This is a genomic window from Candidatus Polarisedimenticolaceae bacterium (assembly GCA_036376135.1).
Lineage (GTDB): Bacteria > Acidobacteriota > Polarisedimenticolia > Polarisedimenticolales > DASRJG01 > DASVAW01.
Genome location: DASVAW010000054.1, coordinates 1 through 46,844 on the forward strand (window position 1 = coordinate 1; position 46,844 = coordinate 46,844).

30 protein-coding genes are annotated in these 46,844 nt (G+C 70.1%); 16 read left to right on the forward strand and 14 right to left on the reverse strand.

Features of this window, described 5'->3' with window-relative positions; genetic code table 11:
• The 9 genes from VF139_04985 to VF139_05025 form a co-directional block, all read left to right on the forward strand.
• Positions 1-3,394: hypothetical protein (locus VF139_04985; protein ID HEX6850742.1), on the forward strand; the 3,394-nt coding region annotated here is incomplete at its 5' end.
• A 37-nt stretch (positions 3,395-3,431) separates the two neighbouring features.
• On the forward strand, positions 3,432-4,355 hold the full coding sequence (locus VF139_04990; GenBank protein ID HEX6850743.1) for a vWA domain-containing protein: 924 nt from the start codon (positions 3,432-3,434) through the stop codon (positions 4,353-4,355).
• A 17-nt stretch (positions 4,356-4,372) separates the two neighbouring features.
• Positions 4,373-7,645, forward strand: coding sequence for a sialidase family protein (locus VF139_04995; protein HEX6850744.1), 3,273 nt, complete (start codon positions 4,373-4,375; stop codon positions 7,643-7,645).
• An 82-nt stretch (positions 7,646-7,727) separates the two neighbouring features.
• Positions 7,728-9,701, forward strand: coding sequence for an APC family permease (locus VF139_05000; GenBank protein HEX6850745.1), 1,974 nt, complete (start codon positions 7,728-7,730; stop codon positions 9,699-9,701).
• Positions 9,698-10,351 (forward strand): NAD-binding protein, encoded by a 654-nt coding sequence (locus VF139_05005; GenBank protein HEX6850746.1) that lies wholly within the window; start codon positions 9,698-9,700, stop codon positions 10,349-10,351. Before VF139_05000 ends, VF139_05005 begins: the two co-directional genes overlap by 4 nt.
• A gap of 1 nt (position 10,352) precedes the next feature.
• Positions 10,353-11,036: a TrkA family potassium uptake protein gene (locus VF139_05010; GenBank protein ID HEX6850747.1), complete on the forward strand. Its 684-nt coding sequence runs from the start codon at positions 10,353-10,355 to the stop codon at positions 11,034-11,036.
• Positions 11,033-12,100: a molybdenum ABC transporter ATP-binding protein gene (gene modC / locus VF139_05015; protein HEX6850748.1), complete on the forward strand. Its 1,068-nt coding sequence runs from the start codon at positions 11,033-11,035 to the stop codon at positions 12,098-12,100. The genes VF139_05010 and modC overlap by 4 nt, the downstream gene beginning before the upstream one ends.
• Positions 12,101-12,168: 68 nt before the next feature.
• Positions 12,169-14,910 (forward strand): thrombospondin type 3 repeat-containing protein, encoded by a 2,742-nt coding sequence (locus tag VF139_05020; GenBank protein ID HEX6850749.1) that lies wholly within the window; start codon positions 12,169-12,171, stop codon positions 14,908-14,910.
• Between the two features lie 148 nt (positions 14,911-15,058).
• On the forward strand, positions 15,059-15,697 hold the full coding sequence (locus VF139_05025) for an OmpW family outer membrane protein (protein ID HEX6850750.1): 639 nt from the start codon (positions 15,059-15,061) through the stop codon (positions 15,695-15,697).
• 54 nt (positions 15,698-15,751) lie between these two features.
• Here the strand turns inward: VF139_05025 and VF139_05030 are convergent, their stop codons facing one another.
• Genes VF139_05030 through ppk1 form a run of 11 tightly spaced genes read right to left on the reverse strand, consistent with a single transcriptional unit; the run spans position 15,752 to position 32,058 of the window.
• Positions 15,752-16,930: an acyl-CoA dehydrogenase family protein gene (locus VF139_05030; GenBank protein HEX6850751.1), complete on the reverse strand. Its 1,179-nt coding sequence runs from the start codon at positions 16,928-16,930 to the stop codon at positions 15,752-15,754.
• Positions 16,931-16,983: 53 nt separating this feature from the next.
• Positions 16,984-21,411 carry a glutamate synthase large subunit gene (gltB, locus tag VF139_05035; protein ID HEX6850752.1) on the reverse strand — a complete coding sequence of 1,476 codons (4,428 nt, stop codon included), beginning with the start codon at positions 21,409-21,411 and terminating at the stop codon, positions 16,984-16,986.
• A gap of 49 nt (positions 21,412-21,460) precedes the next feature.
• Positions 21,461-22,762 (reverse strand): MFS transporter, encoded by a 1,302-nt coding sequence (locus VF139_05040; GenBank protein HEX6850753.1) that lies wholly within the window; start codon positions 22,760-22,762, stop codon positions 21,461-21,463.
• Positions 22,763-22,799: 37 nt separating this feature from the next.
• Positions 22,800-23,825, reverse strand: coding sequence for a PrsW family glutamic-type intramembrane protease (locus VF139_05045; protein ID HEX6850754.1), 1,026 nt, complete (start codon positions 23,823-23,825; stop codon positions 22,800-22,802).
• Positions 23,822-26,746 carry a hypothetical protein gene (locus tag VF139_05050; GenBank protein ID HEX6850755.1) on the reverse strand — a complete coding sequence of 975 codons (2,925 nt, stop codon included), beginning with the start codon at positions 26,744-26,746 and terminating at the stop codon, positions 23,822-23,824. Before VF139_05050 ends, VF139_05045 begins: the two co-directional genes overlap by 4 nt.
• Positions 26,747-26,755: 9 nt before the next feature.
• Positions 26,756-27,760 (reverse strand): hypothetical protein, encoded by a 1,005-nt coding sequence (locus tag VF139_05055; protein HEX6850756.1) that lies wholly within the window; start codon positions 27,758-27,760, stop codon positions 26,756-26,758.
• On the reverse strand, positions 27,757-28,335 hold the full coding sequence (locus tag VF139_05060) for a sigma-70 family RNA polymerase sigma factor (GenBank protein HEX6850757.1): 579 nt from the start codon (positions 28,333-28,335) through the stop codon (positions 27,757-27,759). The genes VF139_05055 and VF139_05060 overlap by 4 nt, the downstream gene beginning before the upstream one ends.
• The gene (locus VF139_05065; protein HEX6850758.1) at positions 28,332-28,622 is read right to left on the reverse strand and encodes an STAS domain-containing protein; all 291 of its coding nucleotides are present in this window, start codon (positions 28,620-28,622) and stop codon (positions 28,332-28,334) included. Before VF139_05065 ends, VF139_05060 begins: the two co-directional genes overlap by 4 nt.
• Positions 28,623-28,627: 5 nt before the next feature.
• The gene (locus tag VF139_05070) at positions 28,628-29,053 is read right to left on the reverse strand and encodes an ATP-binding protein (protein HEX6850759.1); all 426 of its coding nucleotides are present in this window, start codon (positions 29,051-29,053) and stop codon (positions 28,628-28,630) included.
• A gap of 46 nt (positions 29,054-29,099) precedes the next feature.
• Positions 29,100-29,873 carry an endonuclease/exonuclease/phosphatase family protein gene (locus VF139_05075; protein ID HEX6850760.1) on the reverse strand — a complete coding sequence of 258 codons (774 nt, stop codon included), beginning with the start codon at positions 29,871-29,873 and terminating at the stop codon, positions 29,100-29,102.
• A 43-nt stretch (positions 29,874-29,916) separates the two neighbouring features.
• Positions 29,917-32,058: a polyphosphate kinase 1 gene (ppk1, locus tag VF139_05080; GenBank protein ID HEX6850761.1), complete on the reverse strand. Its 2,142-nt coding sequence runs from the start codon at positions 32,056-32,058 to the stop codon at positions 29,917-29,919.
• 80 nt (positions 32,059-32,138) lie between these two features.
• Here ppk1 and VF139_05085 point away from each other — a divergent pair, with 80 nt between their 5' ends.
• Positions 32,139-33,155, forward strand: coding sequence for a class I SAM-dependent methyltransferase (locus VF139_05085; protein ID HEX6850762.1), 1,017 nt, complete (start codon positions 32,139-32,141; stop codon positions 33,153-33,155).
• Positions 33,156-33,277: 122 nt separating this feature from the next.
• The gene (locus VF139_05090; GenBank protein HEX6850763.1) at positions 33,278-35,644 is read left to right on the forward strand and encodes a hypothetical protein; all 2,367 of its coding nucleotides are present in this window, start codon (positions 33,278-33,280) and stop codon (positions 35,642-35,644) included.
• Between the two features lie 26 nt (positions 35,645-35,670).
• Here VF139_05090 and acs read toward each other — a convergent pair whose 3' ends face one another.
• The gene (gene acs / locus VF139_05095) at positions 35,671-37,620 is read right to left on the reverse strand and encodes an acetate--CoA ligase (GenBank protein HEX6850764.1); all 1,950 of its coding nucleotides are present in this window, start codon (positions 37,618-37,620) and stop codon (positions 35,671-35,673) included.
• Positions 37,621-38,027: 407 nt separating this feature from the next.
• Here acs and VF139_05100 point away from each other — a divergent pair, with 407 nt between their 5' ends.
• Together VF139_05100 and VF139_05105 are read left to right on the forward strand one after the other, a co-directional pair.
• Positions 38,028-38,609, forward strand: a complete 582-nt coding sequence (locus VF139_05100) for an OmpW family outer membrane protein (protein ID HEX6850765.1) — start codon at positions 38,028-38,030, stop codon at positions 38,607-38,609.
• Positions 38,610-39,104: 495 nt separating this feature from the next.
• Positions 39,105-40,196: an OmpA family protein gene (locus tag VF139_05105; GenBank protein HEX6850766.1), complete on the forward strand. Its 1,092-nt coding sequence runs from the start codon at positions 39,105-39,107 to the stop codon at positions 40,194-40,196.
• Between the two features lie 181 nt (positions 40,197-40,377).
• Here VF139_05105 and VF139_05110 read toward each other — a convergent pair whose 3' ends face one another.
• The gene (locus VF139_05110) at positions 40,378-41,151 is read right to left on the reverse strand and encodes a TSUP family transporter (GenBank protein HEX6850767.1); all 774 of its coding nucleotides are present in this window, start codon (positions 41,149-41,151) and stop codon (positions 40,378-40,380) included.
• A gap of 36 nt (positions 41,152-41,187) precedes the next feature.
• Here VF139_05110 and VF139_05115 point away from each other — a divergent pair, with 36 nt between their 5' ends.
• Genes VF139_05115 through VF139_05125 form a run of 3 tightly spaced genes read left to right on the forward strand, consistent with a single transcriptional unit; the run spans position 41,188 to position 44,437 of the window.
• Positions 41,188-41,604 (forward strand): GNAT family N-acetyltransferase, encoded by a 417-nt coding sequence (locus VF139_05115; GenBank protein ID HEX6850768.1) that lies wholly within the window; start codon positions 41,188-41,190, stop codon positions 41,602-41,604.
• A 52-nt stretch (positions 41,605-41,656) separates the two neighbouring features.
• Positions 41,657-42,541 carry a drug/metabolite exporter YedA gene (yedA, locus tag VF139_05120; protein HEX6850769.1) on the forward strand — a complete coding sequence of 295 codons (885 nt, stop codon included), beginning with the start codon at positions 41,657-41,659 and terminating at the stop codon, positions 42,539-42,541.
• 27 nt (positions 42,542-42,568) lie between these two features.
• Positions 42,569-44,437 carry a mechanosensitive ion channel family protein gene (locus VF139_05125; GenBank protein HEX6850770.1) on the forward strand — a complete coding sequence of 623 codons (1,869 nt, stop codon included), beginning with the start codon at positions 42,569-42,571 and terminating at the stop codon, positions 44,435-44,437.
• Positions 44,438-44,441: 4 nt separating this feature from the next.
• Here the strand turns inward: VF139_05125 and VF139_05130 are convergent, their stop codons facing one another.
• Positions 44,442-46,622, reverse strand: a complete 2,181-nt coding sequence (locus tag VF139_05130) for a M1 family aminopeptidase (GenBank protein ID HEX6850771.1) — start codon at positions 46,620-46,622, stop codon at positions 44,442-44,444.
• Between the last annotated feature and the right edge of the window lie 222 nt (positions 46,623-46,844).

Here is a 46,844-nt window from a genome sequence, read left to right on the forward strand (position 1 = left end):
GCTCTCGGACACCGCACGGGTCGACGTGCTCGACGTGCCGCCGACGGTGACGCTGGACAAGTCGGCGTCTCCGCTGACGCTGCCGGAGCCCGGTGGTGTCTTCACGTACACGCTGACGGTCACGAACACCTCGGTGGAGGCGGTGACGATCGGCGCGCTGACCGATACGAACACGCTGTCGGCGGAGTGTCTGGCGCTGGTGGGGACGACCCTGGCGCCGGGTGCTTCGGCGAGCTGCACCTACACGGTGACCCGCACCGACTCGGGCGTGTACCCGAACCAGGCGTCGGTGACGGTGTCGGACGACGACGGGAACTCGGCGACCGCCACGGACAACGAGAGCGTGACGGTGACCGAGGTGGCGCCGGTGGTGGACATCACCAAGACGGCGGACCCGACGACGCTGCCGGAACCGCGCGGGGTCTTTACCTTCACGCTGGCGATCGCGAACGGCTCGGTGGAGCCGGTGACGATCACGGCGCTGGGCGACACGAACGCGCTGTCGGCGGAGTGCCTGGCGCTGATCGGCCAGACCCTCGCGGTCGGGGAGACGAAGAGCTGCACCTACCCCGTGACCCACACGGAGTCGGGCAGCTACAGCAACACGGCGACGGTGACCGTGACCGACGACGACGGCGAGACGGCGACCGACACCGACGACGAGACGGTGACAGTGACCGACGTGCTGCCGACGGTGACGCTGGACAAGTCGGTGACGCCGTCGACGATGCCGGAGCCCGGCGGTGACTTCACGTACACGCTGACGGTCACCAATACCTCGGTGGAGGCGGTGACGATCGGCGCGCTGACCGACGACAACCCGCTGTCGGCGGAGTGCCAGGCGCTGGTGGGGACGACCCTCGCGTCGGGTGCCTCGGCGAGCTGCACTTACACGGTGACCCGCACCGACTCGGGGGTGTACCCGAACCACGCGTCGGTGACGGTGACGGACAACGACGGGAACTCGGCGACCGCCGCGGACAACGAAAGCGTGACGGTGACCGAGGTGGCGCCGGTGGTGGACATCACCAAGACGGCGGACCCGACGACGCGGCCGGAGCCCGGCGGGGTCTTCACGTTCACGCTGGCGATCGTGAACGGCTCGGTGGAGCCGGTGACGATCGCGGCGCTGGGCGATACGAACGCGCTGTCGGCGGAGTGCCTGGCGCTGATCGGCCAGACCCTCGCGGTCGGGGAGACGAAAAGCTGCACCTACCCCGTGACCCACACGGAGTCGGGCAGCTACAGCAACACGGCGACGGTGACCGTGACGGACGACGACGGCGAGACGGCGACCGACACCGACGACGAGACGGTGACGGTGACCGACGAGATGCCGACGATCGACCTCGCGAAGGACGTGACGCCGGCCTCCCTGCCGGAGCCGGGCGGCGCCTTCCAGTACACGCTGACGATCACGAACAACTCGGTCGAGGACGTGACGATCACGGCGCTGACCGACGACAACGCGCTGCCGGCGGGGTGCACCGGCCTGATCGGCGACGTGCTGGCGCCGGGCGCGAGCGTGAGCTGCAACTACGACGTGACGCACACGGAGTCCGGCACGTACCCGAACACGGCGTCGGTGACGGTGTCGGACAACGAGGGCAACACGGCAAGCGACAGCGACAACGAGACGGTGAGCGTCGTCGACGTCCTGCCGACCGTCGATCTGACCAAGTCCGTCTCGCCGAGCTCGTATGCCGAGCCGGGCGGCACGTTCACGTTCACCCTCACGGTGAAGAACACCTCGCCCGAGCTCGTCACGATCACCGCGCTCACCGACGACTACCCGTTGCCCGCGGCGTGCACCGGTCTGATCGGACAGACTCTCGCCGCCGGCCAGACCAAGAGCTGCATCTACACGGTCCCCCACGCCAACGCCGGTATCTACACGAACACGGCGAGCGTGACGGTTGCGGACAACGAGAGCAACACGGCGTCCGACACCGACGACGAGACGGTGACGGTTACGAACGTCGCGCCCGCCATCCGGGTCGACAAGACCGCGACCCCCGGCGGCGTGGTCGCGCCGGGAGGCAACGTCACCTTCACCGTGGTCGTGACCAACCTCAGCAATTCGAGCGATCCCGTCACGATCACCTCGCTCGTCGACGACGTCCACGGCAACCTGAACGGGCAGGGGAGCTGCATCGTGCCGCAGTTGATCGCGCCGAGCGGCAGCTACACGTGCTCCTTCACCGCGTTCGTGGGCGTGCCCGCGGGCCAGGTGACCGGCAGCGAGACCGATACCGTGACCGCGTCCGGCACGGACGACGAGGGGACTCCGGTGAGCGACTCCGACGACGCCACCGTCACGATCTCCCCGCCGATCGCCGTGACCGACTCCTCGCTGTGCATCTTCGACTTCGGCTCGGAGGAGGGGCGCCAGTGGAAGAGGCTGTTCACGCCGGCGGCGCCGAACTACAAGTTCACCGCGACGAACCCCGGTCAGTTCTTCTACAACCTGAGCGTGACGGGGACCCCGGGACAGATCGTCGACGTGACGATCACGCTCCCGTGGCCGTTCGTGACCCAGGGCGCGATGCCGATCCACGTGTACGAGAGCGTGAGCTTCACCACCAACGCGTACGGCGAGACCTGCTTCGTCCCCGGTAACGCGATCACGTCGATTCCGAAGTACGTCACCCTCAACGATCCCGCCAGCGACGCCAACTACCTGCCGCTCTACGACGTGCCGGGGAGCTCGACGGCGCTGACCGGCTACCTGGACGGCGTTCCGAAGACGGCCAGCGTGACCTTCCAGGTCACGATCCCGCAGGGCGGGTTCGTGTACATCAACCAGCACCTCGACGACGGGCTCAAGGGCCCGCAGATCGATCTCAACGGCAACGGCGCCGATCGGTACCTGCAGGGCTCGAGCGAGGTCGCGCTCGACCCGCTCAATTACCCGAACCTCTCCAACGTGCTCATTCCGGAGATGGCGTGGCACGAGTTCTGTACGTCGAACTCCACCGGCTTCAACGCCGGCTGCGACCAGATCCAGAACGACAACACGTTCAAGAAGAACCCCGGCGTCGCCGGAGCCGCGCAGTACGCGGGCGGCGACAAGCCCGCGAAGGGGCTCACGGTCGAGCTCGTCAACCCGAACCGCGCGGTCGTCGGCACGGCGGTGACCGACTCGGACGGCTTCTACCAGATCACCTACAAGCACAAGGGGAAGGCGGCGCAGTACACCGTCCGCTTCTCCCAGGATCCGGCGAAGAACGTCGGATGCACGCAGTCGAAGGTCGCCACGCTGAAGGGGAACGGCTACGACGAGGCCCACTTCAGCTCGACGATGCTTCCCGAGGACAACCCGGCCGTGATCCTGACTTGCACGCCGGCGCCTCAGGGAGGCCCGGGCGGGCCGGGAGGGCCCGGCGGCTTCTAGTTCCGTCCCGAGACGCGGCCTGGGAGAGGCCGTCCTGATGAGGGAGATCGCCGGGCCGGAAGGCCCGGCGATCCGTCGTTTTGGGGGAGCCATGCAAACCGCGGTATTTGCGGCGGTCGGGATGGCGCTGGTGCTGGCGGGAGGGGGTTCCTCGGCCGCCGACGAGGCCGCTCCGGCCCTCGACCTCGCCATCGCGATCGACACGAGCGGGACGATGGAACGTCTGCTCGACGCGGCGCGGACGGACGTCTGGGACTTCGCGGCCAGGCTGGCCGCGGAGGACCCGGAACGCACGCTCCGCGTCGCGGTGCTGACGTACGGCAACTTCCACGCGGGCGAGGACGCGGGCTGGGTCCGGATCGAGGCGCCGCTCACGACCGATCTGGACCTCGTCGTGTCGCGGCTGTTCGCGGCGAGGATCACGGGCGACACGGAGTACGTCGCCCGGGTCGTCCGCACGGCCGTCGAGGGACTCGAGTGGGACCCCGCCGGCTCGAGCCGGAGAATCCTCGTCGTACTCGGGAACGAGCGGGCGACGCAGGATCCGCAGGTTTCGCTCGAGGAGTCGGTGCGGATCGCGCGGGACCGCGGGGTCGAGGTTCGCCCCGTCTACTGCGGAGCGCCGCGAAGCAGCGACGTCGCGTCGTGGACGCGGCTCGCGACCCTCGCCGGGACCTCGCTCGCGATCCTCGAGCCCGCGCCGGGGGGGCAGGCGACCACCCCCTTCGACGGCGAGATCGCGGCGCTCGGCAACGCGTTCGCCGCCACCTACGCGAAGAAGCGGGACGCGGGAGTCGAGGCGGCGGAGACGGAACGGACGCGACTGAAGGTGCGGATCCAGGACCTCGCGGCCCGCCGACGGCAGTTCGTGGAGTCGCGCGGCGGGTGGCGCAAGCCTGCGCCCGAGCTGTCGACGGTCCTGCTCGATCGGGTTCGGGAGGGGGACGCCCCGCGGGACTGAGCGGGGACGGGGGGAGGATGAGATCCCTGTTGTGGGCGTGCACCGCCCTTGCGGTGTCCTGCACGGTGACGACGGCGGGCGAACGGGCGAAGCCCGACCTGCGCACCTTCCCCGAGGAACTCGAGAAGTTCCTGCTGCGGCAGCTGCAGCTCGAAGGACTCGACGGCGCATCGGCGGTCCGGGCCCTGCCGGCCGCGAGAACCGAAGGCACGATCGCCGGCGCCGGCCTCGCCGAGGTCCCGAGCGCCGAGATCGCCCTCGACCTCACGCTGGCGACGCAGGGGGCCTTCGACCGGCAGGCCGTCGTCCTCGGCCGTCCCGGGACCCCGGTCTGTGTCGTGGAGATCGAGGACCACCGGCTCCGCTCGCTGCGCTCGTTCGACGGCGGCGCGACGTTCGCGCCCGCCGTCGACGTCTCCGGCGGCGCGGGGGCCGGCGCCGTGGTCGAGCTCGCCGCCGCCCTCGCGTCGGACGGAAAGGTCTACGCGGCGTGGAGCTTCGCGGACCCGGCGGGCGATCGCGGGCTGCGCTTCGCGCGCTCGAGCGACGGCTGCCAGTCGTGGAGCTCCCCGACCGAGCTCGTGGCGGGCGGCTCCGCGGCGCTGGGAGTGACGCTGCCCGCCGTGGCGACCGGCGCGTCGGGGCGCGTCGCCGTCGCGTTCGTCGGGAGGAACGGCTTCGCGGCGTACGTCGCCGCGTCCGCGGACTCCGGGGCGACGTGGAGCGGTCCCGTCCGTGTCGACGCCGGCTCGGGAGCGTCCTCGTACGCCGTCACCGGAATCGACGTCGCGATCGACGCGGCGTCCCACCGGATCCTCGCCGCCTTCGCCCAGAACCGTGGGACCACGTCGTCGATCTGGCAGACGCGGTCGACGGACGGCGGCGCGACCTTCGCGGCCGAGCAGAACCTCGACGCGATCACCGCGAACAAGGCGGGCTCGGACCTGCCGAACGTGGAGGTCGTCGCGAACGGGGTCGTGTTGATCGCGTACTGGGACGACATCGGCAACAACAGCGTCTTCGTCGCGCGCAGTGAGGACGGCGGCGGGACCTATTCGGCCGCCTGGGACGACCCCGCGGGTTCCTCCGCGCGCAAACCCCCCCTCGTCCTGGCGTACGATCCCGCCGCCTCCACCATCCAGCTGGCGTTCGCCTACAACAATTCCCTCTGGCACACCCGCTCCACCGACGACGGGGCGACCTTCGACGTCCTGGCGGTCCTGAGCTCCACGGCCGACGCCGATCCTCGCGGCTCTCGCCCGGCCCCGCCGCCGGCGATCGCGCGCACGGAGAGCGGGACGTGGGTCCTCGCCTGGTCCGACACCCGTTCCGACGCCTACGCCGACACCCGCAGCGACGTCTACGTGCGTCGATCGACGGACGGCGGCGCGACGTGGCAGGCGGATCTTCGCGCGGACACCGACGCGGCCGGCGCCGCCGGCTCGCAGCTGTCCGGCGTGGCGGCGACCGGCGGCGACGCCTTCTTCGCCGGCTGGATCGATCGCAGGAACGGGTCGGGGCGCGACGAGGACCTCTACGCCAACCGCTGGGCCGGAGCGTTCGGGAGCGACTACCGGATCGACACGGACGCCGCCACCGCCTCCGCGGCGGTGCTGGGGGACCCTGTGGTCGCGACCGACGGCGCCAACGGGGTCTACGTCGCCTTCACCGCGAAGGGGAACGGCCACGAATACGACGTCTGGGTCGCGCGCAGCAACGACGGGGGGTACACCTTCCCGGGCGCGGTGCGCGTCGGCTCCAACCCGGCGGGGCAGCGCGTGCAGGCGGTGCCGTATCTCGCCGCGACCTCGGATGGGCGCGTCTACCTCGTCTACTACGGCGACAACCCCGCGACCGGGGAGCGCGAGCTGCGATTCAACCGCTCCCTCGACTTCGGGGTGACGTGGTCGCCGCTCGACACGATCCTCGACTCCTGGCCCCAGACCCCGGGATACGTCGTGCCGAGCTTCGACTACCCCAACGTGCAGCTCGTCTCGCCGGGCGCCGGCGCCGTCTACGTCGCCTGGTCGGACAACGTGAACGTCTTTCTGGCCCGCTCGTTCGACGGCGGCGCGACGTTCAGCACCGCCGACGTCGACCAGGACGCGCGGGGGTACAACCGCCACCCGGCGCTGTGCGCGCAGGGGAACCAGATCGTCCTCGCGATCATGGCCCCCAAGGTCGCCTTCGACTACTTCAGCGTCTGGGGGACGGTCAGTACGAACCAGGGAGCCTCGTGGAGCTCCCTCGCGCAGCTGCGCTCGGAGTCGACCGCGGAGCGCGGGGTCCTCCCCGTCGTCGCCTGCGACGGGTCGAACAAGGCCGCCGTCGTCTGGATGGACCGGCGCGACGGCGCGTCGTACGTGTTGCGCTCGAACCGGTGGACCGGGTCGGCGTGGGGAGGCGACGTCGCGGTGAGCGGCCCCGCGGGGGTGCAGCACTTCTACCCGCGTATCGCCTACGCGGGAGCGACGAAGCCGATCGTGGTCTACCAGGACCTCAACGGCTCGGTCTACGCGTCCCGCTCCTCGGATTCCGGGGCGAGCTTCCCGGCCTACGTCCGACTCGACGCGACGGCTCCGGATCCCGCGCAGGTCTCGGACACGCCCCGGATCGCCTCCGACGGCAACGACGCCTGGACCTTCTGGATCGAGCGGAGCGCCGGAGAACGCTCGGTCGTCGCGCGCGTGACCCGAGACGGCGGCGTGAACTTCGACGCGGTGCGGCGGATCGACCGGGAGACGCCGCAGGGGGCCTTCTACAACGGGTACTACGTCATCAACGCCGCGCCGGCGGCGGTCGCCGACGCGGGATTCCTGGCGTGGGCGGGGGTCCGCGGGGACGGTCGGCGGGACGTCCTGGTGAACGTCGTCGACCTCGACGACGCCGATCGGGACGGGGCCGCGACCGCCACGGACTGCGACGACTCCGACCCCGCGTCTCGCGCGGTGCCGTCGGAGGTGGCGGCGCTGGCCCTTTCCAAGGTCGGCTCCACGACGCGTCTGAACTGGACGTCGCAGGACGGGTCCGCGGGAGCGGGGACCTCCTACGAGGTCAAGTCCGGGTCGATCGCGCAACTGCGAGGCACCGGCGGCTTTGCGGACGCGGTCTGCGTGGGCGCGGCCGTCGCCGATCCGCCCTTTGACGACCCGCGCGACCCGCCGGCCGTGGGCGCCGGTTACTACTACCTCCTGCGGGCTCGGAACGGCTGCGGGACGGGGACGTTCGGCGACTCGGGAAGGAGCCCCGATCCGCGCGACGGCCTCGACGCGGGGGCGGCGTGCCCGTGAGGGCCCGCGCGGGGGCGGTCCCCGGGCCGTTTCTTCGTTGACTTGACCGGCTGCCCGCCGCGCGGCTAGCGTGCCCGCCGTCATGCTGACCGTAGGAGGGGAGGCGCCCACCCCGGTACTGGATCGGGCGTCCGAGGCGGCGCCCCGACGGAGTTGGCGCACGTGGCTGTTCGGCCGACCGCTTCCCAACGCGGCGGCCGAACACGAGTCCGTCAACAAGACGGTCGGCCTCGCGGTCTTCTCCTCCGACGCCCTCTCGTCCACCGCCTACGCGACCCAGGAGATCCTCATCATCCTGGCCGCCGCGGGGTCCGCCGCCCTCGCGTTCTCCTTCCCCATCGCGATCGCCATCGCCGGGCTGATGGCGATCGTCACCGTGTCGTATCGGCAGACGATCTACGCCTATCCGGACGGAGGCGGGGCCTACACCGTCTCCCGCGACAACCTCGGGGAGTTCCCGGCGCAGATCGCGAGCGCGGCGCTCCTCACCGACTACATCCTCACGGTCGCCGTGTCGATGTCGTCGGGGGTCGCGCAACTCGCGTCGGCGTTCCCGCCGCTGCAGGAACACAAGGTGCTCGTCGCCGTGATCTTCGTCGCCGCCGTGACGGTGATCAACCTGCGCGGCGTGCGCGAGTCGGGGGCGATCTTCGCGATCCCCACCTACGCGTTCGTCTTCGCGATGACGACGACCGTCGGGCTCGGGCTCTGGCGCGCGTTCTCGGGAACGCTCGCTTCCGTCGAGAATCCGCCGCCGCTTCAGTTCCACGGGGAGCACACGGCGATCACGGCGTTCCTGATCCTGCACGCGTTCTCGAGCGGGACCGCCGCCCTCACGGGGATCGAGGCCATCTCGAACGGCATCACCGCGTTCCGGAAGCCTCGCAGCCACAACGCGGCGATCACGCTCCTGTGGATGTCGACGATCCTGGGGACGTTGTTCCTCGGCATCACCTACCTCGCGCGCTCGATCGGCGCCGTCCCCTCCGAGACCGAGACCGTGATCTCCCAACTCGCGCGGACCGTGCTCGGCGGGTCGGGGCTTCCCTACCTGTTCGCGATCGCGACGACGACGCTGATCCTGATCATGGCGGCGAACACCGCGTTCAACGGCTTCCCGAGACTCTCCGCGCTGCAGGCGGCCGACGGGTACCTCCCCAAGCAGCTCACCTACCGCGGGAGCCGGCTCGTCTTCTCGCGGGGGATCATCGTCCTCGCCTTGACCGCGTCGCTACTGATCTGGGCGTTCGACGCGAGCGTCACCGCCCTCATCCCGCTCTACGCCATCGGGGTCTTCCTCTCCTTCACGCTTTCGCAGGTCGGGATGACGCGCAGGCTCTGGAAGTCCGGCCGCCTCGCCCCCGGCGAGACGCGCGCGGAGCGGGGCTCGACCCTGGAGCACGATCCCGGCTGGCGCCTCAAGCTGGCGATCAACGCCTTCGGCGCGACCTGCACCGCGACCGTGACGATCGTCTTCGCGGTGACGAAGTTCCGGGACGGCGCATGGATCGTGATCGTCCTGATCCCGCTCCTCATCGGGGTCTTCTACGCGATTCACCGGCATTACCGCGACCTCGCGGGACGCCTCGCGCTCGACCCGTTCGGCTCGCCCCCGCGCGTCGCGCGACACCGCGTCATCGTCCCGGTGAGCTCGGTCCACCGCGGCACGGTCGCCGCGCTGCGGTACGCCCGGGCCCTCTCGGACGACATCACCGCGGTGCACGTGACCTCCGACGCCGAATCGCTCGAGCGTTTCCGCGGCGACTGGTCGCGGTGGGGGGACGGCGTGCGCCTGGTCGTCCTCGACTCGCCTTACCGCCTGCTGATCGAGCCGCTGCTCGACTACGTCCGCACGGTCACCGCGTGCATGCGGCCCAACGAGGTCCTCACGATCGTCGTGCCGCAGTTCGTGCCGCGACGCCGGTGGCACAACCTGCTGCACGCGCAGACCGCCGCGTTCCTGCGCCTGGCCCTGATGTTCCGGCGCGGGATCGTCATCACGAGCGTTCCCTACCACGTCCGCGAGGATCGGGAGCGCGACCGAGGTTCGGCATGAAGATCGTCGTCGTCGGCTGCGGCCGCGCGGGGGCGGAGCTCGCGGTGCGCATGTCGCGCAGCGGGCACGAGGTCACGGTGATCGACGGGTCGGGGATGGCGTTCGCCAACCTCCCTCCGGAGTTCCGCGGCCGCACGATCCAGGGGGACGCCCTCGCGGAGGGGACGCTCGCGTCGGCGGGGGCGGGACAGGCGGACGGCCTGGCGGCCGTCACCGCCTCCGACGCGGTCAACGCCGTCGTCGCCCACGCCGCCCGCGCGATCTTCGGGGTGAAACGCGTCGTCGTCCGCAGCTACGCGCCCAGCCGCGAGTCGATCCACGAGGCTTTCGGCCACCACGCCATCAGCTCGACGATGTGGGGCGCGCAGCGCCTCGAGGAACGCCTCGAGGACGAGGTGGGCGAGAGCGAGGCCTCGCTCGGCTCGGGGGAGGTCCGCGTCTGGCGCGTGGCGATCCCCGACGGGGCTCCGGCGAGGACGCTCCCGCTGCGCGGCGACGGATACGCGATCGTCGCCCTCACGCGCAAGGGCTCGACGTCGATCCCCGCCGACGCGGTCGACGCGGTCGCCGGCGACGTCCTCCACGTCGCGTGCGCCCCCGACCGCCTGGGTGCGGCGCGCCGCTCCCTAGCCGGCGAAGGGGGGCGTTGACATGCTGGTCGTGATCGCCGGAGGGGGCCGGACCGGCGCGACCCTCGCCGCGGTGCTCCTCCACCAGGGACACGACGTCCGCGTGGTCGAGCATCGTGCCGACGTCCTGGCGCACCTTCACCGCGAGCTCCCCACCGAGAAGATCGTCCAGGGGAGCGCCTTCAACCCCGAGGTCCTCGTCAACGCCGACATCGCGAAGGCCGACGGGATCGCGGCGTGCCTTCCGGACGACGCGGACAACCTCGCGGTGTGTTTCCTCGCCCGCACGCGCTTCGCGGTGCCGCGCACGATCGCGTGCATCAACAACCCGCGCTGCGCGTGGCTGTTCTCGGCGACCTTCCAGGTGGACGTCGCGCTCAATCAGGCCCAGATCCTCGCGAGCCTGATCCAGGAGGAGGTGTCGCTGGGCGACATGATGACCCTCCTGAAGATCCGTCGCGGGAAGTACTCCCTCGTGGAGGAGAAGATTCCGAAGGGCGCCCCCGCCGACGGCATGGCGATCAAGGACCTCCCCCTCCCGCCCGGCGCCGTCATCGCGGCGGTGCTGCGTCGGGGGGAGATGGTGATCCCGCGCGGCGCGGTCGTGCTCGAGGCCGACGACGAGATCCTCGCGATCTGCGACGCCGAGGCCGCGCGCCAGCTCGCCGTGCTCTTCGGGGCCAAGCCGGCCCGACCGTCGGCGTGATCGAAGTCTCGCTGGAGGTCCCGCTCGCGGCGTTCGAGCTCCGGGTCGAGTTGTCCACTCCCGCGAAGGCGATCGGGGTCTTCGGTCCTTCGGGCGCGGGGAAGACCTCGCTCGTCGAGGCGATCGCGGGGCTCAGGCGCGAAACGAGGGGCCGGATCGCCGTCGAGGGGAACGTCTGGCAGGACGACGCGAAGAGGATCTTCGTTCCGCCGGAGACGCGAGGCTCCGGGTACGTCCCACAGGACGTGGCGCTGTTCCCGCACCTCGACGTGAAGGGGAACCTCCTCGCCTCGACGCGCGCGACGCCGGACGGCCTTTTCGACACCGTCGTCGGAACGCTCGAGCTCGCCCCGCTCCTGGCGCGCGACGTGAAAGACCTGTCGGGGGGCGAGCGGCGTCGCGTGGCCCTCGGCCGCGCGTTGTGCTCGCGGCCGAAGCTGCTCCTGCTCGACGAGCCCCTCGCGGGTCTCGACGCCTCGCTTCACGGCCGCGTGGTCGCGTTCCTGCGCCGGGTCCTCGAGACGTTCCCCGTCCCGATGCTCCTCGTTTCCCACGACCCCGCGACCGTGCAGGCGTTGTGCGAGACGCTGATCGTGATCGAGCGGGGACGCGTGCGGGCGCACGGCACGCCGCGGGAGGTGCTGGCGTCGCCGTCGGTCTTCCCGCTCGCGCTCGCGGAGGGGTTCCGCAACCTCGTCCCGTGCCGCCCCGTCTCACGATCGGGCGGTCAGGCGGTCGTCCGACTGGGAGAGACGGGGGAGGGCCCGGAGATCCACGTCCTCGGCGAAGACCTTCCCGAGGAGCCGCGCCTGCTGGGGCTCCGCGCGACCGACATCCTCCTCGCGATCGAGGCGCCGCGCGGGCTCTCGGCCCGGAACGTCCTGCCCGCGGTTGTGGTCGCGATCGACGCCGTGGGAGGCGCTCGCCTCTGCCGCTGCGCCGTGCCGGGGACCTCGGTCGAGATCGCCGCGGAGCTGACCCCCGAGGCATGCGACGAGCTGGGGCTCGCCCCCGGGAAAGCGGTGCACCTCGTCGCGAAATCGGCGGCATGTACGGTGTGGTGACCGTACAAATCCCCGACCGATCCGACTTCGGGGGGGTATCTGTGCGTCTTCGCCCGACCTTCGCGCTGGTGTGCTGCGTTCTCTTCGTTTCCGGCTGCGTCTCGAGCCTTCGGCCTCCCTCGACGCGGCCCCCCGCCGCGGCGGTGAAGGAGGAGAAGAAGAAAGGGCCTCCGCCCCGCCGGGACGACCTCGGCCCGGGGGTCAAGCAGCGCAGCCCGCAACCCGACGCCCTTCCGGGGGCCGACGCGCGGGTGAACCAGGACTCCTCCGGCCAGAACCAGAACGAGACCTCGGTCGCGGTGAGCCCGGCGGACCCGAACCGCGTGGTCGGCGCGTGGAACGACTACTTCATCCGGACGCCGGGGCAGAACACCGTCATCGGCTACGGATGGACCACCGACGGCGGCCAGACCTGGCAGTCCGACCGGATCAATTTCTCCACGATCCCCTCGACGACTTCCACCGGCGACCCCGTGATCGTGGCGGACTCGATCGGCACCTTCTACATGGGCATCCTCGCTTACAGCGGGTCGGGAGCCGGGATCCTGGTCGCCCGCTCGACCGACGGCGGCGTGACCTTCGCCGAGCCGGTGCGCCTGGACAACGGCGGCGACAAGGAATACCTCGCCGTCGACTACCGGAACGACCACGCCTACACGGTCTGGGAGAACACGGGCTCCCTCGGAAACCAGGGGATCTACGTCTCCAAGACCACCGACCGCGGCCTGAGCTGGTCGACGCGGCGGCAGATCTCGACGAACAACGGCGGCACGAACAACGGCGCGACGCCGTCGATCGGGCCCAACGGGGAGGTCTACGTCGTCTGGTCGAACTTCGGGAACACGGTCTGGTTCCAGCGCTCCCTCGACGGCGGGACGACTTGGCTCCCCGCCGACAAGGTGATCCGCAACGACGTGAACCCGCCGCCGTCCCCGCTCAACGGCGGCTTCCGCAACCCCCCGATCGCCTCGAGCGCGTGCGACGCCACGACGGGGCCGTGGTCGGGGCGGATCTACGCGGTGTGGGGCGACGACCGGTTCGGCGACCCCGACGTGCTGCTTTCGTGGTCGTCGGACCAGGGAAACACGTGGAGCGCGCCGATCCGCGTCAACGACGACGTGGTCGGCAACGGCGCCGACCAGTTCTTCCCGTGGGTGCACGTGGACGAGAACGGGACGGTCTTCGTGACCTTCCTCGACCGTCGTGAGGACCCGGCGAACTTCCTGATCTCGACGTGGCTTGCGACCTCGACGGACGGCGGGCAGACCTTCGGGCCGAACATCAGGATGTCCGACGGCAACTACGGTCCGACCGGGTTCGGCTTCCTCGGCGACTACATCGGCTCCTCCACGGGAGGCGGGAAGATCTTCCCGCTCTGGCCCGACGGCCGGAACGGCAACCCCGACGTCTTCTCCGTCGCGGTCGACACCGTCGATTTCGACAAGGACGGGATCCTCAACGACGGAAGCAACGACGGGCAATACGCGAACCTGCGCTGCTCGGCGGGGCAGACCGTCCTCTGCGACGACAACTGTCCCGGTTCACCCAACCCCACGCAGGTCGACGGCGACGGGGACCTCGTCGGCGACGCGTGCGACAACTGCCCGCTCGTGTCGAACACGAACCAGTTCGACTCCGACCAGGACGCCTTCGGCGACGTCTGCGACGCCTGTCCGGGAGTGATCGGCGGCGACGCGAGCGATCCCGATCTCGACGGAAAGGGGAACTGCGTCGACAACTGCCCGAACGTCCCGAACGGCGACCAGCTCAACACCGACGGCGACGCTCTCGGCGACCTCTGCGATCCGTGCCCGCTGACGGCGGCCAACGACCTCGACGGCGACACCGTCTGCGGGAACGTGGACAACTGCGCCGCGGTCTTCAACCCCGCGCAGGCCGACAGCGACCTCGACGGCCGCGGCGACCTTTGCGACGTCTGTCCATCCACCGCGGACGCGGCGCAGACCGACAGCGACGGCGACGGACGCGGCGACGCGTGCGATTGCCAACCTTCCGACCCCGGCGACCGGCGGCCCGCCGAGGTCGCGATCCTCAATGCGACGCGGGGAGGCGCGGGGGAGACCCAGCTCTCGTGGACCACCGCGGCCGCCGCCGACCGCTACCAGGTCACGCGCGGGATCCTCCGATCGTTCACGGGGGGCGACTACGGTCCCTGCCTGGCGCAGGGGATCGCCGGTACCGCGACGGAGGACGCGTCGGTCCCCGCCGCGGGGGAGGGATTCTTCTATCTCGTCGCCGGGCAGAACTTCGACTGCGGCACGGGGCCGCTCGGCACGACCTCCGAGGAGAGCGAGCGCTCGAACTCGAACCCGGGTTCGTGTTCCGGGGTCGCGGTCATCGACCGGTTCCCGACTTCGGAAACGGCCGTCGCCGGGACCGTGACCGGGACGTTCAACGACCTCGCGACCTCGAACAACGTGCGCGAGGCGATCCAGGAAACGGTTTCACAGGGTGGGAACCCGGGATCCCGGTTCACCTTCCTCGAGCACCGGTGGACGATCTCCGTCGCCGCCGGATCCGCGGTCGAGCTGCACGTCGAGGGGTCCCGGACGGCTGCGGGGGACGGCGACAACTTCCGCTTCGAGTGGTCCACCGACGGGACCAACTGGACGGATTCGGGGCTTCCCAGTCTCCCGACCTCCGAGAGCAGCGACGCCCAGGTGGCACTCCCGGCTTCCGTCGCCGGGGTGACGGTCGAGATCCGGGTCGTCGACACGGTCCGCTCCGCCGGATCCCTGAACCTCGACACGGTATCGGTCGACCAAATGTGGATCCGAACCGTTCCCTGACGCTTGACGTAGCGCAAAGGCCGGATTCTCCCGAGCCTCCTAGACTCCGCCACCGCCCCGGGTACCCCGGGTCGGCGTTCGGCGGGGCACACGGCCGTCTCGTCGCCGGGCCGGGCAGGAACCAGACACGACGGCCGGGGAACTGGAAATGCTCAAGAAGACCCTTTGGATCGCTCTGATCGCGCTCGTCGTGTTCGCCCCGACCCTCGCGGACGCCGGTGACTGGAAGCTCCGCGGCCGCGTCATCAACGTGGCGCCGACCGACGAGAGCGAGTCGGTGGACGACGCCGGCGGGACGATCGAAGCCGATTCCGCCACGACGGTCGAAGTCGACGTCACGTACATGTTCAGCGAGAAGTGGGGCCTCGAGGTGATCGCCGCGATGCCGTCGCACGACGTCATCGGGAAGGGCGGCGACGTCGACGGCTTCAACTACGGCACCGCCGACCTGATCCCCCCGTGCTTCACCGCCCAGTACTTCTTCGGCAAGGGGGCCTTCAAGCCGTACATCGGCGCCGGGCTCAACTACACCTTCTTCAGCTTCGACGAGTCCCAGGCGGTGAAGGACGCCGGGCTCGAGATCGACCTCGACGACAGCATCGGGTTCGTCGCCAACGCCGGAATCGACTGGAACCTCGGGAAGGGGAACTGGCTCCTGAACTTCGACGTCAAGTACGTCGACCTCTCCACCGACGCGACCCTCAAGGCCGGGGGTGTGGAAGTCGGCACGATCGACGTGGGGATCACTCCCTGGATCGTCGGCGTCGGCGTCGGCTACAAGTTCTGATTCGGACGGGTTCGAAGAACGCCCGCGGCGGGGCAACCTGCCGCGGGCGTTTTCTTATCCCCTGGACGCACCCCGCGAGGCCAGCTTGACGAGGTGCGCGGCGACCACGTTGCGCTGGATCTGGTTCGTCCCTTCGTAGATCTGCGTGATCTTCGCGTCGCGCATCATCTTCTCGACCGGATAGTCCTTCATGTAGCCGTACCCGCCGAAGACCTGGACGGCGTCGGTCGTGACCTTCATCGCGACGTCCGAGGCGAAGACCTTCGCGGCGGCGGAGAGGTGCGCGATCTCCTGCGCCTCGCCGCGGTCGATCCGATGGGCGACGTGGTAGACGAGCGAGCGCGCCGCCTCGATCTGGATCGACATGTCCGCGAGCATCCACTGCAGCCCCTGGAACTGCAGGATGGACTTCCCGAACTGCCGGCGGGTCTGGACGTAGGCGAGCGCCTCGTCGAGCGCGCCCTCCGCGATCCCCACCGCCTGCGCGGCGACGCCCGGGCGGGAGAGGTCGAAGGTCTTCATCGCGACGAAGAACCCCATCCCTTCCTTCCCGAGCTGATTCTCGGCGGGGACGCGGCAGTTCTCGAAGATCAGCTCTCGGGTGGCGCTCGCGTGGATCCCGAGCTTGTGCTCGGTGCGCCCGAACGAGAAGCCGGGGGTTCCCTTCTCGACGATGAACGCGGTGGCGCCGCGCACGCCCCGATCGGGGTTCGTCAGCGCGACGATGCTGTAGATCTCCGCCTCTCCGGCGTTGGTGATGAAGACCTTGGCGCCGTCGAGCACGAAGTGGCCGCCGTCGCGCCGCGCGGTGGTGCGGATCGACGAGGCGTCCGATCCCGCCTGGGGCTCGGTGAGCCCGAAGGCGGCGAGGCGTCTTCCCGAGGCGATGTCGGGGAGGAATCGGCGTTTCTGCTCCTCGTTCCCGAACACGACGATCGGAAGCGTCCCCAGCGCGGTCCCCGCGTACGCGAGGGCGATCCCGGCGCACGCGCGCGAGATCTCCTCGGTCACGAGGCACATGTCGACGATGCCGTGGCCCGACTCGACCAGGCCGTCGTATTCGGCGGGGATGAAGACGCGGAACAGGTCGGCCTGGGCGAGCTCGCGGACGATGTCCCAGGGGAAGACGTTCTCCTCGTCGTATCTCGCCCGGACCGGCTTGACCTTCTCCCGGGCGATCCGGCGCGCCAGCTCCTGCATGGCGCTCTGCTGCTCGTTCAAAAGGAAGTCCATGACGCCTCCGGAACTCGGCGCATCGTAGGGCGCGCCGAAGCCGACGGCCCGCGTCATTCGTTAAGCAGGACGCCCAGACGGCTCTCCACCGTCGCATCGTGGATCGCGCGGAAATCGACGATGTCGAGCGCCACGGGAACGACCTTCGCGAAGGCGCGACGATGCTCCGCCCAGGCGTCGAGCAGGGCCTGACCGGCGGGGGAGCCGGTGTGGAAGACGTGTTGGCGCAGCAGGCGCAAGAGCAGCGCCTCGTCCGCCGGGCCCGGGGTGTCGACGCGCACGAAGTCCGGGTTCACGCGGGAGGTGATCGAGCCTCCGGGGTCGAAGACGTAGGCCACCCCGCCGGTCATCCCCGCGCCGAAGTTCGTGCCCACGGTTCCGAGGACGACCACGGTCCCGCGGGTCATGTATTCGCAGCCGTGGTGGCCGATTCCCTCGACGACGGCGGTCGCGCCGCTGTTGCGCACGGCGAAGCGTTCTCCGGCGCGCCCCGCGACGAACAGCGTGCCCCCCGTCGCACCGTAGAGGGCGACGTTGCCGAGCACGGTCTGCGCGATTCCGGTCTCGCGCACCTCGCGCGGCATCCGCACCGAGATCAGCCCACCGCTCATCCCCTTGCCGACGTAGTCGTTCGCCACCCCGCGCAGCCGGAGCTCGACCCCCTCGACCAGGAACGCGCCGAAGCTCTGTCCCGCCGCCCCGCGGAGCCTGAGCTGCACGTTGCCGCGGAACCCGCCCCGTCCGTAGAGGAACGCGAGCTCTCCCGAAAGCCGTGCTCCGACCGAGCGGTCGGTGTTGCGGATCGCGCGATGCGCGACCGCCTGGCCGTGCGTCACGATCTCCCGGCGCACCTCGTCGATCACGTCGTCGTCGAGGGTGCGCGCGCGCTCGGACGGCGCGCCCGAGGGGCGCGGGCGCCCGAGCGGCAGGCCTCGTCCCGCTCCGGCGTCGAGGATCGCGGAGAGGTCGACTCCGCGCTCGGCGACGAGGGCGTCGTGCCGCGGGTCGAGGACGAGGCGGTCGTTGCGCCCGACCGCCTCGTCCACGGAACGGAATCCGGCGCCGGCGAGGGCCTCGCGCGTCTCGGCGGCGACCGAGCGGAGCCACGCGGCGACGTGTTCGGGCTTCCCCTCGAACTTGCGTCGCAGCGCCTCGTCCTGCGTCGCGATCCCGGCGGGGCAGGTGTTGAGGTGGCACTGGCGCGCCATCACGCACCCGAGCGCGACGAGAGACGCGGTCCCGAAGTCGTATTCCTCCGCGCCGAGCAGGGCCGCGATCGCGACGTCCCGGCCGGTCTGAAGCCCGCCGTCCACGCGCAGCACCACGCGGGTGCGCAACGACGCGGCGACGAGGGCCTGGTGGGCCTCGGCGAGGCCGAGCTCCCAGGGGAACCCGGTGTGTTTGAGCGAGCCGAGCGGGGAGGCGCCGGTTCCGCCGTCGCCGCCGGAGACGAGGACGACGTCGGCCCCGGCCTTGGCGACCCCGCAGGCGATCTGGCCGACGCCGGGCTGGGCGACGAGCTTCACCGACACGAGCGCGCGCGGGTTCACCGCCTTGAGGTCGTGCACGAGCTGCGCGAGGTCCTCGATGCTGTAGATGTCGTGGTGCGGGGGCGGGGAGATGAGCGGGACCCCCGGCGTCGCGCCGCGCGCGGCGGCGATCTGCAGCGTCACCTTGTGGCCGGGAAGTTGCCCTCCTTCGCCCGGTTTCGCCCCCTGGGCCATCTTGATCTGGATCTCGCGCGCGGCGGCGAGGTAATCGGCCGTCACGCCGAACCGCGCGCTCGCGAGTTGCTTCACCCGGCAGTTCGCGCTGGGATCGGGATTCCCCGGGGCGTACCGGTCGTAGGGTTCGCCCCCTTCGCCGCTCGACGACCGCGCGCCGACGAGGTGGAATCCCTTCGCGAGGGTCCGGTGTGACTCGTCGGAGATCGCGCCGAACGAGATCGCCCCCGAGCCGAACCGCCGGAGGATCGCCTCGACCGACTCGACCGCGTCGAGCCGGACCGGAGGGCGCCCCTCGACGGCGAGCAGGTCGCGAAGGTAGACCGGCGGGTCGTTCTCGGCCGCGGGCGCCGGCCGTCCTTCGGCCAGGGCGTGGATGCGCTTGAAGCGCGCGGGGGCGAAGCCGTGCGCCTCCCCGCCGCGGCGGAACCGGAACAGCCCCGCGTCCCCGATCGCCGGCGCCTCGGGGCCCCACGCCCGGTGCGCGCGCTCGAGCATCGCGGCGCGCAGGTGCGCGATCCCGACGCCGCCGGCGCGGCCTTCGATCGAGGGGAAATACGGCGCGAGGAGGGTGGGCGAGAGGCCCAGCGCGTAGAGCGTCATCGAGCCGTGGTAGCTGCTCAGCGTGGCGATCCCCATCTTCGACATGATCTTGAGCAGCCCTTTCTCGAGGGCCCAACGGTAGTTCTCGAGCCGCGACGGAAGGTCCTGCGTCCCGGCGAACCGGCGGCGCAGGATCGCGTAGGCCAGCCACGGGTAGACCGCGCTCGCGCCCACCGCGACGAGGCAGGCGACGTGGTGGTCCTCGACGAGGTCGCCGGTCGCGGCGACGATCGAGATGCCGCTGCGCTCGCGGCGCGCGACGAGGTGCTCGTGCACCGCGCAGGCCGCGAGCATCATCGGGACGGGCAGGCGATCCGCGTCCGCCTCCTCGTCGGAGAGCACCAGGATCCTCGCCCCCGACCGGGTGGCGCGTTGGGCCTCCTCGCAGAGGGACTCGAGGCGCTCGGACAGCGGGACGTGACGCTCGACCAGGCACGCCACGCGGGCGACGGGGAAGTCCGGGATCCTCCCGAGGATCTCGAACTCGCGAGGGGAGAGGACGGGGCCCTCCAGGTGGACCGCGCCGTGGAACTCCGGCGCGTCGCCGAGGAGGTTGTTCTCGCTCCCGAGGTGGCGGAACAGACCGGTCACGAAGCGCTCGCGGATCGGATCGATCGGGGGGTTCGTGACCTGCGCGAACGACTGCTTGAAGTAGTCGTACAGGCGCCGGTCCTTGGACGAAAGGAACGCGGGCGGGGTGTCGTCGCCCATCGAGCCGACGCTTTCGCGTCCGGTCTCGGCCATGGGGACCAGGAACCCCTTCACCTCGTCCTGCGTCCAGCCGAACGCGACGGGCACGCGGTCGTCGACCGCGGCCTCGCCGGCGAACTCGACCGCCGCGGCGCCGCGCTCCACCCGCGTGACGTGGCGTTCGAGCAGGCTCGACCACGGCGCGGACGCGGCGACGTGCGCCTTGATCTCCGCGTTCTCCCGGATCCTTGCGCCTCGAAGGTCGACCGCCAGGATCTCCCCGGAGGTCAGGTGGTGATGGGCGAGGAGGTTCTCCTCCGGGACGTCCACGACCCCCGCCTCCGACGCGACGACGAGCAGGCCGTCGCGCGTGCGCATCGAGCGGAGCGGACGCAACCCGTTCCGGTCGAGCTTGGCGGCGACGACGTCGCCGTCGGTGAACACGACCGCCGCCGGGCCGTCCCACGGCTCCACGAGGTTCTCGTGGTAGACGAAGAAGTCCCGCAGCGCGGGGTCCATCGTGCGGTCGTAGGCGTAGGGGTCCGGGATCAGCATCATCGCGGACAGCAGCGGGTCGCGCCCCGACCGCACGAGCAGCTCGAGCGCCTCGTCGAGGCTTCGCGAGTCGCTCGCCCGCTCGGTGAGGACCGGGAGCAGGGTGGCGAGATCCTCTCCCCAGAACGGCGAGGAGAGGCGCGCCTCTCGGGCGCGCATCCAGAGCCGGTTCCCCTTGATCGTGTTGATCTCGCCGTTGTGCGCGAGCATCCGGAACGGTTGCGCCATCGCCCAGGAGGGGACGGTGTTGGTCGCGAACCGCTCGTGGAAGATCGCGAAGCGCGAGACGTAGTCCTCACGGGCGAGATCGGGGTAGAACCGGTCGATCTGGTGCGAGGTCATCAGCCCCTTGTAGACGACCGTCCTGGAGGAGAACGAGCAGATCGTCGACTGGGTCCGGCGGGGAAGCCGTTTCTCCACGGCACGCCGCGCGAGGTACAGGCGGGATTCGAGCGGCCGGGGATCCGACGACGCCGGGCAGGCGCAAAGCCCCTGGAAGACGATCGGACGGCAGGCGCGCGCGAGCTCCCCGAGCGCCTCCGGCTCGACCGGCACGCGCCGCAGCGACAGCCAGCGCAAGCCGTGCTCGGCGCACGTCGCCCGCAGAGCCTGCTCGACCCCGTCGGCCTCGAGGGGGGTCGTGAAGACCATCGCGACCGCGAGGGTCTCGCCGGGGCGGAGGTCCGCGTCGAAGAGCGCGCGGGGGAGGTCGGTCAGGAGGCCCGCGCCGTCGCCGCTCTTGCGGTCGGCGGCCTTGGCCCCCCGATGGAACAGCCGCTTCAACGCCTCGATCGCGAGGGCGACCGCGCGGCGCGAGGGCGCTCCCGAGGTCTCGGCGACGAACCCCGTCCCGCACGAGGCGCGCGTCGCCTCCGGATCGACGAGGGGGTATGGGCCGAAGCGACGCATGGGAACCCCGGGGGCCGGGATCCTTATAGCGCCCTCCGCTCGGGAACCGCTACTCCGACTGCGTCTGGAACTCCCCGGCGAACCGGACGAACGCGAGGAACGCGACCACCGCGAGGACCATGTGACCCGCGAGCACGTACCAGGCGCCCCCCGGATGGCCGATCCGCTCGAAGTACCCGTACATCGGCGCGTAGATGCCGCTCAGCGTCGCGCCGATCATCGTCCCGAGGAAGTTCGAGCCCATGTAGAGCCCGGCCTTCTCCTTCGGCGCGATCCACGTGATGTACTCCTGGATGCGCGGCGAGGTGATCATCTCGCCGACCGCGAACAGCGCGATGCCCAGGAAAACGAGCGCCGCCGCGCCGGTCGCCGCGAGCCCGATCACGGCGAATCCCGCCGCGGCGACCGCGAGCCCGAAGATGAACGACGGAAGCGCTCGGAACTTCTCGAAGACGAACGAGATCGGCAGCTGCAGCAGCATGATGATGTAGCCGGTGTGCGAGACCGACTCGCCGAGCACGCGGCGGACGCCGTCCACCTCGTGCGAGACGATCCCCACGATCCACGGGCCGAGCACCGGGATCCACGAGAGTCCCCTGTCGAGGCTCGCGTAGAGCGCCGCGGTATCGACCGCGCCGTCCACGTAGAGGGCGCACAGGTTGAAGAACCCCCAGAAGGGCAGCCAGAAGAACAGGCCCAGCAGGATCAGGAACGACGCGAACTTGACGTCGCGCAGCGTGACCAGGATGTCCTTGAGCTTCTTGCCGAGCGGCTCGACCGTCGCCGCGCGGGGCGGCTCCTTGTAGAAGAGCAGGGTGATCACGAACATCACGCCCACCGCGATGGCGGAGGACAGGAACGCGTGGTCCCAGGAGATGGCCCTCAGCTTTCCGGCCACGATCGGGCCGAACGAGCCTCCGATGTTCACCATCGCGTAGAAGATGCCGAAGCCCAGCGTCGTGTTCGTGGAGTCGGTCGTGACGCGCACCGTCCCCGCGATGAGCGGCTTGAAGATTCCGGCGGCGAACCCGATGCACAACATCGCCGCGGCGATCCCGGAGAAGGTCTTCGTGGCGAGAAGGAGCAGGATCGCCGGGAGGTACGCCATGTACGAGACGATCAGGACCTTCTTGAACCCGTAGCGGTCGGCGAACGTCCCCGAGACGACCGGGATCATGTACGAGCAGAAGAGGAACAGGCTCTGGATGATCCCCAGCTGGTCGCGGGAGTACCCCAGCGACGCGAGGTAGATCCCGAACCCGAAGTAGATGCCGTAATACGCGAACCGCTCGAGCACCTCGATCAGGTTGGCGACCCAGAAGACCGGCGGGAACTTCGTGCGTGCGGCCATGCGACCTCCCATGGGAACCCGGGGACGGCCGCGGATTCTAGCGCCCTTGGCCCCTCAATAGGGTCCATTGCCAGGCGTCGGCCGCCCCGGAGCGGATGAACGGGGCGAGCGCGAGCTTTCCGGCCGGTCCGATGCTGCGCTCGAGGAAGTCCATCTCGGCGAGCTGCTCCCGGGCCTCCTCGTCCGGCTCGGTGGGGAAACCGGCCTCGCGGAGCATCAGGAGCCCCTTGGCGCGCAGTCCCAGCTCCAGGCGGACCCGGAGGTAGTTCAGGAGGTCCGCGACGATGGGTCCCTCGAAGTGGCCCTTGAGGGAGTCGAGGTAGCGGCCGACCGGGGACTCGGAGACCCGCCCGGAGAGGATCAGCTCCAGCATCTCGGTGTCGGCGTCGAACCCGAGGTTGAGCCACTCCCCGACCCGGCGTTCGGCCCATCGGAAGGCGGCGACGACCGACGCGGGGATCGCGACGGCGATCACCATCGCCGAGACGACCGGCGAGAGGAGGAAGTGGTTGTAGAGGGAGTGCAGGCCGACCGCAGCGGCGAATCCGGGGAGCCACGCGCCCCCCAGTCCCTTCGGCCGGCGGTCGAAGAGGGTCTTCGTCAGAACCGCGAAGACCGCGGCCGCGCCGGCGTGCATGACCGCCGTCCCCACGCCCCGCACCAGCCAGACCGAAAACCCCGCGTCGCGGTGGCTCAGCCAGTAGAAGACGTTCTCCACGAGGGCGAACCCGGCCCCCGTCGCGAACCCCTGGATCGCCGCGTCGACGGCGAAACCGACCCGGTTCGTCCGCACGATCCAGGCGAGAAGGGCCGCCTTCAGCCCCTCCTCGAGGACCGGCGCCACGTAGCGGGAGAACAGCGGAGCGGAGATCGGAAGCGCGTCGGCGATCGGCGTCCCCGCCATGCGCGCGACGACGGCGAGCACCGCCCCCATGCCGACGGTGTACAGGACGTGGCGGAGCCGCACGAGCTTGTAGGCGTCGAGGGCGGTCAGGGCGAGGAGCAGCGCGAGGACCGGAACGAAGCCTGCGGTGGCGGAGGCGAGAAGGGCACCCGCCGTCACCGGAGCACGCGCAACGACACCATCCCTTCGTCGCGGGGTTTGGTCCCCTCTTCGAACGCCGAGGCGTAACCGAACGACAGGGTCATGTCGAGGCGAGAGAGTATCGTGAAACGCACGTCGATCTGCACCCCGACGTTTCCGATCCTGCGCCGCAGCGCGGAATCTCCCACGTCGGTCTCGATTCCCGTGGCGAAGATCGAGGTCCTCGCCCACGAGGCGTAGATGCCCGGCGAACCCGCCCGCGCGAATCGCAGGGGCGGGAGGTTCCATTCGGTCATCACCTTGGCGAAGGTCCGGCCGGCCAGGGCGTTGATCTCCTCGCCCGGGAAGCTCCACCACTCCCGGTACTTCTTCTCGTCGCCGTGGTCGACCCAGTTGTTCCCGAAGCCTCCGAAGTAGAAGGAGGCCAGCTCGTTCTCCCGGTCCCCCGAGGCGGCGCCCGCCGCGGTGCGGAGCCACACGGAGGAGTTCGACAGGGGGAGCGCCAGGCCTGCGTCCCAGGTCGCGACGAGCTTGGGGAACATCTCCCCGCCCGCGCGGTCGACCGCGCCGCTCAGGCTCGCCCGCTGCCCCTTGACGGCGTCCACTCCGCCCAGGGGCGTCCTCGCGTTCGACCACTCGAGGGTCGAGACGACCGAGGCGAGCCGGTCGGGGGCGACGACGTTCTGATAGAAGGGGAGGCGCTCGAGGTCGCCGAAGTACGCGGCGTCGACGTCGAGGCGGAGCCTGCGGGGACGGTCGTCGACGAGCGTCTTTCCCCAGCCCGCGCCGACCGACCAGCCCTTGCGGCTGCGCTTGGTGGGGCCGAACAGGTCGTAGAAGTCGGCGTAGTTGTACGTGGCGCGGGCGCGCCAGTCGTAGCGCTCGTAGTGAAGGTCGGCGTGCGCCTTCTCGTCGCCGGCGAGGTCGGAGTCGGGGGTGTAGCTCGCGGTGAGCGAGATGCGGTTGAGCATCAGCGGATCCGAGAGGTTCATCCTCGCGCCGACGCCGATCGATTCCTTGTACCCCTGGAGCACCGGGTAGACCGACTCGACTCCGATGCCGCGTCCGGAGCGGTAGCTCCCCTGGCGCGTCACGAGGGTGTCGATCGGGATCTCCGAGGGGGGGCCGACGTTCCAGTCCTTCAGCTCCGGGTGCGTCTCGATCACCTTCGTCCCGAGGAAGGTGATCGCCGCGAGGTCGGGGGCCTCCTTTCCGTCGAGCTCGACCGGGACGAAGCCGCCTTCGGCGTAACGGATCGCGTACAGCCTCCCGTCCTTCATGGGGAGCGGACGGAAGAACCCCGTCTCGGCGTTGGTGAGCGCGGAGAGGGCGTCGGTCCTCCAGTTCCAGCGGAGCACGTTCGCGACGCCGGTGTAGTAGGCGCTGCCGACCAGGTGGTCGCCGTCGGGGGTGAAGACGAAGTCGAGCGGGGCGGCCACGCCGAACCGGCGCTCGGCGACCACATTCGCCTCACCCTTGCGCAGGTCCGCGGTCCGGTAGAGGCGAAGGACCTGGCCGCCGTCCGCCTCTCCGACGGCGACGGCGAGGAGAGTTCCGTCGGGGGAGACCGCGAGGTTGCGCGGGACCTCGCCGTACGGGAAGGCCCGGGCGAGCTTCCACTCGGTGTACGGCTCCGGCACGGTCACGACCGAGGCCATGCCGTTGAAGTGCCGGACCCCCCACAACGCGCGCGTCACGGGATCGAAGGCGAGCTCGCCGAGTCGGGCGTCCTTGAGGAGCGTCCGCGACTCGCCGGTGTCGGGGTCGACCTCGCGCAGGTCGCGGTATTCCACGTGGTCGGTGGTGTAGAGGATCTTCCGCCGGCCGGGATCCCAGGCGAGGGAGGTCACCGCATAGAGGATCGGCGCCTTCACGTCGACGATGCGCTTCATCTCGCCGCCCGCCGCGGGGAGCGAGCCGATGAACGCGACGCTCCCCGGGTACTGCACGGCGAGGAACAGCCGGTCGTCCCGCTCGTCGTAATGGAGACGCGAGACCGAGCCGAGCGGACGGTCGACGAGATCGCGGCCGTGGGTGACCGGGTAGGTCCGGATCGCCGCGAGATTCTCCGCCTGGAACTCCTTCTCGAATCCGGTCCACTGCGCCCACGCCTCGTCGAGCGAGATCCCGAAGACCTGCTTGAACTGCGAGGCGTAGTAGCGCTTCGAACCCTCGTCGCGCCGGATCCAGCGCACGACGTGGTCGGGGGAACGGGTCAGGGCCAGCCACGAGATGAACCGGGTTCCGTACAGGTACGAGTTCACATCGACCTGGAAGTCGGTCTTCACCCCTTCGGCGACGAGGCCCAGGGGATCGCGCAGCGCGGCGTTCTCGAGGATCTTCGTCCGGAAGACCATCTCGTCCCAGGACCCCTGGGCGCGTCCCAGGCCGCCGGCCATCCACGTCTCCGCGAAGACGGCGATTCCTTCGTGGAACCAGCGGGGGGCGGCGTCGCGTGGGGAGGTCAGCCAGAACCAGAGGATCGATTCCGGCTGCTCGGCGGTGGGGACGACCTTCCCCGCGAAGAGCGTGCGCCAGCGGCGGTCGGCTTTCGTCGCCTTGTCCACGGTCGCGAGGTGGACGAGCTCGTGGTTCATCAGCCAGTTGAACCGCTCGTTCGGCGAGACCGTCTCGAACTCCATCCCGATCGGCGACGTCTCGAGGAGGAGCACCGTCCGGGGGGTCCCCATCGCGCTCGCGTTCCCGGAGTCCGAGAAGTCGTTGATCAGGACGGTGACGGGACGGGCGGGTTCCCAACCGAAGACGCGCTGCTGGAACTCGAGGGAGTTGTAGAAGCAGCGCGCGACCTGCGGGGCGAGGTGGGATTGCAGGGGCGCCCGGTGGACGAGCACGAGCTCGTCCGACTCCAACGTGGCGAGAGCCGCCGTCGCGCCCGCATCGTTGGCGAGCGCGACGGCGGCGAGAAGGGCTGCGATCAAGGAACGGGACTAGTTCGGCTTCGCTTCGTTCTTGAGCTCGTGCTTCATGGCGTCGCTCTTGAGCGCGTTCTTGAGGGCGTCGCCCGCGGCGATGGAGCGGCCGAGAGACTCGCTCTTGAGGGACTGCCGGAAGGCGTCGTTCTTGAGGGCGAGCTTCATCGCGTTGCTCGCGAGGACCTCGCGGAAGGCGCCGAGCTTCATGGCGTCGAGGAAGGACTCGTTCCGCATCGCGGTGCGGAGCGCCTCGTTCCCGAGGATCGTCGTGAGGGCGTCGCTCGTGAACGCGGTCTTGACGTCGCCGACCTTCATCGCGTCCAGCTTCGCCGCCTCGTTCTTGAGGGCGGACTTCACCGCTTCGGCGGTGGTCGCGTTCTTGAGGGCTTCGCTCCGGACGAACGGGCCGAACGCCGCGCTCTCGAACACCTGGCGGGCGGCGTCGCTCTTCAGCGCGTAGCGGATCGCGTCGTTGTCGAGGGCGGCCTGGAGATTGTCCGCCGTGACCGACTGCCGGACCGCGTCGACGCGCAGCGCCTGGAGGAAGGCGTCGTTGGAGAGAACCTCCACGATCGCCGGGTCCTTGACGATCTTGTCGAAGAGCTCGCTCTGGAGGAACGGGTCGGCGCCGATCCCCTCGACCGTGGTCGTCCCGGCGGGGACCTGCTCGGCCTGGTACTTGGTCGCGGGGCTGATGGTCCCGGCGACGTCCTGTTCGGCAGGGCCCGGTCCGCGGAAATAGACGATCCCGGCCACCGCCACCACCGCCGCCGCTGCAAGCCACATGAGCCGGCTGGCTCCGCTCATCCCCGTCGAATGCTGCGTCATCGTCGTTCTCCTCCACTCCCGGTTACCGGGTTCCTGGTTCGTTGTTCCATACACGGCCCGCGGGGAAAGGTTGGACGCCGAATGGCGCTCGCGGACTTTCTCCATCACCGACGCCGCCAGGTCGGCCGGGGGTTCGGCGTCGGGGATCTTCGCCAGCAGGGTGTCGAGCTCGGGGTCCAGGGGTTCGTTCATTTCAGTATCCCCATGGTCTCGAGGCGGAGTCGCAGGGCGCGGCGGGCCTCGAAAAGGCGGGACTTGACGGTTTTCTCGGGGATCTCGAGCGCCACGGCGATCTCCTGGTAGGAGCCGTCGAGGAAGTGCCGGAGGATGACGACCGCGCGGTGTTCCGGGGTGAGCGCGGCGAGCGCAGCCTGGACGGCGCGCTCGAGCTCGCGGCCTTCCATCCGACTTTCAGGACCCTTGTCGTCGTCGACGACGTCCTCGACGAGAGGCTCCGGGCGTTTCCTGCGCTGGAGGTGGTTGATCGCCTCGTGAATCGCGATCCGGTAGATCCAGCTGAAGAACCGGTACCTGGGGTCGAACGTCCCGATCTGCTCGAAGGCCTTGAGGAATGCGGTCTGGGCGAGATCGCGGGCGTCTTCGGGATCGCGGACCATGCGGAGCACGGCGGAATATACCGGGCGCTGATGTCGGCGTACCAAGATCTCGAACGCGTCGACATGGCCTTCGATGACCTCCCGGACGAGCGCGGCATCGTTCGCGCCGTCATCGGGAACTACAGGCCCGGGCCCCGAAGGTTGGCTCATGCCCCCTCGATTTCGAAGATCCGGTCGAAGCCGGAGAACCGGAACACCTCTCGAAGGTGCGGCGAAAGCCCGCGAAGCCGCAATCCCGCGCCCCGGCCCATCAGCCGCTTCTGGGTCTTGAGAAGCGCGCCGAGCCCGAGGCTCGAGACGTATTCGAGCCCGGCGAGGTCGAGCGTCGCCGGCCCCTGCACGGCATCGAGGGTTTCCTCGAGCCTCGCGGCGTGGGATGCGTCCAGGCGTCCCGAGAGCGCGATCACGCCTTCCTCGCTCTGCCGGATCTCGAACATGCCGTTTACCCCAGTCTTCTCACGATCGTCGTCGTCGCGCGGCGCCCGTCGTGGTCGTAGTCGATTCGGTCCATCATGCGGCGGATCAGGTGGATACCGAGCCCGCCCGGCGTTCGCTCCGAGAGGGGGGCGTCCACGCGCGGCTCCGGCAGGCTCCGCGGGTCGAAGGCGTCGGCGTCGTGATCCGTCAGCACGAGGGTCGCCCGCCCGTCGTGGGCGTGCCCCTCGAGGTCGATACCGCCGCTCCCCGCAGGATTGTGGCGGACGGCGTTGGCGAAAAGCTCCTCGGCGGCCAGGCGCAGGGCGAAACGGTCCTCCTCCCCGAAGCCGCCGGCGTCGAACCACCGGTCCAGCCAGTCGAAGACCGCGCCGAGCGCGTCGAGACGGCGCTCGAATCGGGTTCGCGGGGCTCGGACCTCGGACAGGGCCATTCCTCTCGTTAGCGGGGGGCGCAAAGAATGCCACACTGGAGCGCGCTCAGTCGAGGACTCTCGCGCCCGCCGCGGCGGTCCATCCGAGGTCGACGATGACCGGCAGGTGATCGCTCGCCACCCTCGAGGCCCGCAGTCGGCAGGTCCTCGCGGCGAGGACGCGGAGCGGCCCCCGGACGTACACGCGGTCGAGCCCGCCCGTGGGGGAGAACGACGGGTACGTGCGCAGGCAGCGCCGCCCGTCCGGTGCGCGCTCCGTGGCGCACCGCATGCCGAGCACGCTCACGAACGCGGCGCGGAGCAGGTTCCGCCAGTCGTTGAAGTCCCCGGCCAGGACGCAGGGGCGCTGCGGGTCGAGGGCGGAGAACTCGCGGGCGTGCGCGAGCGCCGCGACCTGCAGGTCGCGCTCGCGGGCGGACAGGCCGAGGTGGAGATTGAAGACCTCGACGTCGCGGGGCGCGCCGTGCGTGGGCAACACGCGGATCGTCGCGTGAAGGCATCCGCGTCGCTTCCGACCCCCGATCGTCAGGTCGATGTTCCGCTCGCGCACGATCGGATGCCGGGAGAGCGTCGCGTTCCCGTACCGGCCCTGGCGCAGTCGCACGTTGTGCCCGACCGCGAGGTGCGGGTAGCCCAGGAGCAGGGCCAGCTCCGCGGCGAGGTTGATGTGTCCGGAGCGGGGGGCGCCGTCGTCGACCTCCTGGAGGATCGCGACGTCCGGGTCGTGGTGCGCGACGATCTCCGCGATGCGGTCGAGCCGGAACCGCCGGTCGACGCCGATGGCGCGGTGGATGTTGTAGGTCAGCACCCGCAGGCGCATGCCTGACCTCCCGGTCCGCCGCCGGGAAAACTATACGCCGGCATCAGACCGCCGGGATCGGGATCCCCGGCCCCGCGGACCGTCGGTCGCGGGCTCGGGCGGCCAGCGCGTCCTGCACCGCGATGCGGGTTTCTCCCGCCGCGGGGCGACGACGGACGTAGGAGCCGTCGGGGCGGCAGTCCCAGGCGGACGCGTTGTCCCGACGGTAGGTCTCGATGATCGCCTCCACCTCGCGCCGCACCTCGGGATCGGCCAGCGGGACGATCGTCTCGACCCGGTTCTCGAGATTGCGTTTCATCCAGTCCGCCGAGCCGATCAGGTACTCCGGATCGCCTCCGTTCTCGAACCGGTAGATCCGGCTGTGCTCGAGGAACCGGCCGACCACGCTCCAGACCCTCACCGTCTCGGAGAGCCCGGGCACACCGGGCCTCAGGCAGCACAGGCCCCGGACGACGAGGTCGATCGGAACCCCCGCCCGGCTCGTCGCGTAGAGCTCGCGCATCACCTCGCGATCCTGCAGCTGGTTCAATTTGGCGAAGATCCCCGAAGGCCGTCCGGCCCGCGCGTGCTCCGCCTCGCGACGCATGCGGGACACGAACGCGTCACGCATGAAGGTGGGGGCCACGAGCAGGCGGCGATAGGCGGCGGTCGAGGACGCGCCGGTGAGCTCGTTGAAGATGCGCGCCACGTCGTCGCACACCTCGGGCTCGCACGTGAGCACGCCGACGTCCTCGTAGAGTCGGGCCGTTCCCGTGTGGTAGTTGCCGGTGCCCAGGTGGGCGTAGCGGCGAAGCTCTCCCCCCTCCTCGCGAATCACGAGCGCCGCCTTCACGTGGGTCTTCAGGCGCTCGACGCCGTAGGCGACGTGGACCCCCTCGTTCTCGAGGAACTGCCCCCAGGCGATGTTCGGGGCCTCGTCGAATCGCGCGGTGATCTCGACGAGCACGGCCACCTGCTTGCCCCGCCGCGCCGCCTCCGCGAGTGCGCGCACGATCGGGGAGTCCTTGCTCGTGCGGTAGATCGTGAGCTTGATCGCGAGCACGTCGGGATCGACCGCCGCCGACTCCAGGAAACGCAGCACGGAGGAGTCGAAGCTCTGGTAAGGGTGGTGGAGGAACACGTCTCCGCGGCGGATCTCGTCGAAGAACGCCTCCGGGCTCGCCGTCGCGAGCTCCGCGAGCCGCGGGTGCGCGACGGGACGGTGGGGCGGCAGGTGCAGGTCCGGGCGGTCCGACACGTCGAGTTGGAGGAGGTCGCTCAATCCCAGGAAGTGGCGCTGCACGAAGACGTCCTGGGGCCCGACCCGCAGCTGGGCGCAGAGCCAGTCGGCGAGCGCCTGCGGCATGCCGGGCTCGACCTGCAGCCGGACCACCCCCGCGAACTTCCTCGCCTTGAGATCGTCGGCGACCAGGCGGACGATGCGGCCGGGCTCGAGCAGGTCGTCGTCCAGGCCGACGTCGGCCCGACCGTCGCGCTCGCCCTCCGCTCCACGCGTCACGCGGAACAGGTGGACGCTCTCGGGGGGGTGCGACGGGAACACGAGGTCCAGGTTCGCCGCGATCACCTGCTCCAAGGGAACGAAACCCGCGCGGGGGAGAGGGATGAAGCGCGGTCGGTTGTTCGGCACCTTGACCCGAACGAACCGGGTGCGTGCGGTGCCCGGCTCCGGCAGCTGCACGGCGAGGTTGAGCCCGAGGTTGCTGATGAACGGAAAGGGGTGCTCGGCGTCGACCGCGAGCGGCGTCAGGATCGGCATCACCGACGCGACGAAGTATCGGCGCACGTGCTCGCGCGCCGAAGCGTCGAGCGCGTCGTGATCGTACAGCGGGATTCCGGCGTCCTCGAGCGCGGGACGCAACTCGTCGAGCACGCGCAGATCGAGCGTGGCGGTCTGGCGGAGGATCTCGTCGCGGCATGCCGCCAGCTCCTCCTCGGGGGTCCTGCCGTCGAGCGACCGGCGCCGCGAGCCCTTCTGCACGAGCTTCTTGAGGCCGCTGACGCGCTTCATGAAGAACTCGTCGTGGAGCATCCCCATGATCCCCGCGAACTTGACCCTCTCCAGCAGAGGCAGCTCGGGGTCTTCGACGAGCGCGAGCACGCGCGCGGCGAAAGCCAGCCAGCTCAACTCTCGATTGAAGTACGCTTCGGGCTGGTCGGGACCGATGCCGACCGGCGGCGCGTCCATCGCGGCTCTCCCTTGGCCCGTGGGCGGTTCGAAACACCTCGTGCCGAGGAGGATCCTGACGAATCGGTGTCGCGGGCGCCATGACGGAGGACAAGCTCTCCCAAGCGGTCGGACGGGCCCTGGAGGCCCGTCGCCTCGTCCTCGAGGGGTCGAGGGACGCCGCGGTGCGGCTGTTCGACGGTTTCCGCGAGGGCTGGCCCGGCCTCGTCGTCGATCTGTACGCACGGACGCTGGTCCTGTACGACCGCGATGCGTCCGAGGAACGGGCCGGCCGCGTGGCGGCGCTCGTCGCATCCCGGGTTCCCGGCGTGAGGGCGGCGATCCGCAAGGCCCGCCACGGCCGGGACCCCGCGGAGCGGAACGGGCTCCCGATCCCCGGGTTCGATGGGGCCCCCGACCGCGAGGTCGTCGAGCACGGCGTCCGGTACGCGATCGAGCTGACCCTCAACCGGGACGCGAGCTTCTACCTCGACACCCGCGAGCTGCGCCGGCTGCTGAAGGCGGAACTCGCCGGGGCGCGGGTGCTCAACGCCTTCGCCTACACCGGAAGCCTCGGGGTCGCCGCGCGCGCCGCTCCCGCCGCCGAGGTGATCCACCTCGACCGCACGCGCCGCTTTCTCGAGGTGGCGCGGGCGTCGTACGCCCTGAACGGCTTCGAGGTCCGCCGGCGCGATTTCCGGGCGCGCGACTTCTTCGTGGAGGCCGCCTCGCTCCGGCGCGAAGGGGCGCTGTTCGACGCCGTGATCGTCGACCCGCCGTTCTTCTCGACCGACGCGCGCGGGACCGTCGATCTCGAGCGGGGGATGGAGCGGCTGCTCAACAAGGTCCGGCCGCTCGTCGCCGACGGCGGCCGGATCTTCGCGGTGAACAACGGCCTGTTCGTCCCCGGCGCCGCGTACCTCGCCGCCCTCGAGGGAATCGGGCGCGACGGGTACGTGACCCTCGAGTCGATCGTGCCGGTTCCCGACGACGTCCTCGGCCCCGCGCGGTCCGGCCCGGTCCCGTACCCCGCCGATCCCGCGCCCTTCGCGCACCCGACGAAGATCGCGGTCCTCCGCGTCCGGCGGAAGGACGCGCGGGGGGCGGGACGGACGTAGACTCCGGCCCCGGGGTCGCGTTCCCGGCGGGCAAGGCGATGCTCGATCGGGCGGCGAGGTCGGGCCCTCCCAATCCAATCCGGCGAAACGCGGTATATAACAAGGCTCTCGAGGAGCCCCCCGTGAGTCGTTCCCGATCTTCCGCGGCGTCCGCCGCCCGCGATGCCGCACCCGCCCGCGCCGCGCGCGTGGACGGAGTGACCCTCCTCTACGGGGCCGGGATCCTCTTCGGCGCCATGCTGCTGTTCCTCGTCCAGCCGATGGCGGCGAAGATGCTCCTCCCTTCGCTCGGGGGTAGCCCCGCCGTGTGGAACACGGCAATGGTCTTCTTCCAGGTCGCGTTGCTCGCGGGGTACGCCTACGCGCACCTGCTCGCGCGGCGGCTCTCGTGGGGCACCCAGGTCGCGGTGCACGCCGTCGTCCTCCTCGCGCCGCTCGCCTTCCTCCCCATGCGGATCGGCCAGACTCCCCCCGCGGACGGCGCCTCGCCGGCGTTCTGGGTGCTCGGGGCGCTGACGCTCTCGATCGGCGCCCCGTTCGTGGTGGTGTCGACGACCGGCCCGCTCCTCCAGCGCTGGTACGCGGCGAGCGGATCGGCCCGCTCTGAGGATCCGTATTTCCTGTACGCGGCGAGCAATCTCGGGAGTCTCGGGTCGCTTCTCGCGTATCCGCTGTTCCTCGAGCCTCGCCTGGCGGTCGCGACCGGCGGCTGGGCGAGCCAGACCGGGCTGTGGGCGATCGGCTACGTCGTCTACGTCGTCCTGGTGGGGGCGTGCGGCGCGGTGTTGTGGCGGGCGCGCCGCGGCGAAGCGCCGGCGGTCCCCGCGCCCGTCGCGGGGGTCACGGCCCGGGAGGACCTCAAGACGAGGGCGACGTGGGTCGGGCTCGCGTTCATCCCCTCGAGCCTCATGCTCGGGACGACCCTCACGCTCTCCACCGACGTCGCCGCGGTGCCGCTGCTGTGGGTGCTGCCCCTTGCCGTCTACCTCGCGACGTTCGTCGTCGCGTTCTCGTCGTGGGGCCCCGCGGCCACGCAGGCGTCGCGGTGGGCGCTCCCGCCGCTCGTGCTCGTGCTCGTCTGGACGATGTGGACCACGGCCCGCCCCGATCCGACCGTCGGGGTCCCGCTGTTCCTCGGGGTGCTCGCGGCCGCCGGGCTCGCCGTCCACGGTCGCCTGGCCGCGATGCGGCCGCCGGTCGAGCGGCTCACGGGGTATTACCTGTGGATCTCGGTCGGCGGCGCGCTCGGCGGGATCTTCTGCGCCCTGGTGGCGCCGATGATCTTCACCTCGGTCGTCGAGTACCCGATCGCCCTGGGGGCCGCCTGCCTCGCGCTTCCCGGCGCCGCGGCGCGCGGGCGCGGCGTCGAGCGCCGCGCCCGCGTGATCGACCTCGTGGCTCCGGCGCTCCTCGCGATCGCGCTGGCGTTCGCGATCCTGCCGTTCCTGAAGGAGATCACCGGGGACCTGGTCTCGCACATGCGCAACGTGGCCCTGTTCGCGATCCTCGCGGCGGCGGCGTTCGTGCTGCGCCCGGTGCGGTTCGGGCTCGCCGTGTTCGTGTTGGTCTTCATCGGGCAGACCTGGCGCACGAGCGTGGGCGACATCGAATATTCGGCCCGGACGTTCTTCGGCGTGATGCGCATCACGAAGGTGAACGGCATCGACTTCGAGGTGAAGAGCGGACCCGAGGCGGGACTCAAGGCGAACATCCCGTTCCACACGCTCTACCACGGCACGACGCTGCACGGCGCACAGCTCATGCACCCGCAGCTGCGTTACCGCGCGACGACCTACTTCCACGTCAAGGGGCCGCTCGGGCACGTGTTCCGCACGTACCGCCGGCAGTCCATCCTCGACGAGGTCGTGGTGGTGGGCCTTGGAGTCGGCTCGATCGGGGCGTACGCCGAGCGCGGCCAGCGCTTCCGGTTCTACGACATCGACCCGGAAGTGATCACGATCGCGCGGAACCCCGAGTGGTTCACCTACCTGCGCGACGCGGAGGCGCGCGGCGCGAAGATCGAGACGGCCGCGGGGGACGGTCGCAAGCTCCTCGAGCGGGAGCCCGACGGCAGCATCGGCCTGTTGATCATGGACGCCTTCAGCTCCGACGCTCCGCCGCTGCATCTCATGACGCGGGAGGCGATGGACGTCTACTTCCGCAAGCTCCGCCCGGACGGCGTGCTCGCGGTGAACGTCAGCGTGGAGCACTTCGACTTCGTGCCCGTCCTGGCGGAGATCGCGGCGGCGACCGGGCGCACCGGGCTGTTCTGGTTCGACCTCGCCCAGCTCTCCGAGCAGGACCGCGTGGACGGAAGGTCCTCCGCGCGCTGGGTCGTGCTGGCCGAAAAGCCGGCGGTGCTCACCCCCCTGATGCTCGGCGGCGGCGGCTGGCAGCCCCTCGAGGGGTTCCGCGAGCCCGCGCGTTCGCGCGAGCTTCTCTGGACCGACGACTTCGCCAGCCCGCTCTCGATCCTCCGCCGCGGGTAGGAAACCGGGACCGTCGCCCGCGTCCGCTAGTCGGCGAGGGTGCTCAGGTCGCCGGGATCCTCGCCGAGGGCCTTGGCCTTGAGGTACCGCCGGACGATCTTCCCCGAGCGGGTCTTGGGAAGCGCTTGGATGACCTCGATCTCGCTCGGTTGCGCGATCGGCCCGAGATCCTCGCGCACGTGGTCCTTGATCGAGGCGCGGACGCCGGTCCCGAGCTTCACGCCGGGGCGGAGCACGACGTACGCCTTGATCCGTTCTCCCTTGAGCTCGTCGGGCAGACCGATGACCGCGCTTTCCGCGACCGCGGGATGCCGGAGCAGCGACGACTCCACGTCGGCGGTCGAGATGCGGTGCCCTGCGACGTTCATGACGTCGTCGGCGCGGCCCAGCACCGCGAAGTAGCCGTCCGCGTCGCGCACCGCGACGTCCCCCGCGCTGTAGCAGCCGGGGATCTGCTTCCAGTACTCCGCGTAGCGGTCGGGGTCGTTCCAGACCGTGCGCATCATGTAAGGGAGCGGGTCGCGGATCACGAGCAGGCCGCCGCTTCCCGCGGGCACGGGGGCGCCCTCTTTCGAGACGACCTCGGCCCGCACCCCGGGCATCGCCTTGCCGACCTTCCCCAGGCGCGCCTCGTAGGTGGGGAGCGTCCCCAGCACCGGTCCGGCGATCTCGGTCTGCCACCAGTTGTCGACGACCATGCCCCCCGACTGCGACACGAGGTGCTTCTGCGCCCAGCGGTGCGCCTCGGGGTTCAGCGGCTCCCCCGCGCAGGCGATCAGCCGCAGGCGCGAGAGGTCGAACTTCGCGGGGACGTCGCCGCCGTGGCTCATCCACATGCGCAGCGCCGTGGGGGCGGTGAACATCACGTTCACGCCGAACCGCTCGACCAGCTCCCAGGTCACCTCGGGGGTGGGGTAGTCGGGGACGCCCTCGCGGCAGAGGATCGTCGCGCCGACGGACAGCGGCCCGTAGACGATGAAGGAGTGGCCGACGATCCAGCCGATGTCCGAGGTGCTCCAGTAGATGTCGCGCTCGCCGATCTGGTAGAAGGCCCGGCTGAGGTAGGTCACCCCGACCATGTATCCGCCGGTGGCGTGCACGACCCCTTTGGGCTTCCCGGTCGTCCCCGACGTGTAGAGGATGAACAGCGGGTGCTCGGCGTCCACCATCGCCGGCTCGCAATGGATCGCGCGCGGCTGCTGCACGTCGTAGTAATCGTGTTCGCGCTCGCTGTCGAACTTGAACGGCGGGTCGCCGGGGCGCGAGCCGCGGCGGTGCACGATGACGTGCTCGACGTCGATCAGGTCGCGGACGGCGTCGTCCACGATCCGTTTCAGGTCGATCGCCTTCCCGCGGCGGTAGGTGTAGTCGGAGCAGACGACGACCTTCGCCCCCGCGTCGACGATGCGGGAGCGAAGCGCCTCCTTCCCCATTCCGGCGTAGACGACCGAGTGGATCGCGCCGATGCGCGCGCACGCGAGCATCGTGACGATCCCCTCGGGCACGAGCGGCATGTAGACGATCACGCGATCGCCCATGCCGACGCCGAGATCCTTGAGGGCGTTCGCGAAGCGGTTCACCTCACGGTAGAGCCGGGCGTAGGTGTAGGCGTGCTCCTCCCCGTTCTCACCGACCCAGAGGATCGCCGCCTTGTTGCGGCGCTCGCTGTGCGCGTGCCGGTCGATGCAGTTGACGGTCGCGTTGAGCTTGCCGCCGACGAACCATTCGTGTTTCGGCGCGTCCCAGCGCAGCACTTCCTTCCACGGCTCGGCCCACTCCAGCAGGGCCGCCTTCCGCGCCCAGAAGACGCGAAGGTCCCCCGCGGCGAGCGCGCGCTCGGCGTCGTAGTCGATCGCCGCGCCCTTCAGGAGGGACTCCGGAGGCTGGATCGTCTCGCCGCCTTTCGCGAGGGCGTCGATCGTCGCGCGCTGGGAGCCGGTGAGGTCGAGCCGGACGTCGTCTTGCGTTTCGGCCATGGCGGGCCCTCCTCGAGACGGCGGGGGGCCGCGAGTCTGCACCAGAACCGCGCGCGCGGGATTAACGCGAGTCAAGTCCCCCTGCTCGGCGCCACGCCTCGCGCCGCTCCCGCGCGGCGGCCAGCGTGGGGCGTCCGCGACGGTCCATCGAGCGAATAAAAGACGAAATACGGCCAATTCGGCGCATAAAGGCTGCCCAATCGGCGCAGGAAACAAGAGCCTAGGCTTGGGGCTGGATTCGAAAAAACCCATTTATTTCAACACATGCTACGTACTTCCCCCCACGGCCCAGAACTTGCCCTATTGCTACGCTCGTCCCGAACGAAACCTGCCGGCATCTTGAGTGTTCCGGTAGGGGAAGAACACAAGACCCGCAAGACGGGCGATTCGAGAAGGAGAGACCCCCCATGAAGAAGACGATCCTGGCGATGGTGGCGGCGGCGGCAGTGGCCGTCCCGGCGACGGCCGCCGACGAGACCCTGATCTTCCGCGGCAACGTCGCGTTCATCACGCCGACTGCCGACTCGACGATCGACGACATCAAGTTCGAAGCCGACTCGGCGGTCGGGCTGGACGCGTCCTTCGAATACAAGTTCGCGAAGGCGTGGGGCGTCGAGGCAGCCGTCCTTTACGCCAAGCACGACGTCAAGGCCGACGGCTCCAAGTTCGCCGAAATCGATCAGACCCCCCTCCTCATCAGCGCCAACTACCACTTCCCCACCGCCGGGAACGCCGACTGGTACGTCGGACCGACCGTCGGCTACACCTTCTGGGGCGACGTCGACGTCGATAACCCCGCCGCCGTGGACCCGAGCACCGACGGGGAGTTCACCTACGGCGTGAACGCCGGTGTGGACGTCCCGATCAAGGGCAGCTGGGCCTTCACCGGAGGTCTGCGCTACCTCTTCAGCAAGGCCAACGGCGACGGCGTCGGCGACGTCGACGTGAACCCGCTGGTCCTGCGCGCGGGCGTCGCCTACCGCTTCTAAGGTCCGCCGTCCCGAACCGACCGAAGGGCCCGCTCCGGCGGGCCCTTCGTGTTTTTGCCCGCGATTCATGGAAAAAACCCCACTCGTCGGATAGAGTTCGCGCTCGGACTGAATCCGGGGCCGAGCAGCCCCGCCGTCCGTCCTGAGGCGGGCGTGGTCGCACCGAAAGTGGAGGGAACAGCGATGCGGTTGAATCTGCGGAAGGCCGCCCTTGCCGCCGTGGCGGGGCTCGTCGCGTGTGCGCCGGCGCTCGCGGCGGACACGGGTCCGGAAACCGATCTGAGCCTGCTGCTCGGCGCGGGGGTCGGCGACAACAAGCTCGTCGGAGACGACAACGACTCCGACTTGCGCCCGCTGCTCGGGCTTCGATTGGGTCACGGCATCAGTGACTCGCTCGGAGCCTTCGCCGATCTCACGGCGCTCAAGTACAACGGCGACGATGCGCTCTTCGGCGACGTCACCGAGGTCGCCGGTCGTGCCGGCATCCAGTGGTTCATGTTCGGCCAGAAGTGGCGGACGTTCCTCTCGCCCGGCCTCGGTTTCGCGGTGTTCAACCCCTCCGGCTCGGGGAACGCATTGCGCCCGTTCGCGTCCCTGGGCTTCGGCCAGCGCCGCGCTTACGGCGACAACGGCGTGTTCTCCTGGGAGCTGCGTGCCGACCAGACCTTCTGGGACTCGGGACTCAACGAGGAGAACTTCCTCAACTACAAGGCCCTCGTCGGCCTCGGCTGGGGCGTGGGTGGTCCGCCGAAGGACACCGACGGCGACGGCGTTCCCGACAAGAAGGACAAGTGCCCCGACACGCCGCGCGGCGCGATCGTGGACGAAAAGGGCTGCCCGAAGGATTCGGACGGGGACGGCGTCCTCGACGGACTCGACCAGTGCCCGGGCACCCCGGCCGGCGTTCCGGTCGACGAGAAGGGCTGCACCAAGGACACCGACGGCGACGGCGTGCACGACGGCATCGACAAGTGCCCGAACACGCCCAAGGGCGCCAAGGTCGACGCCAACGGCTGCCCGATGGACACCGACGGCGACGGCGTCTACGACGGCATCGACCAGTGCCCCGGCACCACCAAGGGCTGCAAGGTCGACGCGAAGGGCTGCCCGATCGACAGCGATCGCGACGGCGTGTGCGACGGTCTCGACCAGTGTCCCGGCACCGAGGCCGGCCTGAAGGTCGACGAGAAGGGTTGCCCGCCGCCTCCGGCGCCGAAGGTTGCGCCGATCTTCACCCCCGAGCAGCGCGAGTTCATTCTCGAGGGGATCACCTTCGCGAACGACAGCGCCACGATCACCACCGAGTCGACCTTCGTCCTCGACAAGGTCGTCCTCGCGCTGCAGGCCTATCCCGAGGCGACGTTCGAGATCCGTGGCCACACGGACTCGAAGGGCTCGGACGCCTACAACCTCAAGCTCTCCGATCGTCGCGCGAAGGCCGTGCAGGACTACTTCCTGTCGAAGGGGATCGCGGCTTCCCGGATGACGGCGAAGGGCTACGGCGAGAAGGAACCGATCGCCGACAACAAGACCGAAGAGGGCCGGGCGAAGAACCGCCGCGTCGCCCTGCGTCGCACGGACCAGTAGGTCCGCTCACTCATCGACCGGAGGAAGCGGGGGCCGCGGGGCCCCCGCTTTTTTTGGGGACAGCAACCTATTTCGCAACTGGGGACAGTCACCCGATCCCCCCAGCGCCGTAAAGGCGAGGTTTTCGGGGATGGGTGAATCGGGTGGCTGTCCCCAGTTGCGAAATAGGTTGCTGTCCCCATTAAACGACGCCGGCGGCCAGAAGCACGGCGATCAGCACGAGCATCGCGGCGACGGTGCGCTTCACGGCGCGCAGGGTCACCTTGTGCATCAGCCGCGTGCCGGCGAAGGCGCCGGCGAAGGCGGCGGCGGTCGCCGCCGCGACGAGCCCGAGGTTCTCGCGCACCCCCGACGCGCTGAAATGCCCGGCGTAGACCGACAGGCGCGTGAGATCGACGAGGCAGGCGACCGAGATCCCCGTCGCGAGGAACGCCTCCTTCGAGAGGCCGGCCCGGACGAGGAACGCCGCGCGCAGCGCCCCCTGGTGCCCCGACAACCCGCCGAAGAACCCGCTCAGCAACCCTCCGACAGGAAGCCAGCGCGTCGGGAACTCCAGGCGGTCGGCCGCCGGCGAGATCTCGAGGAGTGCGAAGGCGACCATCAGCGCCGCCATCGCGAGGTTGATCGGCTCGATCGCGAAGCTGCGCGGGCCCCAGGACCACGTCGCGACGGGAGCGAGCGACGAGAGCCCGACGAGCGCCGCCGCCCCCGCGAAGGACGCGACGATGGCGGGGATCCCGAAGCGCAGCACGACCCCGCGATCGGCGCGGCGGCCGAGGAGCGCCAGCTTGAACAGGTTGTTGAGGAGGTGGACGACCGCCGTCATGGCGACCGCCAGGTCGGCCGGGAAGAACAACGCGAACGCCGGCAGCAGGATCGTCCCCAGCCCGAATCCGGAGAACAACGTGAGCGCCGAGGCGCCGAGGGCCACGAGCGGAACGAGCAGGAGCTCCATGGCGCGGTAGACTGCGCGATCCGGGAGGGAATCGCCATGGCCCTGACGTGGATCCACGAGGACAACCCGAGCTGGGACGCCGGCAAGGACCGCATCCTCGGCGGCGCCCCCGCGGGGGTGTTCGACCTTTCGCATCTGCGCCAGGGGAGCCTCGCCCCGGGCGAGTGGTTCCGCGTCGAGGACGGCGGCGCGATCGTCGGATACGGCTGGATGGACTGCACCTGGGGGGATGCGGAGGTCCTCCTGGCGGTCGACCCGTCCGCGCGGTCGAGGGGGGTCGGGGCGTTCATCCTCGACGGCCTCGAGAAGGAAGCCGCCTCGCGCGGCCTGAACTACCTCTACAACGCCGTGCGCCCCACGCACCCGGACGGGGAGCACGTGACGCGCTGGCTCGTCTCGCACGGATTCGCGCCGTCGGGGGACGGCCTGCTCAAACGCCGCGTGCACCGCTGAGGCTCCGTCCACGCGCTGGCGCGAAACCGCCCGCATCGACGTAATCGAGAGCATGGGCGATCGCGCGTTCCGAACGAAGCTCCTACTCGCCTTCGCGGCGGTTTACCTCATCTGGGGATCGACCTACCTCGCCATCCGCTACGCGGTCGAGACGCTTCCGCCGTTCGGCATGGCGTCGGCGCGGTTTCTCCTCGCGGGGTCGATCCTCTTCGCCGCGGCTCGCCTTCGGGGCGCCGGCTCCCCGACGCCGCGCATGTGGCGCGACGCGACGATCGTCGGGTCGCTGCTGCTTCTCGGTGGGAACGGCCTCGTCACCTGGGCCGAGCAGAGGGTTCCCTCGGGGATCGCGGCGCTGATCGTCGCCTGCGTGCCCCTCTTCATGGTCGCCCTCCAGCGCCGCGTCCCCGGAGTCCGCGAGGGGGCGGGCCTGGCCGGAGGACTGATCGGGATCGTGCTGCTGGTCGGTCGACCCGGGAGCGACGGCGCCGTCGATCTCCTCGGCGCGGGAGCGCTCGTCCTCGCGTCGCTGTCGTGGGCGGTCGGGTCTCTGTTCTCGCGCCGGGCGGTCCTCCCCGAGTCGGGGCTCCTCGCGACGGGGATGGAGATGCTCGGCGGCGGCGCCGCGCTCGCGATCGTGTCGCTGCTGCGCGGCGAGCCGGCGTCGTTCGACGCGGCGCGCGTGACCGCCTCGTCCTGTCTGGCGCTCGCCTACCTCGTGACCTTCGGGGCGATCGTCGGGTACAGCGCGTACATGTGGCTTCTCTCCGCGACGACCCCCGCGCGGGCCGCGACGTACGCCTACGTCAACCCCGTCGTCGCCGTGTTCCTCGGCTGGGCGATCGCCGGGGAGCCCCTGACCGGACGCACCGTCGCGGCGGCGGCCGTGATCGTCGTTTCGGTGGCCCTGATCGTGAGCGCCCCTTCGCGCGGCCGCTAGAATGCCGCGATCGGAGGTCGCTCACGCATGCGTCGACTCGCCGCGCTCGTCCTCGTCCTCGGCACGTCCGCTCCCGCGCTCGCGCAGGCGGATGCCTCCAAACGCAGGCTGCTGGCGGGAGCGGGGGCCGTCGCGACCACCGGCGCGGCGGCCGATTCCGCGCCGAAGGAGGAGGCGGCGCCGGGGTTTCTCCCGCTTCCAAGCAAGCTGATCGCGGAGGCCGGCGGCACGAGCGGCGCGGAGGTCGCGGGCCCCGATACGCCGCGCGGCGCGGTCGTCGCGTACCTGCGCGCGTCGCGGGCCCGGAGCTGGGCGGAGGCCGCGCACTACCTCGACCTCGCGGACGTTCCCGAGGCGGAGCGGGCCGCCGCGGGTCCCATGCTCGCGCGCCGGCTGAAGATCGTCCTCGACCAGAAGTTGTGGATCGACACGAGCTCCCTGTCGCCGCTGCCCGGCGGCGAGCCCGAGGACGGACTTCCGGACGAAGTCGACCGGGTGGGCGCCATCGAGGCGGATGGGACCTCCTACGAGATCAACCTCTGGAAGCGCGAGCCGGAGCCGGGGAAGTTCGTCTGGCAGTTCACGCCCGGAACCCTCAGGCGCCTCGAGCCCCTGTACGAGGCTTACGGCTGGGGGGCGCTGGGCGACCGGATCCCGGACTGGCTGACGGGGACCCGGGTCGGCAACGTCGCGGCGTGGCAGTGGATCGGCCTCGTCCTCCTCGCCGCGATCGCCTACGGCCTCTCGTTCTCGGTCAACTGGACCTTCTACCGCGTCCTTCGATTCATCACGCGGCGCACCCATACGACCCTCGACGACGTCGTCATCGACGCGGCCTACCGACCCGTGCGCGGAATGATGGCGCTGCTGCTGTTCATCGTGGGGTCGGTGGTGCTGCACCTGTCGATCCCGGCGCGGCAGGGGGTGATGCGCCTCGCGGGGCTGATCTGGATCGCGCTCGTGGCGTGGGCGCTCGTCCGCCTGGTCGACGGATTGCTCCACACGATCACCCGACGGATGGTCGAGCAGGGGAGATCGGAGTCCCTCGCGACCCTGGCGGTCATGCGCCGCACCCTCAAGGCGCTCGTGATCTTCCTCGCCGTCCTGGCCGCGCTGCAGAACTGGGGCGTGAACGTCAGCTCGCTGCTGGCCGGGCTCGGGATCGTCGGCATCGCGGTGTCGCTCGCCGCCCAGAAGACGATCGAGAACGTCTTCGGCGGGATCGTGCTCTCGGCCGACCAGCCGGTCCGGGTCGGCGACTTCTGCCGCTTCGGCGACAAGGAGGGGACGATCGAGGACATCGGCCTGCGCTCCACGCGGGTGCGCACCCTCGACCGCACGGTGATCTCGGTTCCGAACGCGGAGTTCTCGACCGTCCAGATCGAGAACTTCAACGTGCGCGACAAGATCCGCCTGCGCACGGTGCTGAACCTGCGTTACGAGACGACGCCGGACCAGCTGCGTTTCCTGCTCACGAATCTGCGCGAGTTGCTTCTCGCGCACCCGAAGGTCGACCCGGAGGGGCTGCGCGTGCGTTTCATCGCCTTCGGCGCCGCCTCGCTGGACGTCGAGGTCCTCGCGTACGTCCAGTCGCGCGACTTCAACGAGTTCGCGGCGATCCGCGAGGACATCCTCCTGCGGGTGATGGACCTCGTCGGCGCCGCCGGGACCGGCTTCGCCTTCCCGTCGCAGACCCTGTACCTGCGGCGCGACGCCGGCAACGACGAGGAGGCGAGGACGCGGGCGGAATCGCAGGTCCGCGACTGGCGCTCCCGCGGGACGCTCCCCTTCCCGGAGATCCCGCCCGAGCGCGCGACCGAGCTTCGCGGCACCCTCGACTACCCGCCCAGGGGGTCCGGCGAAGCCCCGCCCCCGAAACCCGTCGAGGAAGGGTAGATCCCTACGGGCAGGCCGCCTCCCGCGGGGCGCCCCCCGAGGTCGCGCCGAGCGAGCCCGCGCCGCCGCAGCCCGCGTCGCGCCCGCGGACGAGGTAGCCGAATCCGGCCCCGTCGAGCGGAATGGCGGCGTCGTCCCACGGCGCGCCCGCGAGCCCCGAGGCCACGCACCCGCCGTACCCGGAGGGGATCGAGGCGAGATCGCCGCGCACCACCTCGTAGCTGTCCGAGCGCGCCGCCCCGGGCCACGACAACCGGGTCATGCCGGCATTGGGCTCGAGCGTGAGCGCCGCGACCTCCTCCGGCGTCCCCTGCGTCGCGTCGAAGGCGGCGCAGTCGGAGGCGTCGTCGAGCAGGTCGTCGTCGTCGTCGCCGTCGCAGGCGTCCCCCGCGCCGTCGACGTCGAAATCGAGCTGCCCCGCGTTCGCGATCGCCACGCAGTTGTCGTTGCGGTCGGGCACCCCGTCCACGTCGGCGTCGGCGAGAGGGATCTGCGTCTCGCCGTTCTTCAGGATCCAGTCGTCCTGGTCGAAGATCACGTTCGTCACGGGAACGCCGGTCGTGAGCACGAAATCCTGGTCGGCGGCGTCGTTCCACACCGTGCGGACGTCGTTCCCCGCGCCGGTGACGAGCGTGAGCCGCACGGGCATCGTGAAGGTCCCGGCGTTGGTCTGGATCTGCCGGATCCGCACGTAGGTCCGGAAGACCCCGCCTCCCGCGTCGGCGTTCTTGAAGCCGAATTCATAGACGGGCGAGTTTCCGTTGTAGACCCACTCCTGGAAGAAGAAGTCGAGGCCCGCCCCGTGCCGCGCCTCCATCGTCGCCTGGAACTGCGCGGTCGTCCCCGTGCCGTCCCGCCGCTGCTGATACCAGTCGCGCAGCCCGAGGAAGAACGGACCGTCCCCCATGACCCCGCGCAGCATGTGAAGGACCCAGCCCCCCTTGTCGTAGACCGTCGAGCCGAACAGGTCGACCGGGTCGTAGACGGTCCCCGCGAAGTTCGACGAGTAGAGGGAATTCATGTAGCTGCGGTACTGCGACGCCCCGCCGAGGTGCTCGGCCCACAGCGCCTCGGAGAAGGTCGCGAACCCTTCGTTGAGCCAGACCTCCGGCCACGTGTGCGGGCTGATGGAGTCTCCCCACCATTGGTGCGCGAGCTCGTGCGCGATGATGTAGTCGTAATTGTGCCCGCCGTTGATGAGCGAGTACCCGTAGGAGGTGTTGGTGGTGTGCTCCATCCCCCCCGAGAAGGGGAAGGCGCTCATCCCGTACTTGTCCTCGAGGAACGGGTACTCGCCGAACTTCTGCGCGTAATACTCGATCATCGGGACGGTGGGCGTGAACGAAACCTGCGCGTCGGCGAGGTCCTCCGGATACACGTAGTACTCGACCGGCATCGTGGTGACGCCGTCGAGCGCCGTGTAGGTGTGCGAGAAGCTCGCGTAGTCGGTTCCGGCGATCGACACGAGGTAGGTCGTCAGCGGCCGCGTGGGCTTCCATTGGTACTGCGTCCGCCGGCCCCTCTTGACCGTCCCGATGAGCTTCCCGTTCCCGGTCGCGGTCCAGCCCTCTCCGACCGTCCACCACTCCTCGACCGTCGCCTTGTCGTCCGGCCGGTCCTTGCACGGCCACCACGTCCGCGCGCCCTCCGGCTCCGAGAGCGACCAGACCGCGGCTCCTCCGCCGAAGCCCCCGCGGTTCCAGCCGAACGATCCGAAACCCACCGACTGCGGGGTCCCCGAGTAGGCGATCGTGAGATCGGCCTGCTCGTCCAGGGCGAGCGGCGTGTTGAGCGTGATCGTGAGGAGGTTGTTCTGGTGGGTGTGCGCGAGGTTGGTCCCGCCCCGCTTCACGCTCGACACCGACATGTTGTCGTAGAGGTCGAAGGGGACCGTCGTGAGCGACGGGACGAGGCTCTTCACCGTCGCGGTGACCGTTCCGCTCACGTTGCGGCTCGACAGGGTGAACTCGAGGTCGAGAAAGTAGTGGAGGACGTCGAAGTCCTCCTGGGCCTCCCACGCCTCCGCGGCGGCCCGGGTCTTCGGGCCGAGCGGCGGGATATAGGACTTGTGGTTCTTGCGGAACTCCGCCCGTTCCTCCGGGGAGGGGATGATCAGCGGTTCGGCGGCGGAAACGAAGAGAGATGAGAAGCAGGCGAGCAGGAGCAGGGCACACGAACGGCGCATGAAGTCCCCCCGAAGTGGAAAACCGGCGGATATATACGCCAAACGGTCCGAACAAAAATCGTGTCCCGCTATATTGACAGTCATCGATATAAGTCGTATCCTCCCCGGCGTCATGGTCAAACGCGCCCTCAAGGTCCTGAACCCCCTCGCCGGCTGCTGCCCCCCCGGCGTTCCCCCCGGGGAAGTCCCCGCGGTCGCCGACTGGGTGCCGGTCCTCAAGGC

What these genes read in the sequence shown, in the direction of transcription:
- VF139_04990 (HEX6850743.1), top strand. Translation starts at nt 3,432, where the DNA reads ATGAGGGAGATCGCCGGGCCGGAAGGCCCGGCGATCCGTCGTTTTGGG.
- VF139_04995 (HEX6850744.1), top strand. Translation starts at nt 4,373, where the DNA reads ATGAGATCCCTGTTGTGGGCGTGCACCGCCCTTGCGGTGTCCTGCACG.
- VF139_05000 (HEX6850745.1), top strand. Translation starts at nt 7,728, where the DNA reads ATGCTGACCGTAGGAGGGGAGGCGCCCACCCCGGTACTGGATCGGGCG.
- VF139_05005 (HEX6850746.1), top strand. Translation starts at nt 9,698, where the DNA reads ATGAAGATCGTCGTCGTCGGCTGCGGCCGCGCGGGGGCGGAGCTCGCG.
- VF139_05010 (HEX6850747.1), top strand. Translation starts at nt 10,353, where the DNA reads ATGCTGGTCGTGATCGCCGGAGGGGGCCGGACCGGCGCGACCCTCGCC.
- VF139_05025 (HEX6850750.1), top strand. Translation starts at nt 15,059, where the DNA reads ATGCTCAAGAAGACCCTTTGGATCGCTCTGATCGCGCTCGTCGTGTTC.
- VF139_05030 (HEX6850751.1), bottom strand. Translation starts at nt 16,930, where the DNA reads ATGGACTTCCTTTTGAACGAGCAGCAGAGCGCCATGCAGGAGCTGGCG.
- gltB (HEX6850752.1), bottom strand. Translation starts at nt 21,411, where the DNA reads ATGCGTCGCTTCGGCCCATACCCCCTCGTCGATCCGGAGGCGACGCGC.
- VF139_05040 (HEX6850753.1), bottom strand. Translation starts at nt 22,762, where the DNA reads ATGGCCGCACGCACGAAGTTCCCGCCGGTCTTCTGGGTCGCCAACCTG.
- VF139_05055 (HEX6850756.1), bottom strand. Translation starts at nt 27,760, where the DNA reads ATGAACGAACCCCTGGACCCCGAGCTCGACACCCTGCTGGCGAAGATC.
- VF139_05060 (HEX6850757.1), bottom strand. Translation starts at nt 28,335, where the DNA reads ATGAGCCAACCTTCGGGGCCCGGGCCTGTAGTTCCCGATGACGGCGCG.
- VF139_05065 (HEX6850758.1), bottom strand. Translation starts at nt 28,622, where the DNA reads ATGTTCGAGATCCGGCAGAGCGAGGAAGGCGTGATCGCGCTCTCGGGA.
- VF139_05070 (HEX6850759.1), bottom strand. Translation starts at nt 29,053, where the DNA reads ATGGCCCTGTCCGAGGTCCGAGCCCCGCGAACCCGATTCGAGCGCCGT.
- VF139_05075 (HEX6850760.1), bottom strand. Translation starts at nt 29,873, where the DNA reads ATGCGCCTGCGGGTGCTGACCTACAACATCCACCGCGCCATCGGCGTC.
- ppk1 (HEX6850761.1), bottom strand. Translation starts at nt 32,058, where the DNA reads ATGGACGCGCCGCCGGTCGGCATCGGTCCCGACCAGCCCGAAGCGTAC.
- VF139_05085 (HEX6850762.1), top strand. Translation starts at nt 32,139, where the DNA reads ATGACGGAGGACAAGCTCTCCCAAGCGGTCGGACGGGCCCTGGAGGCC.
- acs (HEX6850764.1), bottom strand. Translation starts at nt 37,620, where the DNA reads ATGGCCGAAACGCAAGACGACGTCCGGCTCGACCTCACCGGCTCCCAG.
- VF139_05100 (HEX6850765.1), top strand. Translation starts at nt 38,028, where the DNA reads ATGAAGAAGACGATCCTGGCGATGGTGGCGGCGGCGGCAGTGGCCGTC.
- VF139_05105 (HEX6850766.1), top strand. Translation starts at nt 39,105, where the DNA reads ATGTTCGGCCAGAAGTGGCGGACGTTCCTCTCGCCCGGCCTCGGTTTC.
- VF139_05110 (HEX6850767.1), bottom strand. Translation starts at nt 41,151, where the DNA reads ATGGAGCTCCTGCTCGTTCCGCTCGTGGCCCTCGGCGCCTCGGCGCTC.
- VF139_05115 (HEX6850768.1), top strand. Translation starts at nt 41,188, where the DNA reads ATGGCCCTGACGTGGATCCACGAGGACAACCCGAGCTGGGACGCCGGC.
- yedA (HEX6850769.1), top strand. Translation starts at nt 41,657, where the DNA reads ATGGGCGATCGCGCGTTCCGAACGAAGCTCCTACTCGCCTTCGCGGCG.
- VF139_05125 (HEX6850770.1), top strand. Translation starts at nt 42,569, where the DNA reads ATGCGTCGACTCGCCGCGCTCGTCCTCGTCCTCGGCACGTCCGCTCCC.
- VF139_05130 (HEX6850771.1), bottom strand. Translation starts at nt 46,622, where the DNA reads ATGCGCCGTTCGTGTGCCCTGCTCCTGCTCGCCTGCTTCTCATCTCTC.